Origin of the sequence: Mycobacterium sp. 2-64 (genome assembly GCF_035918375.1) — a bacterium.
In the GTDB taxonomy this organism is placed as follows: Bacteria; Actinomycetota; Actinomycetes; order Mycobacteriales; family Mycobacteriaceae; genus Mycobacterium; species Mycobacterium intracellulare.
Window position 1 is genome coordinate 5,521,671 of record NZ_CP142361.1, and the last position, 55,944, is coordinate 5,577,614.

The window sequence follows — 55,944 nt, forward strand, 5'->3', positions numbered from 1 at the left end:
ATGATCATCTGCCCGGCGTGCAGACCGTTGGTCACCTCGTCGAGTTCGGTGAAACCCGTCGGCACCCCGCGCGCCACGCCGCCGTTCGACGCGATGGCGTCGATCTCGTCCATCGTCGGCTGCAGCAGATCCTCGAGCGGAACGAAATCCTCCGTCGTCCGCCGGTCGGCCACCTCGTAGATCTCGGCCTGCGCGCGGTCGACCACCTCGGCCACATCGGCACCCTCGGCGCCCGCGTAGCCGTACTGCACCACACGGGTTCCGGCCTCGACCAGGCGCCGCAGTAACGCCTTCTCGGCGACGATGGTCGCGTAGTAGCCCGCGTTGGCCGCGGTGGGCACCGTCGAGATCAGCGTGTGCAGATACGGCGCGCCGCCGATCCGGCGCAGCAGGTTGCGGCGGTCCAATTCCGCGGCGACCGTGACGGCGTCGGCCGGCTCACCGCGCCCGTACAGGTCCAGGATCGCGTCGTAGACGTTCTGGTGCGCGGGGCGGTAGAAGTCGCCGGGCCGCAGCCGCTCGAGCACGTCGGCGATGGCGTCCTTGCTCAGCAGCATGCCGCCCAACACCGCCTGCTCCGCCGCCATGTCCTGCGGTGGCTGACGCCCGAAGTCCTCGCTGGGCGACGACGCATCCATGCCCGACGTCAGATCATCGACGACCGCCATGGATTCCCTTCTCCCGCGCTCCACTCATCCGAACATACATTCGACAACCGACATTGAGGGTAGGTCAAGGTCCTGACACCTTCGCCTCAGAGCGCCCACACGCTCGGCGCCGGGACGACGTTAGACGTTGCTGGCTACTAGGTAAAAGGGGTGCTGTTCATGAAGCTGTGCATCGTGTGTGCATATACATCGACACCTGTGTTGAGCGGGGTGTGGAGAACCTGTGGATTAAAGCAAAGGGCCAGGACATAGGTGCAGATACCGGCCATACAACGCCATGAAAACCATGTGGACAAGAATCTCTACGGCGTGTCGGGCCGGGTTACGGTCCCGGGCGTGTTGGCTTTCCGCCATATTTTCCCAGCGTTACGGGCCGGTAACGCGGACCGTTCGGATGCGGCCCAGAAATCGTTCGCTACGGAGCACGTCCGCGACCACCCGTGGCAAACAACGGCCGCAAGCCCGCAGCGCAAAAAGCCCGGCGGCGGCCGATCAAGGCCACCGCCGGGAATGAGCAAATGTCGGGTGCTTAGCTCTGCGCGACCACTTCGAGCGCGACCTCGACGTCGACCTCGGGGTGCAGGTGCACCGCCACCGGGTGAGTACCGAGGGCTTTGATGTGCGACTTCGGCAGCCGGACGATCCGTTTGTCCAGGTTGGGACCGCCGGCCTTCTTGATCGCGGCGACGACGTCGCCGGCGGTCACCGAGCCGAACAGCTTCCCGGAATCCGCCGCGGTCTTCACCGGCAGCGAGACCGGTCCCAGCGCCTCGATCGCCGTCTTGAGTTCGTTGGCGTGGCCGAGGTCGCGCACCGCCTTGGTTTCGCGGGCCCGGCGGATGTCGTCGGCCTGCTTCTGCGCGCCGCGCGAGGCCACGATCGCCAGTCCGCGCGGGAGCAGGTAGTTGCGGCCGTAGCCATCCTTGACCTCGACAGTGTCGCCGACGGTACCGAGGTGGTCGACGTCAGCCGTCAGAATCAGCTTCATCGTTCGTAACTTTCAGTTGGCCTTCGACGCCTACCGCGCCGAGGAGGTGAAGGGCAGCAGCGCCACTTCGCGGGCATTCTTCACCGCGATGGCGATGTCGCGTTGGTGCTGCACACAGTTGCCGGTGACGCGACGCGCACGGATCTTGCCGCGCTCACTGATGTAGGTGCGCAGCAGCGCGGTGTCCTTGTAGTCGATCGCTTGATCCTTCTTGGCGCAGAAGACACACTTCCGCGCCTTGACCGGCTTTTCCGGAGCCGGGCGCCGCTTGTTGGACTTGGCCATGTCTGTCTTTCTTTCCCTTTTCTACTGCTGAAGTTCTTAGAAGGGCGGTTCGTCGTCGCCGCCGCCGAACGAGCCCGATGCCGGCGCGCTGCCCCACGGGTCGTCGGCCGGTGCGCTGGTCGCGGGCGCCGCCTGCTGGCGGGATCCACCGCCGCCACCACCGCCGAAGCCGCCGCCGCCACCGCCACTGCGCGAGGCCTTGTTGACCTTGGCCGTGGCATAGCGCAGCGAGGGGCCGATCTCGTCGACCTCGACCTCGACGACGGTGCGCTTCTCACCTTCGCGGGTCTCGAACGAACGCTGCTTGAGCCGGCCCGTGACGATCACACGGGAGCCGCGGGTGAGGCTTTCGGCGACGTTCTCGGCGGCTTCCCGCCAGATGTTGCATCGCAGGAACAGCGCCTCGCCGTCCTTCCACTCCCCGCTCTGGCGGTCATAGATCCGAGGCGTCGACGCCACCGTGAAATTCGCGACGGCGGCACCCGACGGAGTGAACCGCAGTTCTGGGTCTGCGGTCAGGTTTCCGACGACGGTGATAGTGGTGTCACCAGCCACAGTTTCCTCCTCGTTCCACGCTGTTGCTCGCCGCTCCGGTAGTGGATGTCATGAGCGTGTCCTCGCTGAGCCTACGCAGGTGCGCCCCGCCGTGGGTCCACGGCGCGGCCACGATTGTTAGTGCTTGTCGGTGCGCATCACCTTGGTGCGCAGTACCGACTCGTTGAGGCTCAGCTGGCGGTCGAGCTCGGACACCGTCGCGGGCTCGGCTTTCAGGTCGACGACGACGTAGATGCCTTCGGCGTGCTTGGCGATCTCGTAGGCCAGCCGGCGCCGGCCCCAGATGTCGACCTTGTCGACGGATCCGCCATCCTTGCGGACGACGTTCAGGAACGTCTCCAAGGACGGGGCAACGGTGCGCTCGTCGAGCGTGGGGTCAAGAATGACCATGATTTCGTATGGACGCATGGAAACCTCACCACCTCCTCTGGTCTCAAGCGGCCACGGTCGATCCGTGGCAGGAGGGTCGCCTGCGTCGGCAACCGCCCCAGGCTACCGGATACCGGGCTGACCAGAAAATCCGCGCGACGGCGCAACCCCGCTACCGCCGGGCGGCCATGTATTCCTTGACCCTGGCCAGCGTCGCCGGATCGGCCTTGGCGAGCGCACCGGAATCGAATGGCGGCTGCGGGTCGTATTCGATGAGCAGCTGAGCGGCCTGCGCGGCCTGGCGGTCGACGAGCAACTCCACCAGCCGCAACGCCATGTCGATGCCGCTGGACACCCCGGCCGCGGTGATGATCCGCTGCGGCAGGTGCTCGACGACCCGCTCGGGCACGTAGCGCGCGCCCAAATTGTTGAGCAGGTCGGCGGCGCCCCAGTGGGTGGTGGCGGTCAGCCCCTCGAGCAGTCCGGCCGCAGCCAACAGCAATGAGCCGGTGCAGACCGAGGTGGTGAACCTGGTGTTCGGATGCACCGCCCGCAGCCAGTCCCGGATGGCCTCGTCGTGGATCAGTTGGCGGGTACCGATGCCGCCGGGAAACACCACCACTTCCGGGGCGCTCACCTCATCGAAAGTGGCGTCGCAGGTGACGCCGAGCATTCCGTTGTCGCTCCGCACCTCACCGCGGCGGTGCCCGACGAACACGACCTCGATCGACGGAATGCGTTGCAGCACGTCGTAGGGCCCCACCGCGTCCAGAGCGGTGAAGCGCGGAAAGATCGGGATGGCGACCTGGGTCATGTCATGGCGCCAGTGCCGGTTGTTCGTCGGCGTCCTCGGGCACGGGGGCGCTCGCGCGGCGTGAGCCCACCGGCCGCAGCCAGCCCGGCGGGGCGTCGGGTGCGCGGTCGAACGGCCCGCCCGCCGGGTCGTCCACCCGTCCGCCCCAGCGCACCAAATCCTCGTCGGGCCGGTAGATCTGGCGGATCACCAGCGCGCACAACGCGATGACCGCGACGTCACGCAACAGCACCGTGGTGGTGAAGAACTGCTCGGGCAGCGAACGATTGGGATTGCCGTACAGGTAATACATCCGCGGCACCCACACCAGCGCGTCGATGGTCATCCACGCCAGCAGCACCCGTCGATGCGGCAGAGCCAGCACCGCCAGCGGCACCAGCCACAGCGAGAACTGCGGACTCCACACCTTGTTGGTCAGCAGGAAAGCAGCCACCACCAAGAACACGACCTGCGCCACCCGCGGTCGCCGCGGAGCGGTCAGGATGATGAATGCGATTGCCGCACAACACGTCACGAACAACACCGCGACGACCGTGTTCAACACCGTCGGCGGTTGCCAGAAACCCAGCTTGGGATCGAAACCCCGCCAGCCGGTGAACGACTTCACGACGTTGTACAACGAGTCCATGTCGTCGCCGCGTCGCGTATTGAGCCGGAAGAACTCCGACCATCCGCGCGGAAAGAACACCAGCACGGGCAGGTTCACCAGCAGCCAGGTCACCACGGCCGCCGCCGCGGTGCGGCCCCACGCCCGCAGCCGCCCGGTCCGGATTCCCAGCAGCAGCATGGGACCCAGGAACAGCAACGGGTACAGCTTTGCCGCCGCCCCCAACCCGATTAGCACACCGGCCAGCATCGGCCTGCGCCGCGCCCAGGCCAGCAATCCGGCCATCGCGAAACCCGTTGCCAGCGCGTCGAAGTTGGTGAAGATCTGAAAGATCAGCACCGGCGACGCCGCCACCAGGGCCGCATCCCAGACCCGCCGCCCGGCCAGGCCCGCGGACGCCCAGACGGTGGCCAGCCAGGCCAGCGCGAGTCCGAACGCCGAGACGTTGAAGAACATCACGACCTCGGCGACCACCGGAAGCGGGGCCAGCTTGCTCAGCGCCGTGTAGGTCTTGGCCAGCGCCATCGACACGTACTGGTACATCCCCGTCAGCACGGGATACTCCATGTACCGCACTGCGGGCCGGCCGTCGTAGCGGATCTGCTGGGCGCCGGTGGAGTCGGTCTCGATCCAGCTCGACTTGTACGGAAATTTGCCCTGGCTCAACAACTCCGCGCCGTAGAGCGGCACCGTGTCGGAATAGCACAGCTCGTAGTAGGCGCGCTGGTTGTCCCAATTGGCCACGCGCTGATCGCCGGTGCCGGTGCCGGTGCTTTGCAGGCAGGCCGCCTTGGTCGACCAGCCGAGCGCCAAAAAGACCAACCCGATCAGGAACATCACCCGCAGCGGCGTCATCAACCGAGCGCGGCCGATCAGCGCGTGCCGGCCGACGGGACCCCCGACGACGTCGGCGAGCGCGGCGCCCAGAAAGTCGGTGCGGCTCGGGCAGTCTCGGTTGTCGGCGCTGCGTAGGTCCGCGGCCAACGGCCGCGGTGAAATGGTGGCTCCGTGTTCCGCGTCCCCGGTCACGGCGGCGGGGGCGGCGCTTGGGGCCCACCCGGCGGGACACCGCCGCCCGGCTCCGGAGCGCCCGGCGGGCCGCCGCCGGGCGGCGGTGGCGCGAGCGTGATCGTGGTGGGCGGGCCGACCGGGATGGTGATGCCCGGCGCCACTTCGATGGTGGGCTGAATGACGGTTTCGGCCGGCGGCTTCGGCGGGGGCGGCGGCGCCGGCACGCCCGCGTAGCCGCCGATCTCGGTCGGCTTGGGGAAGGATTCGTTGGAGGTGCCCTTGAGCGCGCCGTCCATGGTGGCCTTCCAGATATCCGATGGCAGCCCCGACCCATAAACCGGTGCGCCCGAGGCCGTTACGAGCGGTTCGTCGCCTTTGGCGGTGCCCAGCCACACGGCCGTCGACAGCGATGGCGTGTAGCCGACCATCCAGGCGTCCTTGTCCGAGTTGGTGTCACCCAGCTGCGTGGTGCCGGTCTTGGCCGCCGATGGCCTGCCGCCGGCGAGGGCGTGGCCGCGCGAGTAGCTGGCGATCGGTGCCATGGCGGCGGTGACGTTGTCGGCGACGGCCTTGGGGATGCGCTGCTCGCCGTTGTCCTCGGACTTGCTCGCATCGAACAGCACCTGGCCGTCGGAATTGACCACCTTCTGCACGAAATGCGGCCGATGATAGACGCCGGAGGCGGCCAGCGTGGCATACGCCGAGGCCATGTCGATCACCCGGGTTTGATACTGGCCCAGCACGATTCCGTTGTTCGGTGGTCCACCCTTGCCGTCCTCGGACAGGGTGTGGGGGACGCCGGGGAAGCTTGTCGCGACGCCGGCCCGGTGCGCGGCGTCGGCCACGGCCTGCGGTCCGCCCTTGAGCTTGAGCATCAGCCGGTAATACGAGGTGTTCAACGATTGCTTGAGCGCCTGGGCGATGTTGCACGTCCCGCAGCTTTCGCCCTCGACGTTCGTGATCTTGATGCCGTCGACGGTCAACGGCGAACTGTCCACCTGATAACCCAGGCCGATCCCCTGCTCGAGCGCGGCGATCAGGCAGAACACCTTGAACGAGGAACCGGTCTGCAATCCGGCCTGAGCGAAGTCGAAGCCGTTGGCGTCGCTGCCGCCGTAGTAGGCGCGGATGGAGCCGTCGTGCGGATCGACCGACACCACCGCCGTGCGCATGTCGGGGTCTTGGCCGTCGAGGTATTTCGACACGGCCTTCTCGGCGGCCTGCTGGGCCTTGGGGTCGATGGTGGTGGTGACCTGAAGCCCCTGGGTGTTCAGCGTCCGTTCGTCGATGTTGAACAGATCCATCAGTTCTCGGGTCACCTGGCGCTCGATGAGCCCGTTGGGCCCGGTCGTCTGGTTCTGTGCGCGCGCCTGATCGGGCGGCACGGTCTGCGGGAACACCTGCGCGGCACGGTCGTTCGACGACAGCGCCTTGGTCTCCACCATGCCGTCGAGCACCCAGTTCCACCGCGCCAGGGCGCCCTTGGGGTCGACGGCCGGGTCCAGGGTGGAGGGCCGCCGAATGAGGGCCGCCAGCAGTGCCCCCTCCGATACGGTGAGCTGCTCGACCGGCTTGTCGAAGTAGGCCTTCGATGCCGCGGAGATGCCGTACGCGCCGCGCCCGAAGTAGATGATGTTCAGATAGGACTGCAGCACTTCGTCTTTGGACCACTCCCCCGACATCTTGGTGGCGATGACCAATTCCTTGGCCTTGCGCATCAGGCCGCTGATGCCGTGCTGCGCCGACCCGACGAGGGCGTTCTTCACGTATTGCTGGGTGATCGTCGATCCACCCTGCAGGTCCCCGCTGCCGAAGAGGTTGTTGTTCACCGCCCGCGCGAAGCCGCTGAAGTCGAAGCCGGGGTTGGAATAGAAGTTGCGGTCTTCGGCGGCGATCACCGCCTGGCGGACGTGCACGGGCACTTGGTTGAGGTTGACGTCGACTCGATTGCCTTCCGGCGGAATGATTTTGGCGATCTCCGAGCCGTCGCTGGCCAGGATGGTCGACACCTGGTTGGTGCGAAGGTCCCCCGGCTTGGGAATGTCGACGATGAAGTACGCCATCGCGAAGGTGACGATCGGTAACAGCACCAGCACGGCCGCACACAGGTAGGCGGCGCGGCGCACCCACAGCCAGTTGATCTGCTGGGTCCAGGCCCAGTCGCGCCACGGTCCGGCCGCCCGCCTGCCGGGTCCGCCGGATCCGCCGGGCCGGCCAGGCCGCGGCGGCGGCGGAGGTCCGCCGGGTGGGCGACCTCCGGAGCCGGCGCGCTGCTGCCGGCCCGACGCCGGCCCGCGGCTGTCCAAGGCGGCCTTGACCTCGTCGATCGCGTCACGGCGCAACGGCGTCGACGGTGGGCCCGCCAAGGCGGCTTTGACTTCGTCGATCGGGTCGGAGCGCCGCGGCGCCTGGTCGTCTCTGACCGCCGGCAGGATCGTGGTCAGGCGATCGTCGGGCGGCCCCTGCCGGCGGCGGTTGGACGGTCGCGGCGCATTGCGCTGTCCGGGATCCTGCGGACGGTCGTCGTTGTCGCGGTTGCCCACCCGCTCGGCCCCTGGCCCACGTTGGTCACCGGACGACTGGCTGTGCCGTCCTTCGTCATTCGAGCTCATTCAGTGGCCGTGCGGGCGCCGTTGCGCGCCGCCCGCGAGCGCCCGCTGCCCCTGGGAGGAGATGCCGGGCGCGCGGCGCCGAGCACGTATGACTTGACGAGGTGGTTCCAGCTGCACGTGCGGCACACCTCCACCACGTGGACCGCGAACTCCTCGAAGCGGGTGGCCAGCATCACCAACTCCTCGGCGGTCCGCGCCGAGCCCGAGACCGGGCCCAGGTGTTCGCCGAACACCCACGAGACCAGGGTCAGCTGCTCCTTGCGGCAGATCGGGCACATGACCTGGCTCGGTTTCCCGTGAAACTTGGCGGCGCGCAGCAGATACGGGTTCGCGTCACACACCTCGGACACGCCCGTCCGGCCCGAATACACCTGGGCCAGCAGTGAGCGCCGCCGAAGCGCGTAATCCACCACTTGTCGCTGCAGTCGCACGCCCACCAGAGTACGACGCCATCCCGACCAGTGATACGCAACCAAAACTGTGGCGGCCCTGCCGCGGTGCTCGGTGTCGGTTTCTGCGCCCAACGCGAGCCGGACTTCTACGATCATCCCGTGGCGAAATGGCTGGGGACACCGCTGGCCGGCGGGTTGACGGCGACCACCCGCGCCAGGGACAGCGACCGTCAGGACACCTGCACGATCCTCGACAACGCGCTGAGCGACGGCGAGGTCTCCGCCGAGGAGCATCGGGAAAGGGTCAGCGCGGCCACCAAGGCGGTGACGCTGGGCGACCTGCAGGCTCTGGTGCGCGATCTGCAGTCCAACACCGGGCGGGAACTGCCCGCCCTCGACTCGCGGCCCCGGCGGCCGCGGCTGGCCGGGTGGGGCGCACCGGCCGCCGCCTTCGTCGTCTCGGTCCTGCTGGGCATGGGGATCGGATGGGGCCTCTACGGCAACACCCGCTCGCCGCTGGACTTCACCACGGACCCGGGAGCGAAGCCCGACGGCGTCGCCGCCGTGGTCCTGACGCCGCCGACGCAACTGCACTCGGTCGGCGGGCTCACGGGATTGCTCGAGCAGATGCGCAAACGGTTCGGCGACACCATGGGCTACCGGCTGGTGATCTACCCGACGTATGCGGCGTTGGACCGCCCGGACCCCTCCGACGACCGGCGAATCCTTGCTTACACCTACCGGGGCGGATGGGGCGATCCGACCAGCTCGGCCAAGAGTTCCTCGGACGGTCCGGCGCCGGTCGACCTGAGCAAATTCGACGTCAACGCGGCGGTGGGCATCATGCGCGGCGCCCCGCAGACCCTGCGCATGAAGCCGTCCGACGTGAAATCGACGTACCTGATCGTCGAGCCGGCAAAAGACCCGACCACACCCGGGGCGCTGACGCTGTCGCTCTATGTCTCCAGTGACTACGGCGGCGGCTACATCGCATTCGGCGGTGACGGCACCGTCAAACAGATGAGTTTGCCCACGTAACGCCCCGTCCCCCCGGCGTAACTCGACCCCCCGGTGGGCTGTGACGAACTGCAAACCAACACCGAGTGGTGTTGTGGCTAATATATCGGGACGATACGATTGCGCGAGGCGTCGGACCGTCGTAACTAGCCATGCAAACCGTCTTGTGAGGGGGTGAATCGATGCTGGAGCTTGCCATCCTGGGTCTCCTCATCGAGTCGCCCATGCACGGCTACGAGTTGCGCAAACGGTTGACCGGTTTACTCGGCGCGTTCCGGGCGTTTTCGTACGGTTCGCTCTACCCGGCCCTGCGTCGCATGCAGGCCGAAGGGTTGATCGCCGAGGACGCCGCGCCGGCCGGGACGCCTGTCCGGCGGGCCCGGCGCGTTTACCAGTTGACCGACGAGGGCCGTCGGCGTTTCGGTGAGCTGGTGGCCGACACCGGTCCGCACAACTACACCGACGACGGCTTCGGGGTACACCTGGCCTTCTTCAACCGGACTCCGGCAGAGGCGCGGATGCGCATTCTGGAAGGCCGCCGCCGTCAGGTCGAGGAACGGCGGGAGGGTCTGCGTGAAGCCGTGGCGCGGGCCAGTAGCTCGTTCGACCGCTACACCCGCCAGCTTCATCAATTGGGGCTCGAGTCCAGTGAGCGCGAAGTCAAGTGGCTCAACGAGCTCATTGCTGCGGAGCGGGCTATGCCCGGCCTCTCCGAGCAAACATAATCCCCCGCACGAACCCAGCATCCAGTCAGAGGTCAGAGGTTAGGAGAACGCCCATATGAGTGAGCAGAACGCGCCGCTTGCGTCGACGGAGGTACGAGTCGCCATTGTCGGCGTCGGTAACTGCGCGTCTTCGCTGGTTCAGGGCGTGCAGTACTACTACGACGCCGACGAGAACAGTACCGTGCCCGGCTTGATGCACGTGAAGTTCGGCCAGTACCACGTGCGCGACGTGAAGTTCGTCGCCGCGTTCGACGTGGACGCCAAGAAGGTCGGGTTCGACCTGTCCGAGGCCATCTTCGCCTCGGAGAACAACACCATCAAGATCGCCGACGTGCCGCCCACCAACGTGACGGTGCAGCGCGGCCCGACGCTCGACGGCATCGGCAAGTACTACGCCGACACCATCGAGGTGTCCGATGCCGACCCCGTCGACGTGGTCAAGGCGCTGCGCGAGGCCAACGTCGACGTGCTGGTGTCCTACCTGCCGGTGGGCTCGGAGGAGGCCGACAAGTTCTACGCCCAGTGCGCCATCGACGCCGGCGTGGCATTCGTCAACGCGCTGCCGGTGTTCATCGCGTCGGACCCGGTGTGGGCCAAGAAGTTCGCCGACGCGGGTGTGCCGATCGTGGGCGACGACATCAAGAGCCAGGTCGGCGCGACCATCACCCACCGCGTGATGGCCAAGCTGTTCGAGGACCGCGGCGTGCAGCTGGACCGCACCATGCAGCTCAACGTCGGCGGCAACATGGACTTCCTCAACATGCTCGAGCGCGAGCGGCTGGAGTCCAAGAAGATCTCCAAGACGCAGGCCGTGACCTCCAACCTGCAGCGCGAGTTCAAGACCAAAGACGTGCACATCGGCCCGTCCGATCACGTCGGCTGGCTCGACGACCGCAAGTGGGCCTACGTCCGGCTCGAGGGCCGGGCCTTCGGTGACGTGCCGCTGAACCTGGAGTACAAGCTCGAGGTCTGGGACTCGCCGAACTCCGCCGGCGTCATCATCGACGCGGTGCGCGCCGCCAAGATCGCCAAGGACCGCGGCATCGGCGGCCCGGTGATCCCGGCGTCGGCCTACCTGATGAAGAGCCCGCCGCAGCAGCTGCCCGACGACATCGCGCGCACCCAGCTCGAAGAGTTCATCTCGGGCTAACGCTCCTTCCTTGCTCCGCGAACGTCGAGTTGTTGCGGCGACACGCCGTGCAGGCGGCCAACAACTCGACGTTCGGCCGGGGGTGAGGGCGTACCTCGGCGGGGGTTGAGGGCGCACTTCGGCCGGGGTTGAGGGCGTACCTCGGCCGGGGTTGAGGGCGCAATAGCCGATTCATCGACACAACGCTGTGCGGGTGCTTAGCATCATCTCTCGATGACCGTTCAACCCGCGGCGTTCCTCCGCACGACGCTGCCCCTCGACCTGTCGCGGCTCGGCGAACTCGACAGCGGCCGCTACCACTCGATTTGGCTGCCCGACCATATGGTCAGCTTCTGGCCCGACTCGATCTGGACTCCCGAGTTCACCGACCTGGCTACCGCGTCCCCATCGCCGCACCGTCACCTCGACGGGCTCGCGGTCGCGGCCGCGGCGGCCGTGCTGACCGAGCGGGTGCCGATCGTCAGCGCCGTGGTCGACACCGTGCGCCGCCATCCCGTGATGCTCGCACAGACGGCGCTGACCATCGATCACCTCGCCAAGGGGCGCTTCATCCTCGGCCTGGGCAGTGGCGAGAGCGAAAACACGCTGCCCTACGGTTTCGACTTCTCCCGTCCGGTCAGCCGATTCGAGGAGGCTTTGACGGTGATCCGGCTGCTCTGGCGCAGCGACGGGCCGGTCGATTTCGACGGCCAGTTCTACTCGCTGCACCACGCCCGACTGGACACCGAACCCTACGAAGGCCGGCCTCCGCAGATCTGGATCGGCGCCAGCGGCCCGCGGATGCTCGACATCGCCGGCAGGCACGCCGACGGGTGGTGGCCGGCGGGCGCCTGGACTCCCGGGCACTACGCCGAGATGCTCACCGCGGTGAGGACATCCGCGGAACGCGCCGGCCGCGACCCGATGGCGATCACACCGTCGTTCATCCAGGTGTGCCTGATCGGCGAGGACGACGCGGCCCTCGCCGAGATCCTGCAGGCTCCCCTGGTCAAGGCGTTTCTGCTGCAGGTGTCCGCGAAGACGTTGCGCGACTTCGGTTTCGAACACCCCATGGGCGACGGTTGGCGTGGCTTTCAGGACATCGACCCCGCGGTGCTCACCCGGGACCGCATCGTCGAGTTCCTGGGCAAGGTGCGGCCCGAGATGGTGCTGTCCGTCGTGCCCCACGGGACACCGAAAGAGGTCGCCAGAATCGTCAAGACCTATATGGACGCCGGCCTGCGCGTACCCAAGATCCTCGACTACGGCGCCATGGCCGGATTGGCCTACGCGCAGACCTCGGCGGCGAACGTCCGTGCCGCCGAGGACGAACTCATGCGGCTCTGCGGAGACCCGTCGTGACAACGCTTTTGGACGCCGCAGAGTTGCTCGCCGCCGCCGAGGCCGAAACCGGACTGCACGACTACGGCGACCCGACATTGCCGGAGCGCTTCGCCGTCGCCGTCGACCATCTCAACGGCCTCGGCCTGGACGCCGACGGCAGATTCGAAGCCGCGCAGGTATGTCGATGGCTGCTGACCTCGCGGCTCGAACTCATCGAAGACCGCAACCGATACCCGATCGCCGAGGAAGTGATCGATTCGCCGATGTTCGTCACGGGCGAACCACGCTCGGGGACAACGCTGATGCACGCCCTGATGTCGGTCGACCCGGGCGCTCGGGCGCTACGGTTCTGGGAGGTGATGTATCCGTCCCCGCCGCCGGGACTCGCGGGACCCGACGACGAGCGCCGGGCACGCGCCGACGCCGACTGGCGCGAGATCAACGCGAAGATGCCCAAATGGCTGCGCAGCCATCCCTACAACGACATGCTGGGCGACGGCCTGCCCGAGGACGAACGCACCTGGGCGTTCGACTTCCGCGTCATGACACCCACCGCGTGGTGGCGGGTGCCCATGCAGTCACTGGTCGGCGGCCTGGCCACCGACCCGGCCGCACAGTACCGGCTACACAAGGCCATGCTGCAACAGCTGCAATACCGCAGGCCGCGAAAGTATTGGGTGCTGAAGGGCTTTCACGGATTCCGGCTCAAGGAGCTGTTCGACACCTATCCCGACGCGCGGATGGTCTGGTTGCACCGCGACCCCGTGCAGGTCGCCGCCTCACGCACCATGATGATGGCCGACATCGCCGAAGGCATGGTCGGCCCCGTCGACCTGCACGCCTTGGCCAAGATGCATCTGGAGTTGACGCGCGCCGGCGTCGCCAACACCATGAGCAACCCGCTGGTCGATGATCCCCGCATCCTGCACCTCCGCTACGCCGACTTCATCACCGATCACGTTGGCGCCGTGCGGCGTTACTACACGTTCTGCGGTCGCGAACTGACCGCCGGAGCGGAGGCGGCGATGCGCGCGTACCTGGCCGACAATCGCGGCGACCGCTACGGCAAGTTCCGCTACTCCACGCAACTGCTCACCGACATCGGAGAAGACCTCGACGCCCTGCACGCCGAATTCAAGCCCTTCCGCGACCGGTTCGGCGTCGCGATCGAAAACCGTGGCTGACATGACGGGCGCACACCAACGGCTGTCCGTCCACAACGTCACCTTCTACGGCGCTTCGCTGGCCGAGCTGCACGAGCACTGGGCGACGCTCGGCGTATCCCGGTTGAGCATCCTGGACGGCCAGCTGCTCGACCCGGAGTTGTCAAACCTGGTGCGGCACAACGACTATACCGTGGAGGCGGTGTACCACCTCTTCGCCGAGGGCTGCCTGACCTCCGACGCCCACGCCGCCCGGGATGCGCTGTCCGCCGTCATCGACGCGGCGGCCGAGGTGGGCGCGCACACGGTGTACATGCTCACCGGCGGACGCGGAGACCTGACCTGGAACCAGGGCGCCGAGCGCTTCTGCGAGATGGTCGCGCCGTGCGCCGCGCGCGCGAAGGCCGCCGGAGTGGCGCTGGCGATCGAGAACGCGTCCAGCCTGTACGCCGACATCCACCTCGCCCACACCCTGCGGGACACCGTCGCCCTGGCGGAGATGTGCGACCTACAGGTGTGCATCGACGTGTTTCACTGCTGGGCCGAAGGCGATTTCGATGCCCAGGTGCAACGGGCGCTACCGCGCACGGCACTCATCCAGCTGAGCGACTACGTGCTCGGCGACCGGGCGCTGCCGAACCGTGCGGTCCCCGGCGACGGCGCCATCCCCATCGAAACGTTCGTGGCCCGGGTGCTCGCCGGCGGTTACAACCACGGCTTCGACCTGGAGCTCATCGGGCCCCGCATCGACCGCGAGGGCAGGCTCGAATCGTCCCGGCGCGCATGCGATGTCGTCGGCGCGATGCTGGCCAGGCTGGGGGCGTGAGCATGGCCTTCGGTGACGGTCCGGACGACGCGGCCCTGCAGGAAGCCTGGACCGAATTCTGCGAGCGGCTGCGGCGTGCGGGCGAGCGCGTCTTCAAGGACCCCAACCCCACGTCGGGCAGTCATCGCGTCGACGCCTACCGGTTCCTCACCCAAAACCTCGGCCAGGCCTTCGACCTGGCCCTCGAAACTCGCGACACCGGCTACCCCGCGCTGCACACCTTCAGCGGCCCCACCCGCAAGCTCGGCGGTGACTGCGCCGACTTCACCTATCAACAGGCCTGGATCGACGGGCACTCGACCTACCGGCTCACCGGCACCCGCGGCACCGCGCGATTCTTCAACGTCACCGTGCAGGGCCGACGCACCCCCGGACCCGGCGTGCTGCACGAACCCTTCGGTGACACACCGGAAGCCAACCTGCTCGGCCATCAGCTCCGCACCGGCGAAGACAGGGCGTTCGAGCTCTACATCGGCGGTCCGGAGCGCGGGCCGAACTGGCTGCCCACCACGCCCGACTCACGAAAGCTGTTCATCCGCCAAGGGTTTGACCGCTGGGACGAGCTCCCCGCGCAGCTACGCATCGAGCGCGTCGACATGGCCGGCCCCAAACCGCTGCCCACGCCCGCCGACATGGTCGAGGCGATGCGGTGGGCCGGCGATTTCGTCACCGGCCTGATGTCGGATTGGCCCGAGTTCCCGTTCCAATACGGCGGCGTCGACGCCGACCACCCGAACAGGTTTCCCGGCGCCGGGGAGACCGACGCCGACACCAAGCGCGGCCGAGCCGCCACCAACATGTATTGGGAGCTGGCCGCCGACGAGGCGCTGATCGTCGAATTCGACGCCCACGACGGGTTGTGGATGTTCACCAACATGGGCGTCTTCTTCAACAGCATGGACTACCTGTACCGCCCGGTGAGCTACACGCCGAGCCGCACCAAGATCGACCGCGACGGACGCATCCGGCTGGTGATGGCTCACCGTGATCCCGGCGTGCACAACTGGCTGGACACCCAGGGCTTCGAACGCGGCAACCTGACCTATCGGCACATGCTCGAGGGCGAACCCGCCGCGCTGGACACCCGGGTGGTCAAGTATGACGCGCTGCGCGGCGCGCTCCCCGAAGGAACCGCCATGGTGAGCGCCGAAGAACGCGCCGCCCAGATGTGGGAACGCTTCCGCGGCATTCGCCGCCGCTATGTCCTCTAGAGCGGTCTAGGGTCAATGATCGTGACCGACGTATCTGAGGACGAGCTGGCGGAGCTACCTGAATTCGCGCTGTTGCATGAAAACGCCGAGCAGGCCGGGGTGTCCGGCCCGCTGCCCGACGTCGAGCGCGTCGAATCGGGCAACGGTGAGGGCAAGATCAGCGCGCTGCGCTGGGGCGGCGCCGCGCCGCGCATCGTGTTCATCCACGGCGGCGGACAGAACGCGCACACCTGGGACACGGTCATCGTCGGCCTCGGCGAGTCCGCGCTGGCGGTCGACCTTCCCGGCCACGGCCACTCCGCCTGGCGCGAGGACGGCGACTATTCGCCGCGGCTCAACGCCGACACCTTGCTGCCGCTCCTGCGCCAGCACGCACCGTCGGCCGACCTCGTCGTGGGCATGTCGCTCGGCGGGCTGACCGCGATCCGGCTGGGCGCGGTGGCACCCGAGCTGGTCAAGGAACTCGTGCTGATCGACGTCACCCCCTCGGCGCTGCAACGCCATTCCGAGATGACCAAGGAGCAGCAGGGCACGGTCGCGCTGATGCACGGCGAACGGGAGTTCCCCAGCTTCCAGGCCATGCTGGACCTGACGGTCGCCGCCGCGCCGCACCGCGAGGTGAAGGCGCTGCGCCGCGGGGTGTTCCACAACTCCCGCAAGCTCGACAACGGCAGCTGGACGTGGCGCTACGACGCCATCCGCACCTTCCCCGACTTCTCCGGCCTGTGGGACGACGTCGACGCGTTGTCCGCACCCGTGACGCTCGTGCGCGGTGGCAGTTCGGGCTTCGTCAGCGACGATGACGCGGCCGAACTCGCCCGTCGCGCAAAGCATTTCCGCGGCGCCCACGTGGTCGAGAACTCGGGGCACTCCGTGCAGAGCGACCAACCTCTCGCGCTGATCGACCTGCTGCGCGGGGTGCTCGACGCACCCTGAGCCGTCATGACCGACCACGACCGCAGCGCCAGGGCCTCCGGGCGGCCGCGTGACACCTCGATCGACGAGCGCGTGCTGTCGGTGACCCGTGACCTGTTGGTCGAGGTCGGGTGGGACGGGTTGAGCATGCGCCTCGTCGCGGTGCGGACCGGCGTCGGGCGATCCAGTCTGAATCGTCGCTGGTCGTCTAAGGCGGAACTGGTGCTGCACGCGATCCTCGGTGAAACCCCTGATCTGGCACCGTTTTCCGGTACCGATCTGGCCGGCTGGATCGACTGGGTGGTGCGCGGAAGTCACGAGCTGTTCGCCAGGCCCGACGTGCGGGCCGCGGTTCCGGGTCTGCTGTTGGCCCTCGGCGAAAACGACGACTTACGCCGGGATCTGTGGGCAAGGTTCAGCGGGCCCGCCGTGCAGCTTTTCGCCGACGACGTGCAGGCGACGACGCCCGCCAAGCGCCACCGAGCCGACGTCGACGCCCGGGCAACCCTGGCGATGGCGGCGGGGGCCGCGCTGTTCGTCACGACGGTCGCCGTCGAGGACGACTCCGAGATCCTACGAAACCGGATCGCGCAGCTGTTGATCACGGCCGTCGCCGCGTCGCACCCGCAATGATTCGACGATCGCGGCTTTCGGGGACCGCCACGCGATTCCGAGGTCGTCCACGGTCTTGCTGTCGTCGGTGGGGGTGGCGGCGGTCAGCAGCAGCGCGGCTTCGTAACTGAGGCCGTCGCCGAGCGCGATGTATCGGCCGGCGACGTCGGCCAGGCGGCCGACGCCGCGCAACGCGCCCGGCGATAGCCGCACGCGCCGCACCCGCCGGCCCAGCCCCTCTTCGAGCGCGTCGATCATCTCGTCGAAGGTGAGCAGCTGCCCACCGCACACGTAGCGGCGCGGGCCGCGGCCGGCCTGCATGATCCGCGCATGCACGTCGGCGACGTCTCGCACGTCGACCATCTGCATGCCGCCGCGCACCTTCGGTGCCACCGCCCACCGCACGATCGGCGCCCACCCTTGTTCGGTGACGCCGGGGGCGGTGCCGAAGGCCGGTCCCACGACGCTCGAGGGGTATGTCACCACGACGGGCGCGCCGGTCTCCTGCAACCGCCGGGCGACCCGGTCGGCGTACCCCTTGGTCTTCGCGTACGCGCTGCGGCCGCACGCCGTGGGCGAGTCGGGCGAAATGACGCCGTCGGGCGGCGGGAACAGCGCGCTGTAGCTGCTGACCAACACCACCGGGTCGAGCGCGAGGGCGACCGCGCGGGTCAGGATCGCCTCCGTCGCATAGGCATTGACGTCCCACATCAACTGCGCGCGGCGTTCGTCGGTGCCCACGACGCCGGCGGCGTGCAATAGGGCGTCGGCTCCGGCGAGAAGTTCCTCGACGGTCGCGGCGGACCTCACGTCACCGGTCAATACCGTCACGGGACCGAGCGCTCGTAGCCGGTCGAGGACGGCGGTGGGGTCGGTGGGGGCGGCCAACAGCTTCACCTCGTGACCGGCCTGGATCAATGCGCGCACCGTATGCGCGCCGAGATATCCGGTTCCGCCCGTCACGGCTACGAGCATGCGTGGTTCTCCGATCTGTGATCAGTCCGTCGTGCTATATTTCGGTGCCAATGGTATCGAAACTGGCATTCAGCCCGCTGCGGCTGGGTCCCCTCACCCTGAAGAACCGCTTCATCAAGGCGGCGACGTTCGAGGGCGTGATGCCGCGCGGCACGGTCAGCGACGCGCTGATCGACTTCCACACCGAGGTCGCGCGCGGCGGGGCCGCGATGACGACCGTGGCCTACTGCGCGATCTCCCCGGACGGCCGCGTTCACCGCGACACCGTCGTGCTGGACCGCGACCGCGTGCCCCAGCTGCGCCGACTGACCGAGGCCGTGCATGCCGCGGGTGCGCTCGTGTGCGCCCAAATCGGCCACGCCGGGCTGGTCGCCAACACGCTGTCGAACCGGACGCCGACCCTGGCGCCGTCCACCCGGGTGAGCGCGCCGGCCATGGGACTGGTTCGCGCGGCCACCGCCGAACAACTCGACGCGGTCGTCGACGGCTTCGGGACAGCGGCCCAAAACGCGGTCGACGCCGGATTCGACGCCCTCGAAATCCACATGGGCCATGGCTATTTGCTCAGTTCGTTCTTCAGCCCGAATCTGAACAGGCGCACCGACCGCTTCGGCGGCGACACCGTGCGCCGCGCCGAACTGGCCCGTCGCGTCGCCGAACGGGTCCGGGCCACCGTCGGCGACTCCGTTGCCGTCACCGCCAAGTTCAACATGGACGACGGGGTGCGGGGTGGCTTCTGGCTCGACGACAGCATCCCCACGGCGCGGCTGCTGGAGTCCGACGGGCACCTCGACGCGTTGCAGTTGACCGGCGGCAGCTCGCTGCTCAACCCGATGTACTACTTCCGCGGCGATGTCCCCATGGACGAATTCATCGCCTCCCAACCCCGGCCGGTCGGCGTGGGTCTGCGCGTGATGGGCCGGCGGCTGTTCCGGACCTATCCGTTCGAAGAGGCGTTCTTCTCAGCACTCGCGCGCCAGTTCCGCGCGGCGATGTCGATGCCCTTGATCCTTCTCGGCGGCATCAACCGGCTCGACACGGTCGAAGGCGCCCTGGCCGAGGGGTTCGAGTTCGTCGCCATGGCCCGCGCGCTGCTACGAGATCCCTTCCTGGTCAACCGTTTTCGAGAGGATTCCGCCACCGAAGGGTTGTGCATCCACTGCATGAAATGCATGCCCACCGTCTACAGCGGAACGCATTGCGTGGTGCGCGAACGGATCGAGGCGGCGCCGGTGGCCTGACGGGGCTTACGGTGGAGCCATGACTTCTGAGCTTCCTGTTCGTATCGGTGTGCAGCTACAACCCCAACACGCTCCGCAGTACGGTCAGATCCGCGACGCCGTGCGCCGGTGCGAGGACATCGGCGTGGACATCGCCTTCAACTGGGACCATTTCTTCCCGCTCTACGGCGATCCGGACGGCGCGCATTTCGAATGCTGGACCATGCTCGGGGCCTGGGCCGAGCAGACGTCGCGCATTCAGATCGGTGCGCTGGTGACGTGTAACTCCTACCGCAACCCGGAACTGCTCGCCGATATGGCCCGCACCGTCGACCACATCTCCGACGGGCGACTGATCCTGGGCATCGGTTCGGGGTGGAAGCAAAAGGACTACGACGAGTACGGCTACGAATTCGGCACCGCCGGCAGTCGCCTCGACGACCTGGCGACCGCACTCCCCCGGATCAAAAGCCGGCTGGCCAAGCTGAACCCGGCGCCCACCCGGGAGATCCCGATCCTGATCGGCGGCGGGGGCGAACGCAAGACGCTGCGACTGGTCGCCGAACACGCGCACATCTGGCACAGCTTCACCTCCGCCGACGAGTTCCCGGCCAAGTCAGAGGTCCTGGCGCGCCACTGCGCCGACGTCGGTCGCGATCCGGCCGGCATCGAACGCTCGGCGGCCGTGAAAAACGGCGGCGAACTGCTGGCCAACGCCGAAACGCTGGTCGGCCTCGGCGTCACACTGCTGACCGTGGGATGCGACGGCCCGGGTTACGACCTGAGCGACGCCGAAGCGTTATGCAAGTGGCGCAATAACCGCTGAATGGGCGGCCGCCGGCTTTGCTCCGGGTTCATTCGCCAAACACGTGAACGCGCGCGTCAATTCGTGAGAAACTCTCAGCGCCAGATGGCCGAACCGGCGCGAAAGAGATTCGACAAAAAGATGCCGAAGAAATACGGGGTCAAAGAAAAGGACCTGGTTGTTTCGCACATCCTCCACCTGTTGTTGACCGGCAAGCTGCGCAGCGGGGACCGCGTCGACCGCAACGAAATTGCGCTGGGCTTGGGAGTCAGCCGGGTCCCCATTCAGGAGGCACTGGTCCAACTCGAGCACGACGGCATTGTGTCCACCCGGTATCACCGCGGCGCCTTTGTCGAGCGTTTCGATGAAGCCACCGTCCTCGAGCACCACGAACTGGACGGGCTCCTCAACGGGATCGCGTCCGCACGCGCGGCGACCAACCCCACCCCGCGGATCCTGGGGCAGCTCGACACCCTCATGCGCTCGCTGCGCGCCGCCAAGGATGCGCGCGCGTTCAGCGATATCGCCGCCGAATATCGGCGCACCGTCAACGACGAGTACGCCGGGCCGCGGCTGCACGCGACGATCCGCGCCTCGCAAAACCTCATCCCCCGCCTGTTCTGGACGACCTATCAGGGCGGACGCGAGGAAATACTGCCGTTCTACGAGGACGAGAACTCCGCGATACACCGCCGCGATCCCGACGCCGCGCGGGCGGCCTGCGTCGACCGCTCCTACCTGATGGCCCAGACCATGCTTGCCGAGCTGGTTCGGCGCAGGGTCTTCACGCCGTCCGACGACATCGGACGCGTGGCTGCCGGCCCCCTTCAAGTGATTACCGGCGGCGAGGCGATCTCGGCCGAAGCGTCGTTGGTGCTGTAGAACCGGCGCTGTCCGGGCCGTGCCGCCGCCGGGTCGATACGGTGGCAGTGATGAGTTTGCCCGTGCGCCGGCGCGCCACGCGCCTTGCCAAGCTGTTCGCACTGGCCTCGACATTGCTGGTGGTGTGGGGGTCGACGTCGATCACGCTGGCCAGTCCCGCGGCGGCCGACCGCAACCAATGCGCGCCCGCCGGCCCGAAGAGCGCGGCCGTGTTGCCGGAGGAACTGGCCCATAGCGGCGCCATGGGCCGGCCCGACGAGCACACCACGCCCGGCGTCGAGCCGCTGAGTTCGGTGAACGTCGACACCCTGGGTTTGGGCACGCCGGGGGTGTTGACCGTCGGCACCCTCTCGGGCGCTCCGCCCCACATCTGCATCACCCCCACCGGCCAGTACAGCGGGTTCGACAACCAGCTGCTGCGGGCGATCGCCCGCAAGCTCGGTCTTCAAGTCCGCTTCGTCGGCACGGATTTCGCCGGGCTGCTCGCACAGGTGGCGACGCACCGCTTCGACGTCGGGTCCTCGTCGATCAAGGCCACCGAGGAGCGCCGCCGGACCGTCGCCTTCACCAACGGCTACGACTTCGGCTACTACTCGCTGGTGGTGCCCCCCGGCTCCGCCATAAAAGACTTCAGCAATCTGACCGCCCGGCAGCGCATCGGCGTCGTGCAGGGCACCGTCGAAGAGTCCTACGTCGTCGACAATCTGCATTTGCAGCCGGTGAAGTACCCCGACTTCGCCACCGTGTATGCCAGCCTCAAGACGCGCCAGATCGACGCGTGGGTGGCGCCGGCCGGGGAGGCGGCCAGCACGATCCAGCGGGGCGATCCGGCGGTGATCGTGGCGCACGCCTTCAGCAACGAGGGCTTCGTGGCGTACGCGGTGGCCAAGGACAACAAGCCTTTGGTGGACGCACTGAATTCCGGGCTCGACGCCGTGATCGCCGACGGCACCTGGTCAAACCTGTACTCGCAGTGGGTTCCCCGCACCCTGCCGCCGGGCTGGAAGCCCGGATCGCTGGCCGCGCCCCCGCCGGTCCTGCCGGATTTCGCCGCCATCGCGGCGAGTCAACACCACAAGAACGTGGGCCCGGCCGCGCCCAAGTCGACGCTTGCGCAGTTGCGTGACTCGTTCTTCGACTGGGAGATGTACCGGCAGGCCATTCCCGCTCTGTTCAGCACGGGGCTGCCCAACACGTTGATCCTGACCAGCAGCGCCAGCGCGATCGGGCTGACGCTGGGCATGCTGCTGGCCATCGCCGGGATATCGCAGTCGCGCTGGCTGCGCTGGCCGGCGCGCGTGTACACCGACGTTTTCCGGGGGCTCCCGGAAGTGGTGATCATCCTGATCATCGGGCTCGGTGTCGGGCCGATAGTGGGCGGGTTGACCAACAACAACCCGTATCCGATCGGCGTTGCCGCGTTGGGGATGATGGCCGCCGCGTACATTGGCGAAATCCTGCGCTCGGGGATCCAAAGCGTCGATCCCGGCCAGTTGGAAGCGTCCCGCGCGCTGGGGTTCAGCTATCCGGTGGCGATGCGGTTGGTGGTGGTGCCCCAGGGGGTGCGACGGGTGCTGCCGGCGCTGGTCAATCAATTCATCGCGTTGCTGAAAGCCTCTGCGCTGGTGTACTTCCTGGGCCTGGTCGCCGACCAGCGGGAGCTGTTCCAGGTGGGCCGCGACCTCAACGCGCAGACCGGCAACCTGTCGCCGCTCGTCGCCGCCGGCGCCTTCTACCTGATATTGACTGTGCCGTTAACGCATTTGGTGAATTACATCGACGCTCGGCTGCGCCGTGGTCGCGCCGCGGTCGACCCCGAGGACCGGCCCGACATGCTCACCTCGACGTTCGGCCAGGAGATCACGTGAGTTCGGGCGTCGTGGCCCGTTCGTCAGTCTCTTTGGCGTGCAACGGCATTCACAAAACCCTGGATGGTATCGCGGTGCTTCGCGGCGTCGATATCGACGTCCCCGCGGGCAGCACGGTTGCGGTCATCGGGCCGTCCGGCTCGGGCAAGTCGACGCTGCTGCGCACGCTCAACCGCTTGCACGAGCCGGACAGCGGCGACATCCTGCTCGACGGCAGGTCGGTGTTGAAGGACGATCCCGACCAGCTACGCCAGCGCATCGGCATGGTGTTCCAGCATTTCAATCTCTTCCCGCACCGCACCGTACTGGACAACGTGGCCCTGGCACCGCGCAAGTTGCGGCGTCTGCCCGCCGACCGGGCGCGCGACTTGGCGCTGACGCAGCTGGACCGAGTTGGCCTGAAACACAAGGCCGGTTCCCGCCCCGGCATGCTGTCGGGAGGCCAACAACAGCGGGTGGCGATTGCCCGCGCCCTGGCGATGTCGCCGCAGGTGATGTTTTTCGACGAGGCGACCTCGGCGCTGGATCCCGAAATGGTCAAGGGAATTTTAGAACTCATTGCCGACCTCGGTGCCGACGGCATGACAATGGTTGTCGTAACCCACGAAATGGGCTTCGCCCGGTCGGCATCCGACGCGGTGGTTTTCATGGATCACGGCAAGGTCGTGGAATCGGGCCCGCCCGAGCAGATATTCGAAGCCGCCGAGACCGAACGGCTGCAGCGGTTTTTGTCCCAAGTGCTTTGATCCCCACTGCCCTAATGGGCAATAGCTACCTTGTAAGCACCTGATAACGGGTTAGACTCCGGATTTATGGCAGACAGCGAATCGAACCCGGCCGACGTTGCCGAGCTCGCCGAAGGTTTGCACCGTGCGCTGTCCAAATTGTTTGCCATGCTCCGGCGTGGGGACCCCAGCGGGGCCGCCGCCGGGGAACTGACCCTGGCGCAGCTGTCGATCCTGGTCACCTTGCTCGATCAGGGGCCCATCCGGATGACCGATCTGGCGGCGCACGAACGGGTGCGGACTCCCACCACGACCGTGGCGATCCGCCGGCTCGAGAAGGTGGGGTTGGTCAAGCGTTCCCGCGACCCGTCCGATCTGCGGGCGGTCCTGGTCGACATCACCCCGCGCGGGCGAGCCGTCCACGGGGAGTCGCTGGCCAACCGCCGCGCGGCCCTGGCCGCCATGCTCAGCCAGCTCCCCACCGACGACCTCGACACCCTGATGAAGGCGCTGGCGCCGCTGGAGCGGTTGGCGTCCGGCGACCCCACGTCCGGCCCGGCCGGCGTGCCGCCCGCCCGCCAGGAAGCCTGAAAGCTGCTGGCGCTCAACGCTTTTCGCCTGGCGTTCCGGTCTGGGTAGACTTTCCCTCATGCCCACTGCACTCATCACCGGCGCCGGACGCGGAATCGGTACGGCGATCGCGACGGCGCTGGCGCCGACGCACGCCCTGCTGCTGGCCGGCCGCCCATCCGATCGGCTCGACGCGGTCGCGGAGCGACTCGATGCCACCACCTTCCCACTGGACCTGACCGACGGGGGCGACATCGAGGCCGCCTGCGAAATCGTGGACGAACTCGACGTGCTCGTGCACAACGCGGGACTGTCGATCCCCGGGAACGTCGCCGATTCCCACGTCGACGAGTGGCGTGCCACCTTCGCCGTCAACGTCTTTGGGCCGGTGGAACTCACGCTGGCGCTGTTGCCCGCGCTGCGACGCGCCCGTGGCCAGGTCATCTTCATCAACTCCGGAGCGGGCCGCAACGTCTCGCCCGGCATGGCCTCCTATTCGGCCAGCAAGTTCGCCGTCCGCGCCTTCGCGGACTCCCTGCGCAACGACGAGCCGGACTTGCGCGTCACCACGGTCTATCCGGGCCGCACCGACACCGACATGCAACGCGAACTCATCGAATTCGAAGGCGGAAGCTACGATCCCGCCAAGTTCTTGAAGCCGGAAACCGTTGCGGCCGCGGTCGCCAACGTGGTGGCCACCCCACCCGACGGGCACGTCCACGAGGTGATGCTTCGGCCGGCCGGTCGGTAGCGGCGTTACACGACGAGGTTGACCAGCCGGCCGGGGACCACGATCACCTTGCGCGGGTTCGCACCCGCCAGGAACGCCTGAACCTTCTCGTCGGCCAGCGCGGCGGCCTTCAACGTGTCCTGGTCGGCGTCGGCGGCCACCGTCACGCGTCCGCGCACCTTGCCGTTCACCTGCACCGGGTATTCCACCGTGTCGTCGACGAGGTACGCGGGGTCGGCCACCGGGAACGGCCCGTGCGCCAGCGAGGTGGTGTGGCCGAGCCGTAGCCACAATTCCTCGGCCAGGTGCGGAGCCAGGGGCGCCAGCATCAACACCAGCGGCTCGACCGCGGCGCGGGGCACCTCCTCACGGTGCTCCTTGGTGAGGTGGTTGGTGTATTCGATCAGCTTGGCCGCGGCCGTGTTATTGCGCAGTGCGGCATAGTCTTCCGCGACTCCGGCGATTGTGCGGTGCAGCATCCGCAGGGTGCCGGTGGCGAGCTCCTGCGCGGGCCCGTCGAGGACCCGCGTCTCACCGGTCTGTTCGTCGACCACCAGCCGCCACACGCGCTGCAGGAATCGGTGGGCCCCGACGACGTCCTTGGTCGCCCAGGGCCGGGAGGCCTCCAGCGGTCCCATCGACATCTCGTAGACCCGCAGCGTGTCGGCGCCGTAGTCGTCGCAGATCTCGTCGGGCGAGATCGAATTCTTGAGGCTCTTACCGATTTTGCCGAACTCCTGGAAGACTTCGACCTCCCCCCCGGGTCCCGGGTAGACGAAACGGCCGTCCCGCTCGACCACCTCTTCGGCGGGCACGTACGACCCTCGGGCGTCCGTGTAGGCGAAGGCCTGGATGTAGCCCTGGTTGACCAGCCGGCGGTAGGGCTCCCGCGAGCTGACGTGTCCCAGGTCGTAGAGAACCTTGTGCCAGAACCGCGCATAGAGCAGGTGCAGCACGGCGTGTTCGGCGCCGCCGACGTACAGGTCGACGCCGCCGGGATCCTGCGGGCCGTGCTCGGCCGGCCGCGGGCCCATCCAGTAGGCCTCATTCTCCTTGGCGCAGAACCGTTCCGAGTTGTGCGGGTCGGTGTAGCGCAGTTCGTACCAGGAGCTGCCGGCCCACTGCGGCATCACGTTGGTGTCGCGGGTGTAGGGCTTGAGGCCGTCGCCGAGATCCAGCTCGACGTGCACCCATTCCGTGGCCTTGGCCAGCGGCGGCGAGGGCTCGCTGTCGGCGTCGTCGGGGTCGAACAGCACGGGCGAGTAGTCCGGCACGTCGGGCAGCTCGACCGGCAGCGCGGCTTCGTCGAGTGCGTGCGCGCGTCCGTCGGCGTCGTAGACGATCGGGAACGGTTCACCCCAGTACCGCTGGCGGGCGAAAAGCCAGTCGCGCAACTTGAATTCGATGCGGGCCTGGCCCCGGCCTTCGGACTCCAGGCGGGCGGTGATCTTTTCCTTGGCGGCAGCCACGTCCAGGCCGTCGAGGTAGCCGGAGTTGACCAGCACCCCGTCACCGGCGTAGGCCGCTTCCGAAATATCCCCGCCGGCAATGACTTCCACGATGGGCAGGCCGAACTCGTGGGCGAAGTCCCAGTCCCGCTGGTCGTGGCCGGGGACGGCCATGATGGCCCCGGTCCCGTACCCGGCCAGCACGTAGTCGGCGATGAAGATCGGCACGGGCTTGCCGTTGGTGGGGTTGGTGGCGTAGCTGCCCAAAAAGACGCCGGTCTTCGCCTTGCTCTCCTGGCGCTCGAGGTCCGACTTCGAGGCGATGGCCTTGCGGTAGGCGTCGACGGCTTCGCCGGGCGTCGCGGCGCGATACGTCCAACGCGGGTCGGTGCCGTCGGGCCAGGCGGCGGCGACCAGCTCGTCGACCAGGTCGTGCTCGGGGGCCAGCACCAAGTAGGTGGCGCCGAACAGCGTGTCGGGCCGGGTGGTGAACACCTCGATGTCGACCGCCTCGCCATCGGCCTTGGTCGCCGCGAACAGCGCCTTGGCGCCGGTGGACCGGCCGATCCAGTTGCGCTGCATGGCCTTGACCGGCTCCGGCCAGTCCAGCAGTTCGAGGTCGTCGAGCAGCCGGTCGGAATAGGCGGTGATCCGCATCATCCACTGCCGCAACCGCTTCCGGAATACCGGGAAGTTGCCGCGGTCGCTGCGGCCGTCGGCGGTCACCTCCTCGTTGGCCAGCACGGTGCCCAACCCGGGGCACCAGTTCACCATCGAGTCGGCCCGGTAGACCAGCCGGTGGCTATCGATCACGTCGGCCCGCTCCCCCGCCGACAGGGCGGCCCAGTCCCGCCCGTCCTCGAGCCGGCGCGCCCCGGAATCGAATTCGGCGACCAGCTCGGCGATGGGACGCGCCTTGTTGGCGGCGGTGTCGAACCAGGCGTTGTAGATCTGCAGGAAGATCCACTGCGTCCACTTGTAGAACTCGACGTCGGTGGTCGAGAAGCTGCGTCGGCTGTCGTGGCCCAGCCCAAGGCGGCCCAGCTGGCGCCGGAAATTGACGACGTTGGCCTCGGTGCGGGTGCGCGGGTGGGTGCCGGTCTGCACGGCGTACTGCTCGGCGGGCAGCCCGAATGCGTCAAACCCCAACGCGTGCAGCACGTTACGGCCCGTCATGCGGAAATAGCGGGCGTACACGTCCGTCGCGATGTAGCCCAGCGGGTGGCCGACGTGCAGCCCCTCCCCCGACGGGTAGGGGAACATGTCCTGCACGAACAACTTGTCGTCGGGGACCGAAGACCCGTCTGGCGGCGCCAGCGATCCGACCGGGTTGGGCACATTGAACGTCCCCAGCTTCGCCCAGTTGTCCTGCCACGCGCCCTCGATCCGGGCCGCCAGCGCCGCGGTGTAACGATGCGGCGGCGCGTCGGAGTCCGGCTGGGCGGCGCCAGGGCCGCCGCCTGTCGAAGTGGTCGGGGATTCGGTCACTTGAACAGGGTATAAGGGCCGACACGGCCGTTCGCCGGCCACAGGTTGGTCTCGGTTCCGTTGCGCGCCGATCAGGGGTTCATCCCAGGTGTATTTCGGGCCTGTTCACCGCCTTTGACCTCTAGTTACAGTCGGCCACTATCGACGGCTTCTGGTATTTGAGCCATGGGAAGGACCGACGCAGATGATTGACATCGTCCCCGTCCACCGGGCACTTCTCGGCGGCATGGTCGCCGGCCTGATGGGTTTGGCGGTTGTTGCGAGCGGCACCGCATCGGCGGACCCGTTGCCCCCGGCGCCGGCACCGGTTCCCGCCGTCCCCGCGCAGGCGCCGCAGAACCTCGGGCCCGAGCTGGTGCCTCCGAGCAGATACCTCGCCGCGCCGCAGGCGGCCACTCCCCTGGCGCCGCCGGCCACCGCCGGGACTCCAGGAACGACGGCACCCGCCGCGGCCGCCCCGGCTGCCGCTCCGGCCCCGGCTGCGGCCCCGGCTCCCGTTCCCGCGACCTCCGGCACGATTCGTGAATTCCTGCAGTCGAAGGGCGTCAAGCTCGAGGCGCAGAAGCCGCAGAACTTCAAGGCGCTCGACATCACGCTGCCGGTGCCCGCCCGCTGGACCCAGGTGCCCGACCCGAACGTGCCCGACGCGTTCGCGGTCATCGCCGATCGGCGCGGCAGCAGCATCTATTCCTCCAACGCCCAGGTGGTGGTGTACAAGCTGGTCGGGGATTTCGATCCGAAAGAGGCGATCACCCACGGCTACGTCGACAGCCAGAAACTGCCGGCGTGGCAGCCCACCAATGCCTCGATGGCCGACTTCGGGGGCTTCCCGTCGTCCATCGTCGAGGGCACCTACCGCGACGGGGACCTGACGCTGAACACGTCCCGGCGCCACGTCATCGCCACGTCGGGACCCGACAAGTACCTCGTCTCGCTCGCGGTGACCACCGACCGCGCGGTCAGCGTCGCCGACGCCCCGGCGACCGACGCCATCATCAACGGTTTCCGGGTCAACGCCCCCGGCGGTGCCGCCCCGGCGCCGGCCCAGGCCCCGGCCGCCTCGCCGGTCGGGCGACCCGCCCAGCCACCCGTCGCTCCGGCACCCGCCACCGCCCCGGCCGCTCCGGTCGCCCCGGCGCCGGCTGCCCCCGCCACCCCAGCGGCCCCGGTCGCCCCGGTTGCCCCGGCCGCCCCGGCCCCCGCCACGGCTCCGTTGGTGCCGCTCGCCCAGACGACACCCGCGGCCCCGGCCCGGCTCCCCGCGCAGACTCCGCTGCCCAACCAGCAGCACACGCCCAGCCTGCTGGCCATGGTGCCCGGCTTGCCGCCGCTGCCGAACTTTTCGTTCCTCCAGCACTGAGCCCGGCGGCACCCACCCCGCAGAGCCGGATGAGCGGGCGGCCAACCCGGCTCGTATTGTGGGCCCATGCTGATTGCGGGCGTGCTGTGCATGTGTGCGGCGGTGGCCTCGGCGGGGTTCGGCACCTGGTCGCTTGCGCACAATCGGAATTTCGGCGCCACGGCGCTGGCGCTGCGCGCCATGGCGCCCACCCAGTTGGCTGCCGCGGTGATGCTGGGCGCCGGTGGTGTGGTGGCGCTGGCCGCGGTCCCGCACACCGCACTGGTGGTGCTGATCGTGTGTGTCGCGGGGGCGCTGGGGACGCTGGCCGCGGGCTCCTGGCAGAGCGCGCGTTTCGCGCTGCGCCAGGAAGCGGCGGCGCCCGCGTGCGCGGGCAGCTGCGCCGGCTGCACACAGTCGTGCCACTGACTTCTAGCTGGGGAGCCCTAGTTTCGGCTGATGTCGATCGGGTGGGTCGCGAGCAGCGACAGCGGCAACGGCTGCCGACGCAGGACGTGACCCCACAAATCTGACCTCGGCCCGACGAGAACGTCGGAGGGCAAGGCGGACAAGACAATCCAGTCGTCGCGTTCGATCTCGCCTTCGAGCTGACCGATTGTCCAGCCGGAGTATCCCGCGAAGATCCGCACGCCCTCCACCAGGGGTGCGATGGCGTCGGGGTCGGCGTCCAAATCGACCATCACCACTCGGCCGTCCACATGCCGCAAGCCCGGCACGTCGTGCGGATCGGCGCCGACGCGCAACGTCGCCAGACACAGCGCGGCGTCACGCTTCACCGGGCCCCCGATGAACATCGTCTTCGGCTTCGCCGACAGGTTGGTCCACTGGGGCAGCACGTTGTACACCGCGGTTTCGCTGGCGCGGTTGAGCACCACACCCAGCGTGCCGCCATCGTTGTGCTCGACGATGTAGATCACGCTGCGCCGAAACGTCGGTTCGAGAAGGTCGGTGTTGGCGAGCAGCAAAGTCCCCGCGCGCACCCGTTGCGCGGCGGGTGCGACATAGTCCTCTGGATCCTCCGGCGGCGGCACCCCACCATCATCGCATCCGGCCGATCGTCGCCCAGGGCAATCGCGACCGCGGGCCACGGCGATTTGTACTGTTGTTGGGACAGCTCTGAGCGCACGAGTTTGCCAGCCCCAATCGCGAAAGTCGGTTTCGGTGATCCCAACCCGGATGCAGTCCAGCGCACCCGTCGAAATCTGGCGGTCCGTGCGCGGTTTGCCAGACTTCTGGCGGCTGCTGCAGGTGCGCATGGCGAGCCAGTTCGGTGACGGACTGTTTCAGGCGGCGCTGGCCGGAGCGCTGCTGTTCAACCCGGATCGCGCGGCCGATCCGCTTTCCATCGCGCGCGCCTTCACGGTCCTGTTTCTGCCCTACTCGCTGCTGGGGCCGTTCGCCGGCGCACTGATGGATAGGTGGGACCGCCGGCTCGTGCTCGTCGGAGCCAACGCGGGCCGCCTGATCCTCGTCGCCGCGATCGGCACGATCCTGGCGGTCCGGGCGGGCGACCTGCCGCTGCTGCTGGGCGCGTTGTTCGCCAACGGCTTAGCCCGATTCGTCGGGTCCGGGCTGTCCGCGTCGCTGCCGCATGTGGTGCCGCGCGAGCAGGTGGTGACGATGAACTCGGTGGCGACCGCGGTCGGTGCCATCGCGGCGTTCGTCGGCGCAAACTTCATGCTGGTGCCGCGGTTCGTCTTCGGCGCCGGCGACAAGGGCGCCTCGGCCATCGTCTTCATCACGGCGATTCCCGTGGCGATCGCGTTGCTGTTGTCGTGGCGGTTCGGTCCGCGGGCGCTGGGCCCCGACGACACCCGGCGCGCGATCCACGGCCCCGTCATCTACGCGGTGGTCACCGGCTGGCTGCACGGTGCGCGCACGGTGGCGCAGCGCCCGACGGTCGGCGCCACACTGTCGGGGCTGGCCTCGCACCGGATGGTGGTCGGCATCAACTCGCTGCTGGTCCTGTTGCTGGTCCATCACATGCCCGATGCCGATGGCGGGGGATTCGGGACCGCGCTGCTGTTCTTCGGCGCGGCGGGCTTGGGCGCCTTTTTGGCCAACCTGCTGACACCGCCCGCGATCCGGCGGTGGGGGCGCTATGCCACGGCAAACGGTGCGTTGGCGGCCTCGGCGATCATCGAGATCGCCGGCGCCCAGCTGCTGGTCCCCGTCATGGTGGCGTGTGGCTTTCTCCTCGGCGTCACCGGTCAGGTGGTCAAACTCTGCGCCGACACAGCGATCCAGATGGATGTCGACGACGCTCTTCGCGGGCATGTGTTCGCCGTGCAGGACGCGCTGTTTTGGGTGGCGTTCATCGTCGCGATCACGGTGGCCGGAACGTTGATCCCCGGCGACGGACACGCGCCCGCGTTCGCATTGTTCGGCTCGGTGCTCTACCTGGCCGGCCTGGCGGTGCACAGCTTCATCGGCCGCCGCGGCGAGCAGGCGAATGATCGCTAGGGTGACGACGTGAGGTGTCCAACCGCCGCGGCCGGCAGGGGAGCGCAGCGATGACCGGTCCCGCACCCATGGTCGAGGACCTGCGCGCCGAGAGCGAGGCGCTCGACGCCCTGGTCGCGCCGTTGCAGCCCGAGCGCTGGGCCGACCCGACGCCCGCGCCCGGCTGGACCATCGCGCACCAGATCGGACACCTGCTGTGGACCGACCGCGTCGCCCTGATCGCGGTGACCGACGAGCCCGGATTCGCCGACGTGCTGGCGGGTGCGGCCGCCGACCCGACGGGCTTCGTCGACAAGGGTGCCGAAGAACTTGCGGCCCTGGCGCCGGCGGAGCTGCTCGCCGACTGGCGCACCACGCGACGCCGGCTGCACGAGGAGCTGCTCGGGGTCACCGCCGGCCGCAAACTCCCGTGGTTCGGCCCGCCGATGAGTGCGGCCTCGATGGCCACCGCGCGGTTGATGGAGACGTGGGCGCACGGCCTCGACGTCGCCGACGCGCTCGGCGTCACGCGCCCCGCGACCGACCGCCTACGGTCGATCGCTCATCTGGGGGTCCGCACCCGCGACTTCGCCTTCGCCGTCAACAATCTCGCACCCCCGGCCGAACCGTTCCTGGTCGAACTGCGCGGACCCGGCGGTGACATTTGGTCCTGGGGACCGCCGGAGGCTGACCAACGGGTCAGCGGCTCCGCGGAGGATTTCTGCTACCTGGTCACCCAGCGGCGCCCGCTGAGCGCCCTGGACATCACGGCCCAAGGCGCCGACGCGCGGCGCTGGCTGGAGATCGCGCAAGCTTTCGCGGGGCCTCCCGGCGTCGGGCGATGAGCGCGCGATTTGGCTGAAGCCGCGGGTGCCGGCCACGCGGAGCGCCACTTCTGTCTCATGCGTCGCTCGGAGTCGGCACCCATCCTTTGCCCGCCTCACAGCGACAAAAGCCAGCGCGGTGCCGCCGGCCCGTCGAACGCCACACGGTGTCGCTACGAGGTGGGCAGCAGGCATGTCCCTTCCCGGAGAGACGACCGGTGTGACCAACGCGGGGGGGCCCGTCAACCGAGCCCGCGCGATGAGCGCGTAAGCGCCATCAGTGCAGGGGGCCGCCGTAACTCGCCCGGTTCTCGGCCTCGGCCTCTTCTCGCAGCGCAGTGATCGCGAGGTTCAGCCGGTCGGCCAACTCGCCGTGGCCGTACCCGGTCATCACACCGGGATGGAGGGTCAGTTTGATCAGGCGACCGTCGGAATTCGCCACGGCGTACACGTCGCCCAGGTCGACGCTGTAGGTCACCGCCTCGGCCTGCGCCACGAGGGCTTCCCACTTGTCGGCCGCTTCGCTCAGTTCCCGAAGAACCGATTCGACGAGATCCTTATCGCTGAGATTCGCGCGACTGCCCGAACCCGACACGAGGAACAGTATCGTCGACCCCTCCGACCAGCGTCAATTCATACGCGATGGGTTCTCGACTCAACCGCCGGGCGTCGACCCGGCGAGCATGCGATACCACGCGAGGTGATAGTTCGCCGACACCGTGTCGCCGCTGGCAATGCCTTCGGTGGCGGCCATCAGCATGCACTTGAGCAGCAATCCCGGATTGACGTTCGGATACTGAACCAGCAGCTGATAGCGCGCCGTGTCGAGGTGCACGCGTAGCACGTCGACCTCCTGATCGACGACGAACGTCCCGGCGGCCGTGGCGTCGGCCAGCCGCGTCACGATCTTGGGCAGTTCGGCGTGCGCCCGGGTGGCTTGGCTGAGCACCCTTGCCAGGTCATCGATGGCGGGCAGCTGGCGTGGCTCCACCGACGATCGCGTCGCGGCGAAGTCGGCCGAGCGGCGCAACGAATCACCGGGAGCGTAAGTGACGACGCGTGCCGTGTCGCCGATCAGTGCGGCGACCCTGCCGCCGCGTCGCTCGGGTTCCAACAGCCGCACGCCTGCGGGAAGGCTGATGCCAGACGGGATCCAGCCGTGGGCGAGGTCGGTGACCAAGACCGTGGTCCCGTCGGCGCGATCCCCGATCGCCCAACTCAGCCGTGGCTCTTGCCGGACCACGAACTCAAGCAGCCGGTTCAGCCGGGCGTTGTCGAAACCCGTTGGGGTCACCGGTTTTTCGATGGCGGTCGGCGCGGCTACGACGGGTTCGGCCTCCTCGGCCGGGGCTTCCTGGCTCACCGCGGCCGGCTCGACGGGAACTTCCTGGCTCACCGCGGCCGGCTCGTCGCGGGTGTCCTCCGCCGGTTCCTCCGCGGGCGCGTGGTGGCGCCCGTTCTCGACGGGTTCGACGGGTTCCTCGACGGGCGCCGGCGCGCGATCGGCCGGCGCCGCGAACGGGGGTTCCGCGTCGGTGACCACCGGAATGACCTGCGTCTCCTCGAGGTGCGACGCGTCGGCGACGTCGGCCGGCTCGTCCTCGGCGGGGGTTGCTTCCGGCCCGGCCGTCGGCTCGTCGCCGGCTGCGGGCTCGTCCACCACCGCATGGTGGCGGCCGGTTGCGGCGGGCTCCTCGACCGGCTCGGGCTCGGGGTCCACCGGCGTCTCGACGACCGGCTCCGCTTCGGAGACGACCGGGATGACCTGAGTCTCCTCGAGATGGGACACATCGGGGGCCGCGGCCGGCTCCTCAGCGTGGGTGGCTTCCGGTTCGCCCGCCTCCGGTTCGACCGGTTCGGCTGGTTCGACCGGCTCGACCGATTCGACCGGTTCGGCCGGGCGGGGACGCCATCTCGGGGGCGGCGGGGGTGGCTCGGCGACGTCGTCGACCTCGCGGACCGCGGGCAGCACCTGCGTCCTGTCCAGGTCAGCGCCCGGACCCTCGAGGGTGGGCGGGGCGGCGGCGGGGGGCTGCGCACCGCTCTGCACCGTGTGCAGATAGCGGATCGTCGATTCGACTCGGCGCACGGCGCGGCCGCGTGCCTCCTCGATGACTCGCGCCTCGGCCGCCTGGCGCGCCGGGTCGGTCATGCCCGCCCGCTTGAGCATCTTGAGTTGGTCGTTGGCGCCGTTGGCTATGCGCTGCAGGTCGGCCTTGAGATACTCTGCGAGAGTTGCGGTTTCGGCGGTGACCGTCGACAATTCGGCAGGCCACAGCCCGCCTGTCACCCAAGGGGTGCAGTCGATGGGAGCGCTGAAAGCCGGAATCGCCAGCGATTCCCGGGTAGCCCTCCGGAGGCGCTGACGCGCCGTCATCCGACCGAAGATCGCCACCAGCTAAGCGTACCGGCAGCGGGCGTTCGACTTGTGCGGTCAGTGAATTGTGCGCCCGCAACGGCCTGGGTAGCGTGGGGACATGGCTGAATCTGCACTGCAGCAGCAACTCGACGAGGTGCGCGCCCTACTCGCCCGCGCGCGAGAGTTGTTCGGCCCCAATCCCGTCGAGCCGCCCACGGGGATCGCTCCCGATCCCAGCGCAGCTAAGCCGTGGCTGCGCTAGCACCGCGTTGCATTTGAGATTCGTGCAGGACGGCTAGCGTCCGCCGTTGCGGCGGCGCAGTTTGTGCGCCAGCAACTTCTCGATGGCGGCGTCGAGGTCCCGGGGGGTCGGAACCTCGGCGGAAGGGGTGTGCCCTGCCGCGACAATCTCGTCGCGGATCTCCAGCAACGCCTTGAGGCACGACACATCCGCGGTGAGCACGATGCCCTGCGCCAAAGTCTCGGCGTCGGTTTCCATCGCCTCTTCGCTCAGCGCGACGCTGTGCATATATCCGCCGCGGCAAGAGCGGACCAGGATGTGCCCACTCGGGTGAACGGTGTCGAAAGCGGGATTCGCGTCGGTCATCGACCGCGGTCGACGACGTCGCCGAACTTGCGTGCAGCCTCCTGCTCGTGCTGTTCCCACATCGTCGCCGATACGGTCAATTGGTCGGCCAAATCCGCGTGGTCAGCGGCCTGCTGCTCATAGCACTGCCGTCGCAGCTCGAGCAGCTCGCGGCCGGCATCGCGCAGCTCACTAAAGATCGGCCCGAGCGAATCGAGGCTCTCCTGGATCGCGGCGTGCGACGACGGGACGGTGCGCAAGTACTCCGAGGTGTCCTGATGATGCGCGGCGGCCTGACGTAAGTGCGCGGGCACCACATGTATCGAATCTGCCATCCGCTGTCTCCTGTTGACGACCGCCGTACGTGCCGGCGAGTTCATTTTTCTCAGGTGGTCGACGAGGTTGCCGGCCGGGTAGGTGTCGGTGGTTCAGGCTTAGTCGGCGCGGTCGCGGGCACGGCCGCCGCCGGCGGATGCTCCCAGCCTAGAAAGTTCGGTCCGCTCACGGTGGCGATGTGCTGAATTTGGCCATCGAGAAGCGCCTTGTCAGGGCCCAGGGCAAGCGCGTGACGGTCCGTGAACATGCCGATGTCGCCCGGGCCCACCCGTAGGGCATCGATTGGGTTGGCGACCGCCGTTCCCGGTGGGGGAATGGTCATTCCCTGTTGTTGAAAGGCTTCCGCGATCGGCGTGCCACCGACGGCGGCCTGGATCGCCGCTGCCAACTGTGGGCTGGCGGCGGTCACTGTCTCGCCGTCGGGCAGGGTCACCGGCGTCGGGCCACCCGCTGGCTCATCGGATGACACGTCCTGCGGGTCGTTGTCCTCGTCGGGATTGTCCGAGGCGTCATGCGCGCTGGGGTCTTCCTCTTGCGCGTCCGGTAGTTCTTCGCCGGCCAAGTCCTGCAGCGCCGGATCGTCCGCGTCGCCGCCCGAAAGGGGAAGGCCGCCGGGCGCTTCCCACCCCGCCGTGGAGGCGGGCATGGCGCCCAGACCCGGAAGTGGCCCACCACCGAAGTTGGGCATCGGGGGCGCCATCGGCGTTTCCGTCGCCGTTGGGATCGGGGCGCCCGCCGCCGGATCTGGCGCCGGGTCGTCTTCGGGCCACAGTCCGTCATCATCGACCGACAGCGAGTCCAGCAGCGGATCCCATTCGGCGTCGGTATCGCTCGATTCGGCGGCCGCACTGAGGTCGGGTGCATCACCAACGGACGCCGCCGGCGCGTGTCCCCCCGGCCGGCTCGGTTCATTCTTGGACGCGTCGTAGAGCGACGTCCAGGCGGCCATCAGCGCCGACTTCGACGTGTCGTCCAGGCTGGCGTTCAGGACCACCGCGCGAATGTCCCTGAGCTTGCCGATCAGGAAACGTTGGAAATCGCGCGCTCCCGCCGGAGTGTCCAGGTCCGATCTCATCAGCACTGCGGCTTCGGTTTCGTGCTGCAACTTGGTGAGCGCTTCTCTGCCGTCGACCGCACTCAGGTGTGCGTTCAGGATGGCCGAGACCACTTGCATGTCCAGTTGCGAACTCGCGGAATTCTGCTGTGCGAGAGCGGCTTCGGCGCTGGCGATGGCGTCCGCCGCCGCACCCGATTCCCGGTCCGGCGGTGTCGCGGTTCCCGCCAGGGATCGACCCGTCGGCGGGCCGCTCGCGGGCACGGCGCCGAACACGTCCGCGTGCTGTCGGCGGATCTTGGCTGCGATCGCCTCGAGTTGGTCGGTGCGGGTGGTCGGCGTGATCACAGCGGAGACTTCGGTCGGCGCCAATCCCGTCTGCCACGCGTTGGGATCGCCGGTGCGGTCTCGGACGGACTTGACCGTGGCCAGCAGGTCGTCGTTTGCCGACATCAGCCGCGCAGCCGGCGCTGCAGCGGCACTCGCTGCGGAAAGTGACGCGACCCCTCCATGTCCGGCGACAGTAGTGGCGGGCGTTCCTGCCGACAATTCATTGAGCAGCATGGTTGTGGACTAGTTCCGGTTAACTGCTGCCGGTGGTGTACTGCGCCCGAAGGTTCTCCAACACAGCCCTTTTCGCCTGAGCGAGTTCGCGCGCTCCGGCGACGACCGCGGCGATTTCGCGCTGCTTGTCCAGCAGGAACTTGTGAAACTCTCGCGCCCCCATCGGTGTATCCACGGCGAGGTTTGCTTGCTGGACGACGGCGTGGTCGATCTGTTCGGCGATGGCGTCCAGTCGCCGGACGCTTTCGCGCGCTGCGCTGTGAGCGGTGTTCAGCACGTCGGTCAGCACAAGGTCGGCTTCGGACACGGCGCCGTGCTGGCTCGCCAGCGTCGATCGCCGTGCTTCGACGGCCTCTAACGAGTGCCCGGGTTGTTCCGGCATCGGCTCACCCTTCTCGTCGTGCCCGCATCGCCGGGCGAAGTTGGCGTGTCATAACGGTCGGCGGATCGCAACGTTGTTGCCCAGTCGGCTTATTCGCACCGACGCCCCCGAGTACGGCGCCTCGACAACCAGGTTGTTGCCGATCGCGAGTTGGACGTGACCGGCGTGCGGAAAGACCAGATCACCCGGTCGCACCTGCGAACGCGGTACCGGAATGCCGTCGTTGATCTGCTGATATGTGGTGCGGTCCAAGTGAATACCGGCCCGCGCGTAGCTCCACTGAACCAGCCCGGAGCAGTCGAACGCCTCCGGGCCGCTGGCGCCCCAGACGTAGGGGCGGCCCAGCCGCGACAACGCCGCCCGAACCGCGAGCGCGGCCCGGTCGTTCGGCGGTAACCCGGGGCCACGCCCATGCCGCAGCCGATACCGCAACGCCAGCAGTGCCGCGTGGTGGCGTCGCGCACGCGACCTCGCCGTTACGACGTGGGCCCGTTGCGTACGCAGTCGCGCCACGCGGCGGCGCATCTCCTCCCGCTGCGCCAACGGGGTTGACGGGAGCGTGGTGGCATCGGCGCGGGCCGCGTCGAGGACGTTTTGGGTCAGGCCGCGCGCCTGCGCGCGGTCTCGGTGGGCGCCGGCGAGCACCTCGGTAACAGCGGCGTCGGTCCCGGCCGCCGACGCGAGGCGTTCGCGACCGTGGTCCACTGCGAGCTGGTAGCCGCCGTGGGCCAGTCCGTCGTTCAGTCGGGCCGCGCGGCGCAACAGGCTGCGATAGTGCCCGGTGTCCGCGTCCAGGGACGCAGGCGTCGTGCTGCCGGCGAAGAGTTGATGCGCGCGGCTCAACGCCTCGACTTCGCTATGGCTCACTGTGCCCCCTCGGCGCCGTCGTGGCTTTCCTGTTGTTCTTGGCCCGTCGTCTCGACCGCCTCGGTGAAGGCGCGCACGCGGGGGAGGGCGCCCGGCGAAATGACCCCGCGATTGCGGATGTCCCATATCTCGTCGACGTCGACGCCGACCAGCGCGGCGATGATCGTTTCCGGCAACGAGGACTGTGCGCAGGCCCGGTCGAAACGCGCGCTCAGGCTGCCGGGCATCCGCTTCAGCAGGGCCGTGCGCGTCGCCTCGAGGGCCTGCAGATGCTCCATCAGCCGGCCGGTCGAATCCGCGCCCGCGCTCACCGCCACCCGCCAGGAGCTGGCGGCGAGCATCTCCGCTTTCACGCACTGAGCGATCACAGACAGAATATACGTCTCATATTCGTTTGATGTTGTCGCAGGAAGCCGATCGATGACGGATTTGAGGGCGTCGAGCTGGGCTTCGGCATAACCTTCCAGCACTTCGGTGTCGCTGTGACGGTCGACCACGACCGGTCCGGTGCGCCGCGCCGGCATCGCGGCCGACGCTTGCGCGGCCATCAGGCGCGCCAACTCGGCATCCGGATCGGCGGCCACCAATAGCCGCGAATAGGTGCCCGGCGGCAGGCCGAGCCCGTTTTCGATCTTCTGAACTGTGCTTTTGTGCGGTTTGCGGGCGCCGCGTTCCAAAAAGCTGAGCCCCATGATGCTGACCCCGGTCGCGGCGGCGAGGTCGGCTAGTGACCAATCCCGCGATTCTCGCAACGCGCGGATCGCCGCGCCGGCCGACTCACGGCTCACCACACGCTCCGGCCATAGGCCGGATAGTACACAGCCACGGTCTCGGATATGCGGATATACGTTTTTGTCGTTGTTTCTCTTGCGTCGGGCCCATCTCGCCATATACGCTTTTGCCTACGTTTCACGCTCGACAAGGAGACCGACATGGGACATCCGTGCGCAGCCAACCCGGAGCTTTGGTTTGGCTACCCCGACGACGACGGTGGTGACGGCGCGGCGAAGGCGCGCGCATACGAACGGTCGGCCACCGAGGCGCGCCTGCAATGCCTGCGGCGCTGCCCACTGGCGCAACAGCGCCGCTGCGCCCAGCACGCCATCGCGCACCGCGAGGAGTACGGCGTGTGGGCAGGCGTGAAGCTGCCGGGCGGCCAGTACCGCAAGCGTGACCAGCTCGCGCACGCCCACGACGTCCTGCAGCGTATCGCGTCCGGGGAAATCAACTCCCGGCAGCTGCCCGAGAACGCGGCGCTGCTGGCGCGGCACGAACATGAGGCGGTCCCGGTGGCCGCGGTCGTGTTGCATCTGCCGCTGGCCCAGGTCGGGCCTCGTACGGCCGCCTGACCGTCCGGCGAAATCCCAGCTCGGCAGTTTGTTGAACCGGTCAATGGGGTAGTCGGGGTCGGCAAGACCAGTCTGTCGACCTTAAAGGCGCGCCCATGACGTTCGACCTGACCCCGACGGCCGCACAACATGATCTGGCCCGACGCACGCATGAGTTCGCCGAATCCGTAATACGCCCGGTAGCCCTCGACTATGACCAGCGCCAGGAGTTCCCCTGGCCGGTGCTCGAGGAGGCGGCCCAGCAAGGTTTCTATAGCCCGCTGTTCTATCGCGACCTGATCGGCGATCCGACCGGTATCTCCCTGCCCATGTTCATGGAGGAACTGTTCTGGGGGTGCGCCGGGATCGGGCTAGCCATCGTCATGCCGGCCCTGGCGCTCTCGGCGATCGGCCAGGCCGCCTCCCCGGAACAGATGCTGGAGTGGGCACCCGAATGTTTCGGCACCCCAGGCGATCTCAAGCTCGCCGCGCTGGCGATCTCCGAGCCCGAAGGCGGCAGCGATGTACGCAACCTGCGCACGCGTGCACGTCGTGACGGCGATGACTGGGTCATCGACGGCCACAAGATGTGGATCGGCAACGGCGGCATCGCCAATGTGCACGTCGTCAACGCGGTGGTCGACGAGGAACTCGGCCATCGGGGTCAGGCACTGTTCGTGGTGCCCGGCGGCACGCCCGGGCTGAAGCTGCTGCGAAAGCTCGACAAGCTGGGCTGCCGGGCCTCCCATACCGCCGAGCTGCTCTTCGAAGGTGTGCGTGTGCCGGGCGCCAATCTGCTCGGCGGTGAGGAAAAGCTCGAACACAAACTCGCCAAGGCGCGAGAGGCCATGGCGGGTGGAAAACGGTCCGGCTCAGCGACGTTGGGCACCTTCGAGCAGACCCGGCCCATGGTCGCCGCCCAGGCCATCGGGATCGCCCGCGCGGCGTTGGAGTACGCGACCGCGTACGCCACCGAGCGTGAGGCGTTCGGCGGCCCCATCATCGACAACCAGGGCATCGCGTTCCCGCTGGCGGAACTGGCCACGCAGATCGACGCGGCTCGGCTGCTCACCTGGCGCGCATCGTGGATGGCGGCCAACAACGTCCCCTTCGAGCGGGGAGAGGGCTCGATGTCGAAAATGGCCGCCAGCGAGGTAGCGGTCAAGGCCACCGAGCGCGCCATCCAAACCATGGGAGGGTGGGGCTACATCACCGATCACCCCGTAGAGAAGTGGTATCGGGATGCCAAGCTGTACACCATCTTTGAAGGAACCAGCGAGATCCAACGGATGGTCATCTCCAACGCGCTGGGCGCCGCCGTAGGTACGCCGCCGCTTCATGTGGTGCTCGAGCCGTCCGGGGGGCCGTTGAACCGCGTTTTCGGGCGCGGCACCCCGCTGCGTTCCCGTGCCGCCGAAGCAGCCCTGTCGATGCGGGATCGTGTGCCCGAGCCGGTCATGCGGCTGGCCATGAAGGTGCTGCGGCCCCCGGGAAAGTGAGTCGGGCGGGTACGGTCGCGGATGACGGCGCTCTTGGTGGGCCGCGACGGAGGGTGAAGATGAGCAACCTTGAAGCCGCGCCGGCCGAAGTCGCCTGTGCTGCTTCGCAACACCTGGGCGCCTCGCCCATGGTGGAGGTGCTGCATCCGCGAGAGGTCCCCTTGGGTGGCCCCAGGGCGATCCGGGTGCGGCGCACGCTGCCGCAACGAGGGCGCTCGCTGATCGGTGCGTGGTGCTTCATCGACCACTACGGTCCGGTCGCGGCGAGGATGGACGTGCCGCCGCATCCCCATACGGGACTACAAACCGTCAGCTGGTTGTTCAGTGGGGAAGTGGAGCACCGCGACAGCGCCGGCGTTCGTGCGGCCGTTCGACCTGGCGAGCTGAATCTGATGACCGCAGGGGCTGGTATCTGCCATTCGGAGGTGTCGGTTGAGGCGGGGCCCGTCTTGCACGGCGTCCAGCTCTGGGTGGCGCTACCCGCTTCCGATCGCGACACCCGGCGGGACTTTGCCCACTACGCGCCCGCACCGGTCTCGCTGCCGGGCGCAGAGGCGCGCGTATTCCTCGGTGAGCTGGCCGGAAGTCGTTCGCCGGCACCGACATTCACCCCGCTGCTGGGAGCCCAGCTCGACCTCGACGCCGGAGCCGGCCTGGACATCGCCGTCGACCCCGCCTTCGAACACGGAGTGCTCTGTGATTCGGGCGCCGTCCACGTGGACGGGGCGGCCCTGGCGATCGCCGAGCTGGCCTACCTGAGTCCGGGCCATTCGCAGCTGCATGTGCGCAACGTGGGGGAGCGGCCCGCACGGGTGCTGTTGCTGGGCGGCACCCCGTTCGCCGAAGAGTTGGTGATGTGGTGGAACTTCGTGGGACGAAGCCACGAGGACATCGTCAACTACCGCCGACTGTGGGAGGACGGCGACGACCGGTTCGGCGCCGTGCACGGATACCGTGGGGATCTCGCCCGACTGCCCGCCCCTCCGCTGCCGACCACGCGGCTGCGGCCACGACCGATACCCCAACGAGAGGAAAGTACGAATGACAACCGATAAGACCGGCGCGGAAACCACAGTGAGCCTTCAAGACGGGAAGTACACGATCGCCGTCGAGGGCAAGACGGTGGGCCTAGCCGATTTCGCCGACCGTGGCGACCAGCGCGTCTTCTACCACACCGAAATCGATCCGGCGTACGGCGGGCGTGGCCTGGCGACCATCCTCGTCGAGGAAGCGCTCAACGGGGCGCGCGATGAGGGCAAGCGCATTGTTCCGGTGTGCTCGATGATCGGCACGGTGCTCAAGAAGCATCCCGAGTTCGATGACATCACCGACCCGGTCACTCCGGAAATCACGCAGTGGGTGCGGTCTTAGGGGAAGAGCTGAAGTCTCGAGGGCCTGGCCCCCGGCCGGATGACATGCGCCTCGGAGACCATCATCGGATCTCATCGACAGGTGAGTCCATGAGACACCCGAAAAGGTGGCCTAACTGCAGATGGGTAGCACACAACCGCACGGATGCTACTCATCCCTGCGGCGGGCCAAAGTACTTTATTGCAAGCGCCTTCGCGAGGTTAAGCAATTCTTCACATGAGCGCTCTGTTTCTGGCTCGATAAAAAGCTGCTCGATGCGGCTTAGGTTGCTCCGAATCCACGCCACGGTCTCGCGTGGAGATACGACGTTCGTCTCGTCGTAATCGTCAAGGTACTGACGAATCAGTGTTGCGCGAAACCAGTTATCTGGCGATTCCGCTAAGGTAGTAGGTGCGATGACGAAACCGAGTTGCCCCCTGTCATTGGTCAATTCCCAGCTGATGACAGGGCCGGTGAGCGTCAATGACGCATTGCTCAGCGGGTTGCCCGAAGTCGTGGAATTTGTGACGTGATAACGAGGGTCTAAATACAAGAAGTCGAAATAGTGGAGGAAAAACTCCAGCAAGGTCTTCATTACTTATCGCGCTCCTTCGCTCGGCGGCAGCAACGTATTTTCACCTATGCGCCGATAGCCGTGCGCTTCGAGGTATCGGAGCTCCGCCGCTGTAAATGAATTCGGTGGGACCCTATGGAAAGGCACCGACAACGTGATCTTATCTTGATTCGAGACAGCGACGTCGAGAACATGCTGATTGGCGGCTAGTTGTTCGGTCGGCGTGAAGGAATCCCAAGCGTCGCCCAGACTGAAGTAGCTGGCGCCGCGGTCCTCTGCGACTTGGATGTAGGAAGGCCCGCCGCCCGGGGGCCTAAATGGTCCGAGAACGGTTTCACCACTTCCGGTCAGATGCGCTTCGGACAGCGCTCGCAACTCGGAGGCATGTAGTTGAGCGGGTTGTCCAAGTGGAATTCCGGATGGGCTGGATCTATGACAACCGGCGCCGGGCTATCAGGTAAGGCTCCTGCGTGAGGCCCGGCCGGCGCATGTTCGACGGGTACGTCGCCGTGCGGGGCCGGCGGTGCGTGCTCCACCGGGGGCGGCTCGAGAGGGTGAGTGCCCGGGACCGGCTCCCCGGGCAGCGGTGCATGAGAAGCCAGGTTCTGTTCTGCGGCTTGGAAGCGTTCCTCGGCTCCGGCGAGTGCGCGGGGGAACACGTTGTCGGCCGTCACACCCTCCAACATCTCGCGGCTGAAAAGCATCTTCAGGCCCTGAAAGGCCGCCTCGCCGCCCGCCTTGAGCGCTGGCGCCCCGGCCGCCAGGGTCACGGCCGTAAAGAGGGGTTCGGCAGTCGCTTCCACTTTCCCGGGATCCGGTGTGCGCATGCCGGTCAATTTGCCGCCGTTGAATGTGTAGTACGTGCCGGTGGCTTGGTCGAAGAACTCGCCCGTGCCGTTCTTGAGCTGGCCGTAAGCCTGCACCGGCTGCCCGTTGACCTTGTAGGTGAACGTGAAATGCCCGTCGGGGGAAACGCTTACGGACGCCGGGTCAATGCTGTTGTAGTCGGGGATCTTGCCCAGGTCGTCGAGGGCACGCGCGAGGTCCGCCTTGAGCTTGGGCAGTTTGGCGCTGGCCGCCTCGCCTTCCGGCGAACCCGGGCCATGCGTATACAGGTCGGCCGCGGCTTTACTGAGCGCCTCCTGCGCGGCGCGCACCTTGGCCATTTGGTCGACGACGGCCTGGTTGGTGGCTTGGCGAATGTCAGCCAACGCGGCCTGCTGGGCGGGAGACGGTGGGGCCACGCCGTCAGCGTCGGCACCATGCAGCGGGGCGCCGTCGTACCCTTCGGCGTGAAGGTTATCGAGCGATTTCTGAAGGCCATCGGCGTATCCGTTGCGGATCGATTGCAGGGCTGCGAGCGCAGCTTTGGTGTCACGCAGCGCGTCGTCCTCACAAGTGTTGATGAGGGCATGCAGCGCGTCCTTTTCCCCTGCGCTGAGGCTTTTGTCGTTTTGCAAGATGGAGACGGCCTGGCTGACCATGTCCGAGATGTTCTTCAACTGGGCTTCTAAGGTGGCGATGCGCGCGGCCCCGGCCTTTTGCGCATCGGCCAGCGACGCGGCGATGTTTTCCAGGTCCGCAGCGATCTTGGGCAGCTGTAACGACTGCGCCCCTAAGGATTTCGTGACGCGCTGAACTTCGTCGGAGTCGTTGATGGGATGACCGCCGCCGTCGTGGTGGTTCCAAGCGGCCTCGAAGCGTGCGCGTGCTTGCTGGAACGCGTTCTCGGCCTCCGCCGTGCATCGGCCCGCGCGGTGAAAGGCTCCGGCCAGATTGGAAATCTCCAGCGGGCTACCCGCCTGCAGGCTGGCGTTGATCGCCCAGGGGTCACCACCGGCCTCGGCGATCAGCGCCTGCTCATCTATATACGGAAGTCCCACAGCACCGCTGGTCGCCGCGCAGCAATAAACTCCGGTCCTAGTGATTGCATTGCGCGCATTCCAACCCTCCCTGAGCTAGCTCATAAGGCTACTGGCGCAAACGCGCTCGTCAATTCACGACCGATCGAAACGCTTCGCTAGTCAGTTACCGCTGGAACCCCTGAGTTACACATGAAACGATGAATCTGACCTCGCAACCGTTAGAAGGAGCGGCTCAGTGCATATCGGTGTTACGCGTACCGCGGTGAGAACGGCCTGCGGGACGGGGGCGCTCTCGTGACAGGCGCCCCCGGGGCTGTGCTCGCTCGTGAGCTCACCGACATCACCGACAGCGTCCGGCAGGTGCCGGCGCCTCCCGTGCCTGAACTGCTGCCGCCGAGCCGAATTCGCGTCGCCGATCCTGACGGAGCGGACGCGGAATTGGTTGCCGAGTGGATGAACCGGCCCCACTTGGTCACCACGTGGGAGTACGACTGGCCGGTCGCGCGTTGGCGTAACCACTTGCGCGCGCAGGTCGATGGCGCCTACTCGCGACCGCTGATCCTCAGCATCAATGGTGTCGACCGCGCGTACATGGAGATCTACCGTGCTGCCAAGGATTCCATCGCCCACTGCTACGACAGCCGGCCACACGACCTTGGCCTGCACGGGGCGATCGCAGACGAGAAGCTCGTGAACCGCGGGCTGGGCCCGCTGATCCTCCGGAAGGTGACCGCCAGCATCCTGGCCGCCGACCCGGCGTGCCAACGGATCATGTTCGACCCCGACCACCGCAATACGACGGTGCGGCGGCTCTGCGAATTCCTGCGCTGTGAATTCCTCGGCGAACACGACATGCCGAACCGCAGGATGGCGCTCTACGCCCTGAATCGGCCAGCGCCGTAACAGCGTTCGCGCTCAGGCCTGTAGTTGGCTGCGGACCTCCAGCCGTCTGAGCTTGCCCGACGACGTACGCGGTAATGAGCCTGGTGGCATCAAGACGACATCGGCCGGAGTCACCCCGCATACCGAGATGACCCGCTTGATGACAGCGCTGCGGGTCACGTCGTGATCCGACCCCACGAATTCGGCGGCGATGAGCAACCGCGACTGGGCGGCACCGGATTTCGAACCGACCGCAACCACGCCACCGTGTCGCACTCCATCCACCTGCGCGGCCACCTGCTCGATTTCGGTGGGAAAGATGTTGCGGCCGGCGATCGTGATGACCTCTTTGGACCGACCGCAGATAACCAGCTCACCGTCGACCAGATAACCGATGTCTCCGGTGCGGAACCACTCCGCACCGCGATCGGATCCTGTGGCGGGGTCGCCGAAATATTTCGTCATCATCGATGAGCCGCGGATCTCGACCTCCCCAACACCATCATCCGCTGATCGATGCGTCGGGCTAATGCGTAGCTCCATACCGGGGATGGGTGGCCCCAACAGCGCATAGCGTTGCCGCACATCCGATTCCGTCCGCTCATCGATCCGCAACCCCTGCCCGCAGGCGGGCATCGTCACGGCGCAGGTTGACTCGGCCATCCCATACGCCGGCGTCGCCGCCGACGCCCGCAATCCGAACGGAGCCATCGCGTCGGCGAATCGCTGAAACCCCTCGCAATCAACGGGTTCGCCGCCATTGATGGCAATCCGCAGCGCCCCCAGGTCCACGTCCGAAACGCGGCCGGAGTAGCGACCGAGCATGGAGTACCCGAAATTGGGTCCGGCGGTGAAGGTTGCCGCGCTGGCCGAAAGCCAATCCGCCCAGCGAAGCGGTGCCGCAGAGAACGCGCCCGTCGGCGCCTGCCAAAGCGGCATCCCGCTCAGGACGGCGGCCAACAGGAAGGCCAAGCCCATGTCGTGGTAGATCGGCAGCCACGAACACGCCCGGTCGGAGCCGTCGAGTTGTAGCCGCTCGATGAGGCCGCGCATATTGTTCAGCACGGCCTCCGGCGACAAGACGGCAGTGCGCGGATCACCGGTCGAGCCGGCAGTACCCTGGAGGATCGCGGCGTTCGAATCGGAGTGACTTTGAAGGTCATTCGACGCTGGGGTGCGAGCGGCCTCGGCAAGGCTGGAGACAGACAGCGTCGACTCCGCATCGCCGAGCGTGCGCAGGGTCGCACCGTGACTGAATACCGTGCTGACTCCGATTCCGCGGAACCGACTCAGGGTGCTGTGCGCCCACTCGGCCGGGTCGGCACCGCGCCTGGGACGGGGCAGAATCGATACGGCGGCACCCGCCAGCCACGCGCCCTGTATGGCGGCGACCAGCTCGACGGTCGGTTCACCGACAATTCCCACGGCACCGAGGCGGTCCTGCTGGAGCAGATGCGTTGCGATGCTTTCGGCCATCCCGTGGACCTCGGGCCAGGGGCGGGCGATCCATTTGTCGGTGTCTTTGTCCAGGACGACCAAGTCATGGGGCGATCGCGTCATCGCATCGCGCATGGCGGCCGCGAGAACGTTCATGCGTCGACCCCGACTCCGATCGCGGCCTGCAAGTCACCGACGGTCGTGCAGGTCAACAGGTCTTCCTCGCTCAATTGCGTGCCGAACCGTTCTTCGATGGCAACCAGGCCGGCGGCAAAGGCGACGGAGTCCATTCCCAGGTCGTCTATCAGACGCGTTGCGGCAGTGACGGATCCGAATTTGAGGTCCAGGTCATCCCGAAGGACGCTGACCAACTGATCGTCGACGGTGCTGGGCACAGGGGGATTGGAGGAGGTCATGAGCCGCGACCATACCGTGCTGATTTAGGTAAGGCTACCCTCATTGGGTAGGGTGTGTGTTGTCTCACCGTCGAGGCCGACAGCAATGAGCTACCCATTGACGTCGGCCAGTTGCGGCTTGCCCGCGCCGACGATTGTCCCACAGGCACAACGGCTTTGAACGTCGCGTGATCGGTTGCGAATGGCCGACCGGCTCCGTGTTGAGTCCGCTGAAATGATGGTGCTGTGACAGAACCTTGCGCGGGGTGCGGTTTCGCCTATGACCTGCGCCGAGCCGCCTCAGTGCGCCACGACATCCGGGCGTTGGCGGCCGAAGCCGTTGTACTTCTGTCTAACAACAAGATTGACGTGCGGTCCCGCTCGCGTCCCGACGTGTGGTCACCGCTGGAGTACGCATGCCATCTGCGAGACGTGCTGCTGGTGCAACGCGAGCGGGTGCTCGCAGCACGGCGCACGAACGGCCACGATTGTGCGTCCATGGGGCGCGACGAGCGCGCCGAACACGACGGGTACAGCGAACAGGATCCGGCCGAGGTCGCGCGTCAACTTGCCGACGCGGCAGCACTATTCAGCAATGTCCTCGCTCGGCTATCCGACGATGACTGGGACCGAACGGTCATTTACCACTATCCGGAAACCCACGAGCGGTCGCTGCGCTGGGTCGCGGTACACACCGTGCACGAACTCCAGCACCATCTTCTCGACATCCGCCGCCAACTGTGACCGCCACACACGATGCGCATCAAAGCCGCTCGGCCGGCCAATTCACCTGCGCTACAGTGCCGGCCATGAACGTCGACGCGGACGCCTTCTCGAAACGATGGGCACAACGCTGGGACGCCCACGACGTCGACGCCGTCCTTGACGACTTCCATGACGACGTGGTGTTCACATCGCCCGTGGCCGCCAAGCTCCTGCCGGAAACGCATGGGGTGGTCCGCGGCAAGGCGGCGCTACGTCGGTACTGGATCGCCGCCCTCGAACGCATTCCGGATCTCCGGTTCACCGTCGAAGGCGTCTACCAAGGCGTCAACACGATCGTCATCGCCTACCGCAACCAGAACGGCGACCTCGTCAACGAGGTCCTGATCTTCGACGGCGAGGTGATCGTCGAGGGCCACGGGACGTATCGAGTGGGCGAATAGCGGACACTTACCGTCGCGGATTACCCGTCGCGACCGGGGATGTTCGGCAACAACGCGACGTCGTCGTGCCTGCCCCAACGCCGTAATAGATCCGCCGTTTCGCGTACGCAGCGTGTGGCCCAGCCCGGATTCACTCGGTTCAGAACCTCATATTGTTTGGCCCACATTAGGATGCGCGGGTCCTGATCTCGCGGACAATGTCTTGCGGAGGACGAACCGCCGATGTCGAAAGCTATATCGCAGGCGAACCAGTAGAGGGCCTCGTCGATGTCGCCGACGTGATCGACCCTCTGCCTGCCGCGCTCCCAGTAGTCGTAGTGGTATCGCCCGTCGTCATCGATATAGATGTTGCGGTCATCATCCTTCAGCACGACTCCGGCCTGGATCGGCCGCGCGTTCAGCAGCGCGGCGATGCGATTGACTTCGGACTGCAAGTGGGCCGTCTTGTCGTCGACCATGCGCCAGACCTTACGTTTTTTCGGCTGCCGTGGCCGATCTCCCCAAACACGAAAGTCACGACCCCTTGCGAGGTCGTGACTTTGCGTAGTACCGCTCAATGTGGGCGAAGGGGGACTTGAACCCCCACGTCCCGAAGGACACTGGCACCTGAAGCCAGCGCGTCTGCCATTCCGCCACTCGCCCGGAAAAACAACCGGTGGACCATACCACTGTAATGGCCCGATTCCCGAACCGGCGCAGCGGGCCCGGATCCCCTTCGGCGCCCTGCCCTCGCCGCAGGCGCACCCCTGAGCTGCGGGGACCCAGTTCTCACTGTTTCGACAGTGCCGCGCCGTTGCGATGTGCCGATACCATGCGGGAGTGAACCAGCACGCGGGCGATTCGTTTGCCGCGCACCGGCAATACCTTCTGCAAGTGCAGGCGAACGGTAGGACATGAGTAGCCAACGGGGGCTGGCCGCGCGGATCGAGCGCAAACTCGAGGCGTCGGTGGACAACGCCTTCGCCCGGGTGTTCGGCGGGTCGATCGTCCCGCAAGAGGTAGAAGCCCTGTTGTGCCGCGAGGCCCGCGACGGAGTTCAGAAGCTTCACGGAAATCGCCTTTTGGCCCCCAACGAATACATCATTACCCTCGGTATGCACGACTTCGGAAAGGTGAGCACCGATCCCGATCTCACGTCGAGCTCATTCGCGAGGTACTTGGCTGACTACATCCACGAACAGGGGTGGCAAACGTATGGTGAGGTGGTCGTCCGGTTCGAGCAGTCGTCGAACCTGCGTACCGGCCAGTACCGCGCCCGTGGTGCTGTCAACCCCGATGTCCAGCCCCGCCCGACGGACAAAGACGCCGTCCGGCCACAATCAAATAACGCGTTCGGCGATGAACGAGGAGTAGCACCAATGACTGACAATTCGAGCTACCGCGGGGATCAGGGGCCGGGGCGGCCCGGCGACGAGTATTACGACGACCGCTACCGGCGTCCCCAGGACGACGCGCGCGGTGGCCCGGACCCGCAGGGTGCACCCGACCCCCGCGGGGGATATCCGCCTGAGCAGGGCGGCTACCCACCTCAGCAGGGCTACCCGCCGCGCCAGCCCGAGCAGGGCGGCTACCCGGAGCAAGGCGGCTACCCGCCGCAACCGGGCTACCAAGACCAGGGCGGTTACCAGGGCCAGGCTGGCTACCCCGACCAGGGGCAAGGCGGTTACCCGCCGCAGCCGGGCTACCAGGACCAGCGCGGCTACCCCGACCAGGGGCAGGGCGGCTACCCGCAGTCGTATGAACAGCGGCCGCCCGCGCCGGGCGGTTATGGCGGTGGGCAAGGCTACGAGCAGGGATACCGCCAGGGAGGTTACGGCCCTCCCGCCGGCCAGCCCGGCGGTGGCCCGCAGGGCTACGGCGGCGGCTACGCCGACTACGGTCGCGGACCGGCCCGCCAGGACGAGGGCGGCTACGCCCCGCCGGAGCAGCGCCCCGCCTACCCCGAGCAGGGTGGTGGGTACGACCAGGGTTACCAACAGGGCGGGGGATACGGCCGCCAGGATTACGGCTCGCCCGAATACACCCAGTACGCCGAGCACGCGCAGGGCACGACGTACGGCGGCCAGGGCGGGGGATACCCCGAGGCCGCCAGCCCCGAGTACGACTACGGTCAGCAGCCCGACTACGGCCAGCAGGCGGAGTACGGCCAGCCCGCCGACTACGGCCAACCCGCCGACTACGGTCAACAGGCGGGCGGCTACGGCGGATACGGGCAGGGCGGCTACGGCGCGACGGGCACCACGATCACCCTTCAGCTCGACGACGGCAGCGGCCGCACATATCAGTTGCGCGAGGGCTCCAACATCATCGGCCGCGGGCAAGACGCCCAGTTCCGACTGCCCGATACGGGCGTGTCACGGCGCCACCTGGAGATCCGCTGGGACGGGCAGGTCGCCCTGCTGTCGGACCTGAACTCCACCAACGGCACCACCGTGAACAACGCGCCGGTCCAGGAGTGGCAATTGGCCGACGGAGACGTCATCCGTTTGGGCCATTCGGAAATCATCGTCCGGATCCACTAAGTCGCTGGGCTCAACGCTGCCGTGCTTCGCCCCGTGTCGACCACCGTCCAAGTATCGTGACGTAGCCGATGTGCGCGGAGTCACGGGCGCCGGGAACACGACGCTAGGACGGAAAGGACGCCAGATGCAGGGATTGGTACTGCAGCTGACGCGCGCCGGATTTTTGATGTTGCTCTGGGTATTCATCTGGTCCGTGCTGCGAATCCTGCGGACCGATATCTACGCCCCGACCGGTGCCGTCATGGTGCGTCGCGGTCTGGCGCTGCGCAGCACGCTGCTTCCGTCGCGGCAGCGCCGGCACGCGGCCCGCTATCTGGTGGTGACCGAAGGCGCGCTGGCGGGGGGGCGCATCACGCTGAGCGGCCAGCCGGTGCTGATCGGACGAGCCGACGACTCCACCCTGGTGCTCACCGACGACTACGCCTCAACCCGGCACGCCCGGCTGTCTCAGCGCGGCTCGGAGTGGTACGTCGAGGATCTAGGATCGACCAACGGTACTTACCTTGACAGGGCGAAAGTGACGACAGCGGTACGAGTCCCGATAGGAACGCCGATTCGAATCGGCAAAACGGCGATCGAGTTACGCCCGTGACCCGCGCCAATGACAATGATGCCGGCTCGGCAGATTTTCCGGCCGGGATCGAGGAGTGGCGCCCGTGACCCTGGTCCTGCGATACGCCGCCCGGAGTGACCGTGGCCTGGTGCGCGCCAACAACGAAGACTCTGTCTATGCCGGCGCCCGGCTGCTGGCCCTGGCCGACGGCATGGGCGGCCATGCGGCCGGCGAGGTGGCATCCCAGTTGGTGATCGCCGCACTGGCCCACCTCGACGACGACGAGCCGGGCGGCGACCTGCTGGCCAAGCTCGACAACGCGGTGCGCTCCGGCAATGCGGCCATCGCAGCGCAGGTAGAGGCGGAGCCCGAACTCGAGGGGATGGGCACCACTCTTACCGCGATCCTGTTCGCGGGCGACCGAATTGGATTGGTACACATCGGCGATTCGCGGGGCTACCTGCTGCGCGACGGCGAACTGAGCCAGATCACCAAGGACGACACCTTCGTTCAGACCCTGGTCGACGAGGGCCGCATCACCCGGGAAGAGGCGCACAGCCACCCGCAGCGGTCGCTGATCATGCGGGCGCTCACCGGCCACGAGGTCGAGCCGACGTTGACCATGCGGGAAGCGCGCGCCGGCGACCGTTATCTGCTGTGTTCCGACGGGCTGTCGGACCCGGTCAGCGACGAGACCATCCTCGAGGCATTGCAGATTCCCGACGTCGCCGAGGCCGCCTATCGCCTCATCGAGTTGGCGCTGCGTGGCGGTGGGCCGGACAACGTCACTGTCGTGGTCGCCGACGTCGTCGACTACGACTACGGGCAGACCCAGCCGATTCTGGCCGGCGCGGTCTCGGGTGACGAGGATCAAATGACGCTGCCCAACACTTCGGCCGGGCGGGCCTCGGCGATCAGGCCGCGCGACGAGTCGGCCAAACGTGTTGCGCCGCAACCCGAAACGCCGCACCGGCCGCGGTGGTCCCGCCGACGGATGGTCGTCGTCGCCGCGCTGGCGGTGCTGCTGGTCGTCGCGGGCCTCACCGTGGGGTGGTGGGTCATCCAGCGCAACTATTACGTCGCCGAATACAACGGCAGGGTCTCGATCGTCCGGGGTATCCAGGGGACGCTGCTGGGCGTCCCGTTGCAACGGCCTTACCTGGTCGGCTGCCTCAACGCGCGCAACGAACTGGCCCTGGTCAGCTACGGACAATCCGGCCATCCCAATTGCCAGCTCATGACCCTGCAAGATCTGCGCCGTCCCGGCCAGGTCCAGGTCCAAACCGGACTGCCGGGCGGCAGCCTGGACCAAGCGGAATCGCAGCTGCGCCAGTTGCTGGCCGAATACCTGCTGCCGATCTGTCCGCCGCCGCGCGCCACCTCTCCGCCCGGATCCCCGTCTACCGGCGGTACACCCCAATCCAGCACCACCGCAACGCCATCACCCCAGACCACCAGTTCCACCAGCGCCAGCCCCCCACCCAGCACAAGCGCCTCCAACGGCCCCGCGTCCCCAGCACCGGCAGGTCCGACGACCACCTCGCAAACGGTGACCGCTCTCCCCGGGCCCCCACCCCAACCGGGCATCGATTGCCGGACGGTGGCATGACAACACAGCTTCAACCGCCGGTCGCGGTCACACCTCCTCTGCCTACCCGGCGCAATGCCGAGCTATTGCTGCTGGGCTTCGCATCGCTGATCACCGTCGCCGCGCTGCTGATCGTCGAGGCGAATCAAACCCGCGATCTGCACTGGGACGCGATCAACTACGGGCTGGTGTTTCTCGTCGTCTTCGGATCGGCGCACATGGCGATCCGGCGCTTCGCGCCCTATACCGATCCGCTGCTGTTGCCAATCGTGGCTCTACTCAACGGGCTTGGCCTGGTGATGATCCACCGGCTCGATCTGGTCACCAATCAGCTCAGCGGCCGTCACCACCCCAGCGCAACCCAGCAGATGCTGTGGACCCTGGTCGGGGTGGTGACCTTTGCCCTGGTGGTCACCTTCTTGAAAGACCATCGGCAGCTCGCGCGCTACGGTTACATCTGCGGACTCGTCGGTCTGGTCTTGCTGGTGATTCCCGCCCTGTTGCCGGCCTCGCTGTCCGAACAGAACGGCGCCAAGATCTGGATTCGCTTGCCCGGCTTCTCAATTCAGCCCGCTGAGTTCTCCAAAATCCTGCTCCTGATCTTCTTCTCCGCGGTGCTGATCGCCAAACGCGGCCTGTTCACCAGCGTCGGCAAGCACTTCATGGGTTTGACCCTGCCCCGCCCCCGCGACCTCGCGCCCCTGCTGGCGGCCTGGGTGATCTCGGTCGGCGTGATGGCCTTCGAAAAAGACCTTGGCACTTCGCTATTGCTGTACACGTCGTTTCTGGTGGTGGTCTACCTCGCCACCCAGCGGTTCAGCTGGGTGGGGATCGGTCTGGTCCTGTTCGTCGCGGGAAGCGTTGTCGCGTATTTCATTTTCAGCCACGTCCGGGTCCGGGTGCAGATGTGGTGGGACCCGTTTTCCGACCCCGACGGCAGCGGCTATCAGATTGTGCAGTCGCTCTTCAGCTTCGCCACCGGCGGGATTTTCGGCACCGGGCTCGGCAACGGTCAGCCCGACACCGTGCCCGCCGCGTCGACCGACTTCATCATCGCGGCGTTCGGCGAAGAGCTGGGATTGGTGGGCCTGGCGAGCATCTTGATGCTCTACACCATCGTCATCGTGCGGGGCATGCGCACGGCGATCGCCACCCGGGACAGCTTCGGCAAGCTGCTCGCGGCGGGCCTGGCGTCGACGCTGGCCCTGCAGTTGTTCATCGTCGTCGGCGGGGTAACCCAACTCATTCCGCTGACCGGGTTGACCACCCCGTGGATGTCCTATGGCGGTTCGTCGTTGCTGGCGAACTACGTGCTGTTGGCCATCCTGGCGCGCATCTCGCACAGCGCCCGTCGTCCCCTGCGCGCCCCCGCGCGCCATGAGCCGCCGATCGCGGCGGCCGGCACCGAGGTGATCGAGAAAGTATGAACGCCTCCCTGCGCCGGATCTCGGTGACCGTGATGGCGTTGATCGTGCTGCTGTTGATCAACGCCACGATGACGCAGGTCTTCGCCGCCGACTCGCTGCGCGCCGATCCGCGCAACCAGCGCGTGCTGCTCGATGAGTATTCGCGCCAGCGCGGCCAGATCGTGGCGGGCGGACAGCTGTTGGCGTACTCCGTCGCCACCGATAACCGCTTCCGCTTCTTACGGGTCTACCCCAACCCCGCGACGTACGCGCCGGTCACCGGGTTCTACTCGCTGCGCTATTCCAGCACCGGCCTGGAACGCGCCGAGGACCCGCTGTTAAACGGCTCCGACGAACGGCTGTTCGGGCGCCGGCTGGCCGACTTCTTCACCGGCCGCGACCCGCGCGGGGCCAACGTCGACACCACGATCAAGCCGCGCGTCCAGCAGGCCGCCTGGGACGGGATGCAGCAGGGCTGCGGCGGCCCGCCGTGCAAAGGCGCCGTGGTCGCCCTCGAACCGTCCACCGGCAAGATCCTGGCGATGGTGTCGTCGCCGTCCTACGACCCCAACCTGCTGTCGTCGCACGATCCCGAGGTGCAGGCCAAGGCCTGGCAGTTGCTGCGCGACGATCCCGACAACCCGATGACCA

The 55,944-nt window shown here is 67.4% G+C and carries 57 protein-coding genes, 1 tRNA gene and 1 pseudogene (2 of these 59 running past the window's edge); 33 read left to right on the plus strand and 26 right to left on the minus strand.

Going from position 1 to position 55,944, the window contains the following annotated elements; translation table 11 throughout:
• From dnaB to QGN31_RS25970, 9 genes are all read right to left on the minus strand, one after another.
• A protein-coding gene (gene dnaB, locus QGN31_RS25930) for a replicative DNA helicase (protein WP_014940938.1) crosses the window boundary here: on the minus strand, positions 1-668 show its beginning. Its footprint begins 1,960 nt before the window's first position; 668 of the gene's 2,628 nt are visible here — the first part of the coding sequence; the start codon lies at positions 666-668; the stop codon falls past the left edge of the window.
• A 529-nt stretch (positions 669-1,197) separates the two neighbouring features.
• Entirely contained in the window at positions 1,198-1,656 is a 459-nt protein-coding gene (gene rplI / locus QGN31_RS25935; RefSeq protein WP_008262694.1) for a 50S ribosomal protein L9, read from the minus strand.
• A gap of 30 nt (positions 1,657-1,686) precedes the next feature.
• The gene (gene rpsR / locus QGN31_RS25940; protein WP_003874730.1) at positions 1,687-1,941 is read right to left on the minus strand and encodes a 30S ribosomal protein S18; all 255 of its coding nucleotides are present in this window, start codon (positions 1,939-1,941) and stop codon (positions 1,687-1,689) included.
• A gap of 36 nt (positions 1,942-1,977) precedes the next feature.
• Positions 1,978-2,496 (minus strand): single-stranded DNA-binding protein, encoded by a 519-nt coding sequence (locus tag QGN31_RS25945; protein WP_008262692.1) that lies wholly within the window; start codon positions 2,494-2,496, stop codon positions 1,978-1,980.
• A 117-nt stretch (positions 2,497-2,613) separates the two neighbouring features.
• Positions 2,614-2,904 carry a 30S ribosomal protein S6 gene (gene rpsF / locus QGN31_RS25950; RefSeq protein WP_007771721.1) on the minus strand — a complete coding sequence of 97 codons (291 nt, stop codon included), beginning with the start codon at positions 2,902-2,904 and terminating at the stop codon, positions 2,614-2,616.
• A 133-nt stretch (positions 2,905-3,037) separates the two neighbouring features.
• Positions 3,038-3,679: a DJ-1/PfpI family protein gene (locus QGN31_RS25955; protein ID WP_014940937.1), complete on the minus strand. Its 642-nt coding sequence runs from the start codon at positions 3,677-3,679 to the stop codon at positions 3,038-3,040.
• A gap of 1 nt (position 3,680) precedes the next feature.
• On the minus strand, positions 3,681-5,315 hold the full coding sequence (locus QGN31_RS25960) for a glycosyltransferase family 87 protein (protein ID WP_014940936.1): 1,635 nt from the start codon (positions 5,313-5,315) through the stop codon (positions 3,681-3,683).
• Positions 5,312-7,909: a transglycosylase domain-containing protein gene (locus tag QGN31_RS25965; RefSeq protein WP_158020460.1), complete on the minus strand. Its 2,598-nt coding sequence runs from the start codon at positions 7,907-7,909 to the stop codon at positions 5,312-5,314. The genes QGN31_RS25960 and QGN31_RS25965 overlap by 4 nt, the downstream gene beginning before the upstream one ends.
• The gene (locus QGN31_RS25970) at positions 7,906-8,340 is read right to left on the minus strand and encodes a DUF5318 family protein (protein WP_036389608.1); all 435 of its coding nucleotides are present in this window, start codon (positions 8,338-8,340) and stop codon (positions 7,906-7,908) included. Before QGN31_RS25970 ends, QGN31_RS25965 begins: the two co-directional genes overlap by 4 nt.
• A gap of 120 nt (positions 8,341-8,460) precedes the next feature.
• Here QGN31_RS25970 and QGN31_RS25975 point away from each other — a divergent pair, with 120 nt between their 5' ends.
• From QGN31_RS25975 to QGN31_RS26015, 9 genes are all read left to right on the plus strand, one after another.
• The gene (locus tag QGN31_RS25975) at positions 8,461-9,339 is read left to right on the plus strand and encodes a DUF1707 SHOCT-like domain-containing protein (protein WP_026071086.1); all 879 of its coding nucleotides are present in this window, start codon (positions 8,461-8,463) and stop codon (positions 9,337-9,339) included.
• 161 nt (positions 9,340-9,500) lie between these two features.
• On the plus strand, positions 9,501-10,043 hold the full coding sequence (locus tag QGN31_RS25980) for a PadR family transcriptional regulator (protein WP_003874738.1): 543 nt from the start codon (positions 9,501-9,503) through the stop codon (positions 10,041-10,043).
• Between the two features lie 55 nt (positions 10,044-10,098).
• Complete coding sequence (locus QGN31_RS25985) at positions 10,099-11,193, plus strand: inositol-3-phosphate synthase (protein WP_008262662.1); 1,095 nt, start codon at positions 10,099-10,101, stop codon at positions 11,191-11,193.
• Positions 11,194-11,406: 213 nt separating this feature from the next.
• Entirely contained in the window at positions 11,407-12,534 is a 1,128-nt protein-coding gene (locus tag QGN31_RS25990; RefSeq protein ID WP_014940934.1) for an LLM class flavin-dependent oxidoreductase, read from the plus strand.
• The gene (locus QGN31_RS25995; protein ID WP_014940933.1) at positions 12,531-13,700 is read left to right on the plus strand and encodes a sulfotransferase family protein; all 1,170 of its coding nucleotides are present in this window, start codon (positions 12,531-12,533) and stop codon (positions 13,698-13,700) included. Before QGN31_RS25990 ends, QGN31_RS25995 begins: the two co-directional genes overlap by 4 nt.
• Position 13,701: 1 nt before the next feature.
• Entirely contained in the window at positions 13,702-14,505 is an 804-nt protein-coding gene (locus tag QGN31_RS26000; RefSeq protein WP_014940932.1) for a sugar phosphate isomerase/epimerase family protein, read from the plus strand.
• 2 nt (positions 14,506-14,507) lie between these two features.
• The gene (locus tag QGN31_RS26005; protein WP_014940931.1) at positions 14,508-15,716 is read left to right on the plus strand and encodes a DUF1214 domain-containing protein; all 1,209 of its coding nucleotides are present in this window, start codon (positions 14,508-14,510) and stop codon (positions 15,714-15,716) included.
• Between the two features lie 15 nt (positions 15,717-15,731).
• Positions 15,732-16,652 (plus strand): alpha/beta fold hydrolase, encoded by a 921-nt coding sequence (locus QGN31_RS26010; RefSeq protein WP_014940930.1) that lies wholly within the window; start codon positions 15,732-15,734, stop codon positions 16,650-16,652.
• 6 nt (positions 16,653-16,658) lie between these two features.
• A complete protein-coding gene (locus QGN31_RS26015) occupies positions 16,659-17,264 on the plus strand; it encodes a TetR/AcrR family transcriptional regulator (protein ID WP_043954190.1) in 606 nt (201 codons plus the stop codon).
• On the opposite strand, the gene QGN31_RS26020 is transcribed toward QGN31_RS26015, so the two are convergent.
• Positions 17,205-18,218, minus strand: coding sequence for an NAD-dependent epimerase/dehydratase family protein (locus QGN31_RS26020; protein WP_043954188.1), 1,014 nt, complete (start codon positions 18,216-18,218; stop codon positions 17,205-17,207). The genes QGN31_RS26015 and QGN31_RS26020 overlap by 60 nt on opposite strands.
• 50 nt (positions 18,219-18,268) lie before the next feature.
• On the opposite strand from QGN31_RS26020, the gene QGN31_RS26025 reads away from it, so the two are divergent.
• The 7 genes from QGN31_RS26025 (at position 18,269) to QGN31_RS26055 (ending at position 25,039) form a co-directional block, all read left to right on the plus strand.
• Positions 18,269-19,459 (plus strand): NADH:flavin oxidoreductase, encoded by a 1,191-nt coding sequence (locus QGN31_RS26025; RefSeq protein WP_014940928.1) that lies wholly within the window; start codon positions 18,269-18,271, stop codon positions 19,457-19,459.
• A gap of 19 nt (positions 19,460-19,478) precedes the next feature.
• Complete coding sequence (locus tag QGN31_RS26030; protein WP_014940927.1) at positions 19,479-20,264, plus strand: LLM class F420-dependent oxidoreductase; 786 nt, start codon at positions 19,479-19,481, stop codon at positions 20,262-20,264.
• A 120-nt stretch (positions 20,265-20,384) separates the two neighbouring features.
• On the plus strand, positions 20,385-21,125 hold the full coding sequence (locus QGN31_RS26035) for a GntR family transcriptional regulator (protein WP_038538361.1): 741 nt from the start codon (positions 20,385-20,387) through the stop codon (positions 21,123-21,125).
• A 50-nt stretch (positions 21,126-21,175) separates the two neighbouring features.
• Positions 21,176-22,993, plus strand: a complete 1,818-nt coding sequence (locus QGN31_RS26040; RefSeq protein WP_038534686.1) for an ABC transporter substrate-binding protein/permease — start codon at positions 21,176-21,178, stop codon at positions 22,991-22,993.
• Positions 22,990-23,739 (plus strand): amino acid ABC transporter ATP-binding protein, encoded by a 750-nt coding sequence (locus tag QGN31_RS26045; RefSeq protein ID WP_014940924.1) that lies wholly within the window; start codon positions 22,990-22,992, stop codon positions 23,737-23,739. The genes QGN31_RS26040 and QGN31_RS26045 overlap by 4 nt, the downstream gene beginning before the upstream one ends.
• Before the next feature lie 66 nt (positions 23,740-23,805).
• Entirely contained in the window at positions 23,806-24,309 is a 504-nt protein-coding gene (locus QGN31_RS26050) for a MarR family winged helix-turn-helix transcriptional regulator (protein WP_009954167.1), read from the plus strand.
• A gap of 58 nt (positions 24,310-24,367) precedes the next feature.
• Entirely contained in the window at positions 24,368-25,039 is a 672-nt protein-coding gene (locus QGN31_RS26055) for an SDR family oxidoreductase (protein ID WP_014940923.1), read from the plus strand.
• A gap of 5 nt (positions 25,040-25,044) precedes the next feature.
• On the opposite strand, the gene leuS is transcribed toward QGN31_RS26055, so the two are convergent.
• On the minus strand, positions 25,045-27,954 hold the full coding sequence (gene leuS, locus QGN31_RS26060; protein WP_014940922.1) for a leucine--tRNA ligase: 2,910 nt from the start codon (positions 27,952-27,954) through the stop codon (positions 25,045-25,047).
• A 184-nt stretch (positions 27,955-28,138) separates the two neighbouring features.
• Here leuS and QGN31_RS26065 point away from each other — a divergent pair, with 184 nt between their 5' ends.
• Together QGN31_RS26065 and QGN31_RS26070 are read left to right on the plus strand one after the other, a co-directional pair.
• Positions 28,139-29,314, plus strand: a complete 1,176-nt coding sequence (locus tag QGN31_RS26065; protein WP_014381569.1) for an LpqN/LpqT family lipoprotein — start codon at positions 28,139-28,141, stop codon at positions 29,312-29,314.
• A 66-nt stretch (positions 29,315-29,380) separates the two neighbouring features.
• Positions 29,381-29,722 (plus strand): hypothetical protein, encoded by a 342-nt coding sequence (locus QGN31_RS26070; protein ID WP_008262622.1) that lies wholly within the window; start codon positions 29,381-29,383, stop codon positions 29,720-29,722.
• A 17-nt stretch (positions 29,723-29,739) separates the two neighbouring features.
• Here the strand turns inward: QGN31_RS26070 and QGN31_RS26075 are convergent, their stop codons facing one another.
• Positions 29,740-30,345: a YqgE/AlgH family protein gene (locus tag QGN31_RS26075; protein WP_014381568.1), complete on the minus strand. Its 606-nt coding sequence runs from the start codon at positions 30,343-30,345 to the stop codon at positions 29,740-29,742.
• Between the two features lie 145 nt (positions 30,346-30,490).
• Here QGN31_RS26075 and QGN31_RS26080 point away from each other — a divergent pair, with 145 nt between their 5' ends.
• Together QGN31_RS26080 and QGN31_RS26085 are read left to right on the plus strand one after the other, a co-directional pair.
• Positions 30,491-31,777, plus strand: coding sequence for an MFS transporter (locus QGN31_RS26080; RefSeq protein WP_014381567.1), 1,287 nt, complete (start codon positions 30,491-30,493; stop codon positions 31,775-31,777).
• A 50-nt stretch (positions 31,778-31,827) separates the two neighbouring features.
• Complete coding sequence (locus tag QGN31_RS26085) at positions 31,828-32,601, plus strand: TIGR03084 family metal-binding protein (protein ID WP_009952728.1); 774 nt, start codon at positions 31,828-31,830, stop codon at positions 32,599-32,601.
• A gap of 256 nt (positions 32,602-32,857) precedes the next feature.
• On the opposite strand, the gene QGN31_RS26090 is transcribed toward QGN31_RS26085, so the two are convergent.
• Positions 32,858-33,184, minus strand: coding sequence for a DUF2710 family protein (locus QGN31_RS26090; protein WP_170320646.1), 327 nt, complete (start codon positions 33,182-33,184; stop codon positions 32,858-32,860).
• Between the two features lie 51 nt (positions 33,185-33,235).
• Positions 33,236-34,975, minus strand: a complete 1,740-nt coding sequence (locus tag QGN31_RS26095; protein ID WP_014383582.1) for a DUF5631 domain-containing protein — start codon at positions 34,973-34,975, stop codon at positions 33,236-33,238.
• A gap of 82 nt (positions 34,976-35,057) precedes the next feature.
• Here QGN31_RS26095 and QGN31_RS26100 point away from each other — a divergent pair, with 82 nt between their 5' ends.
• Positions 35,058-35,201: a hypothetical protein gene (locus QGN31_RS26100; protein WP_014378759.1), complete on the plus strand. Its 144-nt coding sequence runs from the start codon at positions 35,058-35,060 to the stop codon at positions 35,199-35,201.
• Between the two features lie 33 nt (positions 35,202-35,234).
• On the opposite strand, the gene QGN31_RS26105 is transcribed toward QGN31_RS26100, so the two are convergent.
• The 6 genes from QGN31_RS26105 to QGN31_RS26130 form a co-directional block, all read right to left on the minus strand.
• Entirely contained in the window at positions 35,235-35,546 is a 312-nt protein-coding gene (locus QGN31_RS26105; RefSeq protein ID WP_008262605.1) for a DUF2694 family protein, read from the minus strand.
• Positions 35,543-35,860, minus strand: coding sequence for an ESX-1 secretion-associated protein (locus tag QGN31_RS26110; protein ID WP_008262603.1), 318 nt, complete (start codon positions 35,858-35,860; stop codon positions 35,543-35,545). The genes QGN31_RS26105 and QGN31_RS26110 overlap by 4 nt, the downstream gene beginning before the upstream one ends.
• A gap of 50 nt (positions 35,861-35,910) precedes the next feature.
• Complete coding sequence (locus QGN31_RS26115; RefSeq protein WP_014940920.1) at positions 35,911-37,368, minus strand: DUF4226 domain-containing protein; 1,458 nt, start codon at positions 37,366-37,368, stop codon at positions 35,911-35,913.
• A gap of 130 nt (positions 37,369-37,498) precedes the next feature.
• Complete coding sequence (locus QGN31_RS26120) at positions 37,499-37,861, minus strand: DUF4226 domain-containing protein (RefSeq protein ID WP_009952739.1); 363 nt, start codon at positions 37,859-37,861, stop codon at positions 37,499-37,501.
• 48 nt (positions 37,862-37,909) lie between these two features.
• Entirely contained in the window at positions 37,910-38,728 is an 819-nt protein-coding gene (locus tag QGN31_RS26125; RefSeq protein ID WP_014940919.1) for a C40 family peptidase, read from the minus strand.
• On the minus strand, positions 38,725-39,516 hold the full coding sequence (locus QGN31_RS26130) for a helix-turn-helix domain-containing protein (protein WP_009952746.1): 792 nt from the start codon (positions 39,514-39,516) through the stop codon (positions 38,725-38,727). Before QGN31_RS26130 ends, QGN31_RS26125 begins: the two co-directional genes overlap by 4 nt.
• A gap of 144 nt (positions 39,517-39,660) precedes the next feature.
• Here QGN31_RS26130 and QGN31_RS26135 point away from each other — a divergent pair, with 144 nt between their 5' ends.
• The 4 genes from QGN31_RS26135 (at position 39,661) to QGN31_RS26150 (ending at position 42,926) form a co-directional block, all read left to right on the plus strand.
• Complete coding sequence (locus tag QGN31_RS26135) at positions 39,661-40,077, plus strand: WhiB family transcriptional regulator (protein WP_014940918.1); 417 nt, start codon at positions 39,661-39,663, stop codon at positions 40,075-40,077.
• 95 nt (positions 40,078-40,172) lie between these two features.
• On the plus strand, positions 40,173-41,555 hold the full coding sequence (locus QGN31_RS26140) for an acyl-CoA dehydrogenase family protein (RefSeq protein WP_014940917.1): 1,383 nt from the start codon (positions 40,173-40,175) through the stop codon (positions 41,553-41,555).
• A 59-nt stretch (positions 41,556-41,614) separates the two neighbouring features.
• Entirely contained in the window at positions 41,615-42,610 is a 996-nt protein-coding gene (locus tag QGN31_RS26145; RefSeq protein WP_043954177.1) for a pirin family protein, read from the plus strand.
• Positions 42,597-42,926: a GNAT family N-acetyltransferase gene (locus tag QGN31_RS26150; protein WP_043954176.1), complete on the plus strand. Its 330-nt coding sequence runs from the start codon at positions 42,597-42,599 to the stop codon at positions 42,924-42,926. The genes QGN31_RS26145 and QGN31_RS26150 overlap by 14 nt, the downstream gene beginning before the upstream one ends.
• Before the next feature lie 151 nt (positions 42,927-43,077).
• On the opposite strand, the gene QGN31_RS26155 is transcribed toward QGN31_RS26150, so the two are convergent.
• Positions 43,078-43,500 (minus strand): hypothetical protein, encoded by a 423-nt coding sequence (locus QGN31_RS26155; RefSeq protein ID WP_009952753.1) that lies wholly within the window; start codon positions 43,498-43,500, stop codon positions 43,078-43,080.
• Between the two features lie 3 nt (positions 43,501-43,503).
• Positions 43,504-45,362 (minus strand): annotated as a pseudogene (locus QGN31_RS26160) (putative alpha/beta hydrolase).
• A gap of 297 nt (positions 45,363-45,659) precedes the next feature.
• Here QGN31_RS26160 and QGN31_RS26165 point away from each other — a divergent pair.
• Entirely contained in the window at positions 45,660-46,247 is a 588-nt protein-coding gene (locus QGN31_RS26165; protein ID WP_014940913.1) for a GNAT family N-acetyltransferase, read from the plus strand.
• Between the two features lie 12 nt (positions 46,248-46,259).
• On the opposite strand, the gene mbtM is transcribed toward QGN31_RS26165, so the two are convergent.
• Positions 46,260-47,819 (minus strand): long-chain-fatty acid--ACP ligase MbtM, encoded by a 1,560-nt coding sequence (gene mbtM / locus QGN31_RS26170; protein ID WP_014940912.1) that lies wholly within the window; start codon positions 47,817-47,819, stop codon positions 46,260-46,262.
• Complete coding sequence (locus tag QGN31_RS26175) at positions 47,816-48,079, minus strand: acyl carrier protein (protein ID WP_043954172.1); 264 nt, start codon at positions 48,077-48,079, stop codon at positions 47,816-47,818. Before QGN31_RS26175 ends, mbtM begins: the two co-directional genes overlap by 4 nt.
• A gap of 282 nt (positions 48,080-48,361) precedes the next feature.
• On the opposite strand from QGN31_RS26175, the gene QGN31_RS26180 reads away from it, so the two are divergent.
• Together QGN31_RS26180 and QGN31_RS26185 are read left to right on the plus strand one after the other, a co-directional pair.
• Entirely contained in the window at positions 48,362-48,802 is a 441-nt protein-coding gene (locus tag QGN31_RS26180; protein ID WP_014383574.1) for a DinB family protein, read from the plus strand.
• Positions 48,803-48,867: 65 nt separating this feature from the next.
• Positions 48,868-49,224, plus strand: coding sequence for a nuclear transport factor 2 family protein (locus QGN31_RS26185; protein WP_014940910.1), 357 nt, complete (start codon positions 48,868-48,870; stop codon positions 49,222-49,224).
• Between the two features lie 20 nt (positions 49,225-49,244).
• Here the strand turns inward: QGN31_RS26185 and QGN31_RS26190 are convergent, their stop codons facing one another.
• Together QGN31_RS26190 and QGN31_RS26195 are read right to left on the minus strand one after the other, a co-directional pair.
• Positions 49,245-49,682, minus strand: a complete 438-nt coding sequence (locus tag QGN31_RS26190; protein WP_014940909.1) for an Imm63 family immunity protein — start codon at positions 49,680-49,682, stop codon at positions 49,245-49,247.
• Between the two features lie 101 nt (positions 49,683-49,783).
• A tRNA-Leu gene (locus QGN31_RS26195) sits at positions 49,784-49,866 on the minus strand.
• Between the two features lie 251 nt (positions 49,867-50,117).
• Here QGN31_RS26195 and QGN31_RS26200 point away from each other — a divergent pair.
• From QGN31_RS26200 to pbpA, 5 genes are all read left to right on the plus strand, one after another.
• Positions 50,118-51,746: a DUF3662 and FHA domain-containing protein gene (locus QGN31_RS26200; RefSeq protein WP_009952763.1), complete on the plus strand. Its 1,629-nt coding sequence runs from the start codon at positions 50,118-50,120 to the stop codon at positions 51,744-51,746.
• 124 nt (positions 51,747-51,870) lie between these two features.
• On the plus strand, positions 51,871-52,338 hold the full coding sequence (locus QGN31_RS26205; protein ID WP_007771646.1) for an FHA domain-containing protein FhaB/FipA: 468 nt from the start codon (positions 51,871-51,873) through the stop codon (positions 52,336-52,338).
• Between the two features lie 64 nt (positions 52,339-52,402).
• Complete coding sequence (locus QGN31_RS26210) at positions 52,403-53,908, plus strand: PP2C family protein-serine/threonine phosphatase (protein ID WP_014383570.1); 1,506 nt, start codon at positions 52,403-52,405, stop codon at positions 53,906-53,908.
• The gene (locus QGN31_RS26215; protein WP_008262556.1) at positions 53,905-55,314 is read left to right on the plus strand and encodes an FtsW/RodA/SpoVE family cell cycle protein; all 1,410 of its coding nucleotides are present in this window, start codon (positions 53,905-53,907) and stop codon (positions 55,312-55,314) included. The genes QGN31_RS26210 and QGN31_RS26215 overlap by 4 nt, the downstream gene beginning before the upstream one ends.
• On the plus strand, positions 55,311-55,944 hold the 5' portion of the coding sequence (gene pbpA / locus QGN31_RS26220; protein ID WP_009952767.1) for a D,D-transpeptidase PbpA. The gene runs 845 nt beyond the window's last position; 634 of the gene's 1,479 nt are visible here — the first part of the coding sequence; its start codon is at positions 55,311-55,313; its stop codon lies off the right edge, out of view. The genes QGN31_RS26215 and pbpA overlap by 4 nt, the downstream gene beginning before the upstream one ends.

Coding starts and splice junctions, on each gene's coding strand:
- rplI (WP_008262694.1), bottom strand. CDS start 1,656: ATGAAGCTGATTCTGACGGCTGACGTCGACCACCTCGGTACCGTCGGC.
- rpsR (WP_003874730.1), bottom strand. CDS start 1,941: ATGGCCAAGTCCAACAAGCGGCGCCCGGCTCCGGAAAAGCCGGTCAAG.
- rpsF (WP_007771721.1), bottom strand. CDS start 2,904: ATGCGTCCATACGAAATCATGGTCATTCTTGACCCCACGCTCGACGAG.
- QGN31_RS25955 (WP_014940937.1), bottom strand. CDS start 3,679: ATGACCCAGGTCGCCATCCCGATCTTTCCGCGCTTCACCGCTCTGGAC.
- QGN31_RS25965 (WP_158020460.1), bottom strand. CDS start 7,909: ATGAGCTCGAATGACGAAGGACGGCACAGCCAGTCGTCCGGTGACCAA.
- QGN31_RS25980 (WP_003874738.1), top strand. CDS start 9,501: ATGCTGGAGCTTGCCATCCTGGGTCTCCTCATCGAGTCGCCCATGCAC.
- QGN31_RS25985 (WP_008262662.1), top strand. CDS start 10,099: ATGAGTGAGCAGAACGCGCCGCTTGCGTCGACGGAGGTACGAGTCGCC.
- QGN31_RS25990 (WP_014940934.1), top strand. CDS start 11,407: ATGACCGTTCAACCCGCGGCGTTCCTCCGCACGACGCTGCCCCTCGAC.
- QGN31_RS26000 (WP_014940932.1), top strand. CDS start 13,702: ATGACGGGCGCACACCAACGGCTGTCCGTCCACAACGTCACCTTCTAC.
- QGN31_RS26005 (WP_014940931.1), top strand. CDS start 14,508: ATGGCCTTCGGTGACGGTCCGGACGACGCGGCCCTGCAGGAAGCCTGG.
- QGN31_RS26010 (WP_014940930.1), top strand. CDS start 15,732: ATGATCGTGACCGACGTATCTGAGGACGAGCTGGCGGAGCTACCTGAA.
- QGN31_RS26015 (WP_043954190.1), top strand. CDS start 16,659: ATGACCGACCACGACCGCAGCGCCAGGGCCTCCGGGCGGCCGCGTGAC.
- QGN31_RS26020 (WP_043954188.1), bottom strand. CDS start 18,218: ATGCTCGTAGCCGTGACGGGCGGAACCGGATATCTCGGCGCGCATACG.
- QGN31_RS26025 (WP_014940928.1), top strand. CDS start 18,269: ATGGTATCGAAACTGGCATTCAGCCCGCTGCGGCTGGGTCCCCTCACC.
- QGN31_RS26030 (WP_014940927.1), top strand. CDS start 19,479: ATGACTTCTGAGCTTCCTGTTCGTATCGGTGTGCAGCTACAACCCCAA.
- QGN31_RS26035 (WP_038538361.1), top strand. CDS start 20,385: ATGCCGAAGAAATACGGGGTCAAAGAAAAGGACCTGGTTGTTTCGCAC.
- QGN31_RS26040 (WP_038534686.1), top strand. CDS start 21,176: ATGAGTTTGCCCGTGCGCCGGCGCGCCACGCGCCTTGCCAAGCTGTTC.
- QGN31_RS26050 (WP_009954167.1), top strand. CDS start 23,806: ATGGCAGACAGCGAATCGAACCCGGCCGACGTTGCCGAGCTCGCCGAA.
- QGN31_RS26055 (WP_014940923.1), top strand. CDS start 24,368: ATGCCCACTGCACTCATCACCGGCGCCGGACGCGGAATCGGTACGGCG.
- QGN31_RS26065 (WP_014381569.1), top strand. CDS start 28,139: ATGATTGACATCGTCCCCGTCCACCGGGCACTTCTCGGCGGCATGGTC.
- QGN31_RS26070 (WP_008262622.1), top strand. CDS start 29,381: ATGCTGATTGCGGGCGTGCTGTGCATGTGTGCGGCGGTGGCCTCGGCG.
- QGN31_RS26080 (WP_014381567.1), top strand. CDS start 30,491: ATGCAGTCCAGCGCACCCGTCGAAATCTGGCGGTCCGTGCGCGGTTTG.
- QGN31_RS26085 (WP_009952728.1), top strand. CDS start 31,828: ATGACCGGTCCCGCACCCATGGTCGAGGACCTGCGCGCCGAGAGCGAG.
- QGN31_RS26100 (WP_014378759.1), top strand. CDS start 35,058: ATGGCTGAATCTGCACTGCAGCAGCAACTCGACGAGGTGCGCGCCCTA.
- QGN31_RS26105 (WP_008262605.1), bottom strand. CDS start 35,546: ATGACCGACGCGAATCCCGCTTTCGACACCGTTCACCCGAGTGGGCAC.
- QGN31_RS26110 (WP_008262603.1), bottom strand. CDS start 35,860: ATGGCAGATTCGATACATGTGGTGCCCGCGCACTTACGTCAGGCCGCC.
- QGN31_RS26115 (WP_014940920.1), bottom strand. CDS start 37,368: ATGTCGGCAAACGACGACCTGCTGGCCACGGTCAAGTCCGTCCGAGAC.
- QGN31_RS26120 (WP_009952739.1), bottom strand. CDS start 37,861: ATGCCGGAACAACCCGGGCACTCGTTAGAGGCCGTCGAAGCACGGCGA.
- QGN31_RS26135 (WP_014940918.1), top strand. CDS start 39,661: ATGGGACATCCGTGCGCAGCCAACCCGGAGCTTTGGTTTGGCTACCCC.
- QGN31_RS26140 (WP_014940917.1), top strand. CDS start 40,173: ATGACGTTCGACCTGACCCCGACGGCCGCACAACATGATCTGGCCCGA.
- QGN31_RS26145 (WP_043954177.1), top strand. CDS start 41,615: ATGAGCAACCTTGAAGCCGCGCCGGCCGAAGTCGCCTGTGCTGCTTCG.
- QGN31_RS26150 (WP_043954176.1), top strand. CDS start 42,597: ATGACAACCGATAAGACCGGCGCGGAAACCACAGTGAGCCTTCAAGAC.
- QGN31_RS26155 (WP_009952753.1), bottom strand. CDS start 43,500: ATGAAGACCTTGCTGGAGTTTTTCCTCCACTATTTCGACTTCTTGTAT.
- mbtM (WP_014940912.1), bottom strand. CDS start 47,819: ATGAACGTTCTCGCGGCCGCCATGCGCGATGCGATGACGCGATCGCCC.
- QGN31_RS26175 (WP_043954172.1), bottom strand. CDS start 48,079: ATGACCTCCTCCAATCCCCCTGTGCCCAGCACCGTCGACGATCAGTTG.
- QGN31_RS26185 (WP_014940910.1), top strand. CDS start 48,868: ATGAACGTCGACGCGGACGCCTTCTCGAAACGATGGGCACAACGCTGG.
- QGN31_RS26190 (WP_014940909.1), bottom strand. CDS start 49,682: ATGGTCGACGACAAGACGGCCCACTTGCAGTCCGAAGTCAATCGCATC.
- QGN31_RS26200 (WP_009952763.1), top strand. CDS start 50,118: ATGAGTAGCCAACGGGGGCTGGCCGCGCGGATCGAGCGCAAACTCGAG.
- QGN31_RS26205 (WP_007771646.1), top strand. CDS start 51,871: ATGCAGGGATTGGTACTGCAGCTGACGCGCGCCGGATTTTTGATGTTG.
- QGN31_RS26215 (WP_008262556.1), top strand. CDS start 53,905: ATGACAACACAGCTTCAACCGCCGGTCGCGGTCACACCTCCTCTGCCT.